Raw genomic sequence first — 42628 nt, 5'->3', positions numbered from 1 at the left:
TAATATGCCTCAGGCCCGCCCCCTCCGCCGCACACTGGGAACGCCACGTTGATGTCTGCTAAACCTTGCTCGCTCAGGCTAATGACTTTGTTGGGGGTCCACTATTTGCTGGAGGGTGAACTTGCATTGGGACGGTTCGCCTTCTGCTTGTGGCTTTGCCTCATCGAAATTGAAGATCATGATGGCGCAGTTGGGGAGTTTTGTTGGGAGCTCGAAGCCCTCTGGGGCTGCAGCCTTAATGAATTGGCGGCTGGCGCTGCCGTGGCTTACTGCTAGGAGGGTTTCTATGCCCTCGGCGCCCATGAGATTGGTGAGGGTGTCTACCATGCGCTCTTGCAGCGCGCGGCTTCCTTCTCCTCCGAAGGGGACCAGGTCCTCGCCCGGATCCCAAACGTCAGTGGGCAGGGCGTCGTGGGGGCCTTCTTCGAAGGTGCCGTAGCAGCGCTCGATAATGCCTTCACAGGGCTCGACTGCTGCGTCCGGGCCGAGGAGCTCGCATGCGACAAGACTTGCCGTGTCCATGGCTCGGCCTAAGGGTGATGAGACTACTTTGTCGGGGACGACGCCGTGAGCTTTGAGCCATGCGGCTGCCATTCCCGCTTGTTTGCGGCCCAGGTCGGTCAGCGGTGAATCGCAGCGGCCCTGGACCAGCTTTTTGACGTTGAACTCCGTCTGACCGTGGCGGAGTAGATACAGCTTCTTCATGCTCTCCCCTTCTGCATAACCTGCTTTGCCGGCACAGCCTTACTCGTGGGCATGGCCTACGTAGTCTTCGTCGATAGTGATTTTGGCGACCGACTTGGGATAATCCGATTCGACCCGTTTCGCCAACGCGCGCTTTAGGTCCTCGGCGCTCATCGCCAAATCCGAGGGGCGCACGCAGTCAAAAATCACGTTGGTGTGCGTGGGGCCCGGAACACAGCGTAGGTCGTGGATCGAGAGGCGACCATCGATCTCCTGGGCCATTGCGTTGATGCGCAGGCGCATGCTCGCCACCTTTGGATCGTCGGTCACGATGGGGTCGTAATGGAGCGTGACAATCATGCCGTCTTCGTTCCTAAACGCCTGCTCAATATTGTCGAGCGTGTCATGGCTTTCCAGAGGGCTGGCCTCGGCTGCCATCTCGGCGTGAGCGCTTGCGAACTTCCTGCCCGGGCCGTAATCGTGAACCATCAGATCGTGAACGCCCAAAACGCCGGGATAGCTCATGATCTTGTCTCGAATGTGCTTGACCAGCTTAGGATCGGGCGTCTGACCCAAAAGCGGGCTCACCGTATCCTGGATGAGTTCAAAACCGCTCCAGCCAATATAGGCGCCAACGGCAAGGCCGACCCATGCGTCAAGATTGATGTGCGTCACCTGCGAAACAATTGCGCACGCCAGCACGGCGCCTGTGGCAAGAACATCGTTCTTGGAATCCTGCGCGGTCGCATGCAGTGTCTCGGACTCAATGCGATCGCCGAGCTTTTGGTTGAGGGCCGCCATCCAGAGCTTTACGACCATCGAAAGCACTAGAACTGCCACCAGGGCAAGCGAGAACTCGACAGGTTCGGGGTGGATGACGCGCTCAACCGAGGACTTCACCAGCTCAACGCCAATCAGCAGCACGAGCGCAGCCACGACCAGACCCGAGAGATACTCGTAGCGACCGTGGCCGTAAGGATGCTCGGGGTCGGCCGGCTTGCTCGCCAGCTTAAAGCCCAGCACGCTCACGATATTCGAGCTGGCATCGGACAGGTTGTTCATGGCATCCGCCACAATCGAAACCGATCCCGACAGCACGCCAATTGCGCCCTTCGCAGCACAAAGCGCAACATTGGCGACAATACACACCATGCCCGCTAACGTGCCCACATGCGCACGATCGCCCTGCGCGCGCCTAACAATCCACTCGACCATCTACATCCGCCCCCACGGTACTACTTATATATCTATTGCTCAAACGGATTGTAGTGTAGCCACTTTGTCTCCCAGATACAAAGAGGCCGCAGCCCGCACGGGCCACGGCCTTGGAGCATGACAAAAGAATCGTCCTTGTGTCACACAGGTTTATGCGCTTACTTCAGCAGCGCTCGCCACTGTTTCGGGCGAATCGGCTCCGTTCCCCGTCGCCTGCCCCTTCGCCGGCACCACGCCAAAGCAGTAGCTCAGCGCCGCAGACACCGCAAATGCCGTGCCGCCGGCAGCGCAGCACCACAGCAGGTTCGAGATGCCGCCCGTGGCAAAGCCAATGACCATGAGGACATTCGTCATGCCGATGGTATAGGCCGTAACGTGGCCCACGGCCGCAACAAGGCCTCCGACGGCGCCGCCAATGGCCATGCACGTCAGGCACCTGCCATATTTAAAGCCGCAACCGTACAGCGCCGGCTCGCTTACGCCGCCAAGAACACCCGAGATTGAATAGCCCAGCATGAGCGTCTTCTCGTCCTTATCCGCAACGCGGAGCGACGCGCCAAAGGGCATGCCCCAAACGGCAAACGTTGCCATCGTCGCGGCGATCAGGATGCACGAATCCGTTCCCACACTCATAAACTGCGCATAGGCGAGCGATAGGACAACGTTGCTGACGCCCGCGATCTTAAGGAACTCCCAGCCCGCGGCAAGCCCCATGAGTGTGAGCAACGATACGATGCCACCGGAATTGCCAAGCATAAACATAAGCTGGCCCAACAGCATGCCCAAATAGCTGCCCGCCGGCGCCGTAATACACAGCGAAACCGGAACCATAACAAGCATGGTCGCAAACGGAACAAACGAAAACGCCACGGCCTTAGGGATAACGCGCTGAAAGAAACACTCCACTTGCCAAAGCACGGGTACCGAGATGAGAATCGGAATAACAGTCGTCGTGTAATCGTTGACCGGCGCGGGAAGCAGGCCATACACGGAAGTCATCGATGCCCCCGTCGTCGATGCGGCATCGACGAGCTTAAGCAGATTGGGCGCAATCAATACGCCGCCCAGCATCATGCCCAGCTGCTCCGAGCAACCGAGCTGGCGGGCGGCCGCCCAACCAAGATAAATAGGCAAGAAGTAGTAGCCGGCGTTATAGAGCCAACTGTAGAACAGGCGATAGATTTCGGAATCGGCAGACCACAGGCCCAGCATGCCTTCGCCCATAATGACGGCGACGGTACGAAACAGCGCCGCGCAGACAATAAACGGCAGCGCCGACATCATGCTTTTGGACAGATAGTCCACCACGGCCATGGCGTTTGATGAAACCGTCGCTGTAAACGAGGTGTTAGAAACTTGTGGCATGGAACGCCTTTCCCAATGTGACATGCGGACTGTCCCCTAGTCACATCGTGCGGTACTGACCGATTGCGCGGTACTTTTCGTAGCGGAGGTTTGTAAGGGTCGCGTCGTCGAGCCGCCCAAGTGTATCGAAGGCATCAAATGCCGAGGACATGACGGCGCCGGCGATCTCCTCATGCGACAGACCCCTATCGTCAACAATGCCGTCGATGATACCGAGCGCCAACAGATCGGGGGCCGTGAGCTTAAGCGCCTCGGCGGCCTCATTCGCGCGCTCGGTATCCTTCCACAGGATCGACGCACAGGCCTCGGGGCTCACGACCGAATAGGCCGAGCTCGAGAGCATCAGGATGCGGTCGGCCACGGACAGTGCCAGCGCGCCACCAGAGCCGCCCTCGCCTGTCACCACCGAGACAATCGGCGTCTTAAGGCCGCTCATCTCCATGAGATTCTGGGCGATGGCCTCGCCCTGACCGCGTTCCTCGGCACCGATGCCGCAAAACGCGCCCGAAGTATCGACCAGGCACAGAACCGGTCGACCAAACTTTTCGGCCTGGCGCATAAGGCGACGCGCTTTGCGGTAGCCCTCGGGATGCGCCATGCCAAAGTTGCGGCGCATACGCTCTTTGGTCGTGGTGCCGCGCTCGATGGCGATGACCGTTACGGGACGTCCGTCTTTCCAGCCAATGCCAGCCACCACAGCAGCGTCGTCGCCAAAGTAACGGTCGCCATGCAGCTCCACAAATCCGTCCAAGCCCAGCGAGATTATCTCACCCGCCGTGGCACGATCTGCCGAGCGGGTCTGCTTGACAATCTCGAGCGCGGTTTTTGGTGCCGCCGAGCGCTTAAACAAGTGTCCCAGCTTTTTGCCGCGGCGACCCGCATGCACAATCTCATGCGGTGCCCCCAGGCTGGGCGCATGCCCTTCGTGCAGCGCCAACAGCTCGCCTACCGTGAGCGCAATCTCGCCGCGCGGAACAACGGCATCGCAAAAGCCGTGCTCCAGCAAAAACTCGGAGCGCTGGAATCCCTTGGGCAGGCGCTTGTGCATGTTCTGCTCGATCACGCGCGGGCCGGCAAATGCCGTCAGCGCATCCGGCTCTGCCAGGATAATGTCGCCCTCCATGGCAAAACTCGCGGTTACGCCTCCGGTCGTGGGGTCGGTGAGCACCGTAATATACAGGCCGCCCGCCTCGCTGTGGCGCCTAACCGCCGCAGAAATCTTGGCCATCTGCATAAGCGAGGTCACGCCCTCTTGCATGCGCGCACCGCCCGAAACGGTAAAGCCGACAACTGGCAATCCCAGCTCGGTCGCACGCTCAAATGCGCGACAGATCTTCTCGCCCACCACGGAGCCCATCGAGCCCATCATAAAGTTGGCGTCCATAAAGAAGAGCGCCGTATCGCAACCGCAGATTTTGCCCTTGCCGCACACAACGGCATCGCGCTCACCCGAACGCTCGCTCACGCTCTTGAGCTTGTCGGCATAGCCGGGAAACGAGAGGAAGTCCTCCGACGCCAGATTGGCATCCCATTCCTCAAACGTGCCCTCGTCGACCGTCATGCGCATGCGCGCGCGACCGCTCACGCGAAAGTGTTTGCCGCAACGAGGGCAGACCTCGAGGTTGTCGTGTAGGCGTGCCTCATCGATCACACGGCGGCACTCCGGGCACTTGATAAACACGTGGCGCGCGGGAAACTCGGCGCACGACTCGGTTATCGGCCCCTCAAGGACATTGACCGTCTTCGCTTTTCTATTCATCAGCATAGAGATGCCCCATCAGATCGGTGTGATACATGCCCGACAAGAACTCGTCGTTTGCCAGCACGTCGAGCTGAAGCTCGCTGTTTTCGCTCACGCCCTCAATCACGAGCTCGCCCAGGGCCGAGCGCATCTTGCGAATGGCGCCGTCGCGCGTGGGCGCACACACGATGAGCTTGCCGAGCATGGAGTCGTAGTACGGCGGAACTGTCGCACCGGTGAACATGGCGGAATCCCAGCGCACGCGCGGACCACCCGGTACGCGCAACGCGGTGACCGTTCCGCATGACGGCAGAAAGTCCGGCGTTTCGGCATTGATGCGGCACTCCATGGCGTGGTTGCGGACCGGCATGTCCTCCTGCTCAAAGGGCAGAGGCTGGCCGGCTGCCACGCGCAGCTGCCACTTGACCAAGTCGGTATCGGTCACAAACTCCGTAACCGGATGCTCCACCTGCAAGCGCGTGTTCATTTCCATAAAGTAGAAATTGCCGTCGTCCGAATACAGGAACTCGATGGTACCGGCTCCTTCGTAGCCGACGGCACGAGCCAGGTCACGCGCTGCCTTGTGCATGCGAGCACGAATGTCGTCATGTCCGTCGAGGCACGGCGCGGGGCTCTCCTCGATCAGCTTTTGGTTGCGACGCTGCACCGAGCACTCGCGCTCGCCGAGCGAAAACACATGGCCCTGCTTATCGGCCATGATCTGCACCTCAACGTGGTGCGCCGGCGCGACGAACTTCTCCATGTAGCACTCGCCGTCGCCAAAGACGGCCTCGCCCTCGGCACGCGCCTCAATGAACGCCTTTGCCGCATCTTCCACGCGCTCGACCTTGCGAATGCCGCGACCGCCACCGCCTGCACGCGCCTTAATAAGCACGGGGCAGCCAATGCGCTCGGCCTCGGCCGTTGCCTCCTCGGGGCTTTTGAGCAAATCGCAGCCCGGCACGATGGGCACGCCCGCCGCGGCAGCCGTTCGACGTGCGGCGTCCTTGTCGCCCATGCTGTCGATGACCTCGGCCGAAGGACCGACAAACGCCAGACCGTACTTGTCGCAGTCGCGCACGAAGCTCGCCTTCTCGGAAAAGAAACCGTAGCCGGGATGGATCGCCTTAGCTCCCGACTTTACGGCACAGGTGAGCACGGCATCGTCGTTGAGGTAGCTCTCGGCAAGACGCGGGCCGCCGATGCAATACGCCTCGTCGGCAAGCTGCACGTGCAGCGCGTCCGCATCGGCCGTGGAGTAGACGGCGACGGTCTTGATGCCCATATCGCGGCACGCGCGGATAACACGGACCGCGACTTCGCCGCGGTTGGCGATGAGCACTTTGTCGAACATGGAGCCTTCCTTAACTTTCGTGCACGAGTGCAAAGGACATATCGGCGCGGCAACACACCTCGCCGTTGACGCTCGCGGTGCCCGTCGCAAACCGGAACGGCCCGCGTGCACGCGTGATGGAGCACACCAGATCCACCGTGTCGCCCGGGCGCACCGGACGCTTAAAGCGCACCTTGTCCAGACTCGTGTAGAACGGCGTCGCGCCGCGCGCCTCCTCATCGCCCATCAGCAACACGCAGCAGTTCTGGGCGAGCATCTCGCACTGAATAACGCCAGGGACGACCGGGTTTCCCGGAAAATGCCCCTGCAAAAAGTACTCGTCGCCCGTAATCGTGATCTTGCCGTGGGCCTCGTCGCCCACCAGCTCGGCTTCGTCGAGCAAAAGCATCGGCTCGCGATGCGGTAACAGTTCTTTAAGCTCTTCTTTGTTCATGGATATCACCTATCCGATCCTCATGAGGCAGCTGCCGAACTCCACGAGGTCGCCGTCGGCCACGCAGATCTCGAGTACCTCGCCATCCGCCTCTGCCGTCACCTCGTTGAGAACCTTCATGGCCTCGATGATGCAGAGGGTCTCGCCGGCCTTGACCTTAGAGCCCACGTGCACAAACGGCTCGTCGCCCGGCGCCGGGGCAGCATAGAAAACGCCGACCATGGGAGCGGTCACCTCGGTGCCCTTGGGCTCCGGCGCGGCGGCAGGCGCCTGCGCGGCGGGCTCCGGTGCGGTGGCAGGCATGGCGACAGGAGCCACCGCCGGAGCAGTCACGGCACCCGGCATAGGCATGGGCACGGCAACCGGCTGCGCGGCGCTCGCGCGCTCGAGCTCGACCGCGGTGCCATCGGGCTCCTCAACACGCACGCGCGTGAGGCCACGGTCCTCCATCACATCGGCTATCTCGGCAAGTCTTTTGGAATCCATGCTCTAGCTCCTCGTATATCTACGCAGCGCGATGGCGGCGTTGTGTCCGCCAAAGCCCAGGTTGGTCGAAAGCGCCCAGGTAAGGTCGGCGCGAACCGCGCGATTGGGCGTGTAGTCAAGATCGCAGGCGGGATCGGGCGTGTGGTAGTTAATGGTCGGCGGCACCACGCCCTGCTCGAGCGCCATGGCGCAGGCCATGACCTCGATGGCGCCCGTGGCACCGATCATGTGGCCGGTCATCGACTTGGTCGACGAGACGTGCGCGGCGCGCGCCGCGTCCTCGCCGAGCGCTCGCTTGATGCCCGCCGTCTCGGACGAATCGTTGAGCTTGGTCGAGGTACCGTGGGCATTGATGTAGAGACCCTCGGAAGGCTTGACGTCACCCTCGGCAACCGCCAGCGATATCGCGCGGGCAATGCCGGCAGCCTCGGGATCGGGGCTCGTGATGTGATAGGCATCATCGGTGTTGCCGTAGCCCACGACCTCGGCATAAATGTGCGCACCGCGCGCCTGCGCATGTTCCATGCTCTCGAGCACGAGCACGCAGGCGCCCTCGCCCATCACAAAGCCGTCGCGGTCTGCATCGAACGGACGGCAGGCCGTCGCGGGATCGGGGTTGGTGGTCAATGCGCGGCAGGACGTAAAGCCCGCAACGGCATCGGGGATAATTGCGGCCTCGGCGCCGCCGGCGAGGATCGCGTCGGCATAGCCGTGCTTGATGGCGCGGAACGCCTCGCCCACGGCATGGGCCGAGGTCGCGCAGGCGGTCACCACGGGCAGGGTCGGGCCCTTTGCCTTGTGGCGGATCGCGATGTTGCCTGAAGCCATGTTGGGAATCATCATCGCAATCATATAGGGCGATGCACGGCGAGGCCCTCGATCGGCAATCGTGTGGACGTTGTCGACGAGTGTCTGCATGCCGCCCACGCCTGAACCCACGTAGACGCCCAGGCGCTCGCGATCGATGGCGCCCTCGACATCAAAGCCCGCATCGTGCATGGCCTCGTCCGACGCTGCCAGGGCAAACTGAACGCAGGGGTCCAGGTGCTTGGCGTCACGCTTGCCAAAGTACTCGTTGCCGTCAAAGCCCTTGACCTCGGCCGCCACCTTAACGGCAAACGCATCGGTATCGAAGTGCGTGATCGGGCCGATGCCGCACGTGCCGGCGCACATTGCCGCCCAGGTGGCAAGCGCGGTGTTGCCGAGCGGCGATACGGCACCGATGCCGGTGATTGCAACTCTCTGTTCCATCATGGTCTCCTCATCCAAGCCGTTGTGTGGCTCTGGTTTCTACATCGCCATTCCGCCGTCGACGCGTATGACTTCGCCCGTAATGTAGGCAGCCGCATCGCTCGCTAAAAAGCGCACCACACCGGCCACCTCCTCGGGCTGCGCCATACGCTTAAGGGGAATCTGCTCCTCGGTTGCCGCGCGAACCTTTTCCGAGAGCTTTGCCGTCATATCCGTCTCGACAAACCCGGGGGCGACCGCGTTCACTCGAACGCCGCGGGGCGCAAGCTCGCGCGCCACCGCCTTGGTCAGGCCGATTATGCCCGCCTTGGAGGCAGCGTAGTTGGCCTGCCCGGCATTGCCCATCAGGCCCACAACCGAGCTCATGTTGATGACGCAACCGCCGCGCTGGCGCATAAAGGTCTTGGTGAGCGCGCGCGTCATATTGAACGTGCCCTTGAGATTGACATCGAGCACGCGGTCGAAGGCATCGTCGCCCATACGCATGAGCAGGCCGTCGCGCGTGATGCCGGCGTTGTTGACGAGCGCCCAAATGGAGCCAAAGTCGTTGAGGACCGTCTCCACGCACGTGTTGACGGCGGCGGGGTCGGCCACGTCACATTGATATGCGCGCGCCGTGGCGCCAGACGCCTCGCAGGCTTCGCACGTCTCGCGCGCCGCATCGACGCTGCCGGCATAGACGACGGCAATATCAAAGCCGTCCTCCGCCAGGCCCACGGCACAAGCGCGACCGATGCCGCGCGAGCCGCCCGTGACCAGCGCCACGCGGCGCGATCCGTCGCGCTCGAGCGCGCCGTTGTTCAAATTGCCCATGTCATTCCTTTCGGGTATCAGCCCTGTGGACTATGCGAGCTCGTCGGCAATAGCTGCGACCTGCTCGGCCGTTTCGCACGAATACACACGAACGTCGCTCAACGTACGCTTGACCAGGCCCGACAGCGTTTTGCCAGGACCGACCTCAATAAACGTGTCGATGCCCTGGTCCTGCAGAGCATGCAGCGTGTCGACCCAGCGCACGGCATGACTCACCTGGTTGGCCAGCACCTCCGATGCCGCCTGCGGGTCGGCCGGATAGGGCGCCGCCGTCATATTTGCCATAACAGGAATGAGCAACGGGGACGGCGCGTGACCGGCTTGGATATATGCAGCAAGGCCACAGGTCGCCTCGGCCATATAGGGGCTATGGAATGCACCCGACACCGCGACCTTCATGGCGCGACCGCCAGCCTCTTTTACCAGGACGTCGAGGGTCTGCAACGCATCGGGCGCTCCGGCCACAACCGTCTGCTGGGGGCTGTTGTAGTTGACCGGCCAACAGTCCTCGCCTGCCTGTTTTGCCAGGCCCTCAACTTGCGCCGCATCGAGCTTGATGACGGCGCGCATGCCGCCGGGGTGACGCTCGGCCGCCATGGCCATCAATGCCGCGCGCTCACACACGAGCTCAAAACCCGCTCGCGTATCGAACGCCCCCGCAAAGGTGAGTGCAGCGACCTCGCCCAGCGAGAATCCCGCACAGGCGGCAGGCACCACGCCGCGCTCGCGCAGGGCGACAGCGACAGCCAAGTCGTGCACGAACACGCAAGGCTGCGTATTCACGGTCTGCGACAGCTCCTCCTTGGAGGCGCTCCGGCACTGCTCACTGGTTCCCGGACGCACCTCGTCGGCGATCGCGAACACCTCCGCAGCCGCCGGCGATGCTTCGATAAGATCGACGCCCATCGCGGGATGCTGGGCACCCTGACCGGCAAACAGAAACGCTACGCTACCCATGCGGACGCACCCTTCAGGACACGCTCGGCGCCATCGACCAGATCGTCGACGATTTCGCGTGCGCTCTGGCGTTCGTTGACCATGCCAGCAATCTGTCCGCACAAATACGAACCCTCTTCGTAATTACCGTCCTTTGCGGCTTTACGAAGCGCGCCCGTGCCCATGGCCCCAAGCTCCTCGGGACTTGCGCCCGCCGCCTCACTTTTGGCGTAGGCATTGGTGAAGGGGCTCTTGAGGGCGCGAACCGGATGTCCCGTCGAGCGACCGGTCGCACGCGTCGACGTGTCGCCTGCCTTGAGCACCAGCTCTTTGTACTGTTCGGATACGGTGCACTCGTTTGCGACCAGAAAGCGTGTTCCCACCTGGACGCCGGCAGCGCCGAGCATAAAGGCGGCCGCCACACCGCGGCCATCGGCGATGCCGCCAGCCGCAACCACGGGAATATCGACCGCATCGACAACCTGCGGCACCAGCGCCATCGTCGAGGTCTCTCCAATATGGCCGCCTGATTCGGTGCCCTCGGCAACCACGGCAGTGGCTCCGCGACGCGCCACGAGACGCGCCAGCGCCACCGAAGCCACGACGGGAATAACCTTGATGCCCGCCTCGTTCCACGCCTTCATGTACTTGGTGGGATTGCCGGCGCCGGTCACCACAACGGGCACCCGCTCATCAATCACCACTTGTGCGACCTCGTCGACAAAAGGGCTCAAGAGCATAACGTTGACGCCAAAGGGCTTATCCGTCTTGGCGCGCAGCTCGTGAATCTGATCGCGCAGCCAGTTTGCGTCGGCATTCATGGCCGCGATAATGCCTAAGCCGCCTGCCTCGGACACGGCAGATGCCAACGAGGCGTCGGCAATCCAGGCCATGCCACCCTGGAACACGGGCTTTTCGATTCCGAGCAAATCGCAGAGAGGAGACTTGAGCATCACTACTTCTCCAATGCCGCCTCGACCGTATCGACGAACTCGCCGACCGTCTTGGGGTTCTCCTCGGTATCGAGCTCAATGCCAAACTCGTCCTCGACGGCAACGAGGATCTCGACGGTACCCAGGCTGTCGAGGCCAATCTCCTCGAGCGTGGACTCGGGCTTCATCTCGACATCGTCAAGGCCGGCGGTCTCACGGATAACGTCGCAAACGCGCTCGAAGGTCTTCTGATCTGCCATGGTAGTTCTCCTTTGTTTGTGCCCCAGGGGCGTTTTCATTTCCTATGTGCAACTACTTCCAGCGAAGTAAATAGCCACCTACATCCAAGCCGGCGCCAAATCCGACCAGGGCGATGGTGTCGCCCGCGTGCAGCGCGCCGGTATTTGCCAGTCGATCGAGAGCAAGCGGAATGCAAGCGCTCGAGATGTTGCCGGTTTCACGCAACGTTCGGACCACACGGTCGTCCGGCACACCCAGGCGCTTGACCGCCTGGCTCAAGATTCGTTCGTTAGCCTGATGGAATACAAAGTGGTCGATGTCCTCGACCGCGATGCCCGCGTCGCAGGCGAGTTTGTTGACCGTGTCGCAGATGGCATTGACGCCAAACTTGAAGACGCGACGGCCGTTCATGGAAAGCACGCTCGCGCTATCTGCGGAGTCCTTAAACGGCGAGGTGCCGACCAGACCGGGAACGCGCAACGTCTCGACGTCGGGCGCTGTCGAAAGCTCAACGGCAAGAGGGTTGTCTCCCCCAGCCCCTATGACCGCAGCACCCGCGCCATCGCCAAAGAGCACGCACGTGGCACGGTCGGTCCAATCGAGCGCGCGCGTCATCTGCTCGGCGGCAACGACAAGCACATGCTTGGCGCGACCGCGGACGATATAGCCCTCGGCGACATCGAGCGCAAATACGAAGCCGGCACAAGCCGCCGAAACGTCGAAGGCTGGACATGTGGCACCCAGGCGCTCAGCAACGGCGCACGCTTCGGCAGGAACGAGATGATCGCCCGTCGTCGTCGAGCAGACGATCAGATCCAGCTGGCTCGCATCGAGTCCGGACGCCTGGAGCGCTTGCTCGCTCGCTGCCACGGCAAGGTCGTCGAGTGACTCGGCGGTGCACACATGGCGGCTCTTGATCCCCGTACGGGTAAAAATCCACTCATCCGAGGTGTCCAGGAACTCGGACAGCTCGTCATTGGAAACACTGCGCGTAGGAAGCGCCGAGCCTGTTCCAAGAATCGTGAAACCCATCACTAACCTCCTTTGCGTTGTTGACGTGTTTACATCGACCAAGAGAGGATAGCGCATTCTTCGCTTTGTTGACGTGTTAACATCAAATTGTCCAAAAGCGACAAAGGCTTCACATTGTGTCTGTCTCTCGACACCATTGCGTTATTCACTTATTCATTAAGGAGGTAGCAGCCGTTATGGATGCCAAATTAACGATAGTCGACGTAACCGGATCGACCAACGATGACCTGCTCGAATCAGGAAAACAGGGAGCGCCGCACGGCACAGGACTTGCCGCCCGCGCGCAAACGGCAGGACGCGGCAGACGCGGCCACAAGTGGGATTCAACCGCCGGCAACCTGTTGCTCTCGATTCTCCTGCGTCCACGTGTTGATCCCGCCAAGTACTCTGGTCTTGCCGCCGTCAGCGGCTTAGCGGTGCTCGAGGCGCTCGAAAAACAGGGTCTTGCTAACGAGATCGGCCTCAAATGGCCCAACGACCTCGTCGCGCGAGGGCGCAAACTCGGCGGCATTCTGGTCGAAGCCGCGCGCGATAACGAAGGCAAACCTTTCGCCGTCTGCGGCATTGGCGTCAATGTGAACTATGTGCCTTCGGAGGTTCCCGATGGCGGCCTGGCGGCAATTGGCCTCTCAGACCTCAACGAGAATGTTCCCGCCGTCGATGTGCTACTCAAGGAGGTCTATTACACCGTCGTAAACGCTGTGGACGCGTGGGCAGATCTGCTCGACGCCATGAAAGAAAACACCGGACCGCTCGCGCCCGTCCACGGCGAATATGTCACTCACCTCAATTGGATTGGAGAGCACGTTATCGCCCGTTCCCCTGCCGGTGACGAGCTGGCACGCGGCATCTTTAAAACCGTCGATGCCTTTGGTCGCGCATGTATCGAAACGGAAGGCGGCTTGCGATCCTTCCATTTTGAGGAGGCATCGCTGCGTCCCTTGAGCGAATAGGGCGCTGCAGCCACCTACTCGGCAGCAATGCCCGGCAGTCCAAACCATTATTCAAAACAAAAGAGCCCCGCTACCGTTATGACAGCGGGGCTCTGTAAGCTATGAGCGATATCGCTTAGAGCTTGATGTCGATGTCGACGCCAGCGGGGAGGTCGAGACGCATGAGCGAATCAACAGTGCCCGAGGTGGGGTCGAGGATGTCGATGAGGCGCTTGTGGGTGCGCATCTCGAACTGCTCACGGGAGTCCTTGTTCACGTGCGGCGAGCGGATAACCGTGTACAGGTTGCGCTCGGTGGGCAGGGGGACAGGACCGGAAACGCGAGCGCCGGTCTTCTGAGCGGTCTCGACGATGAGCTTCGCGGACTGATCGACGACCTCGTGATCATAGCCCTTGAGGCGAATGCGGATCTTCTGGGTAGCCAACTTAAACCTCCAAAGAGTGCGAGAGATGTTCTCGCGGATTACGTAACAGGGAGCTCGAACTTAGGCGTTCTTGCTCATGACCTCGTCCACGATGGACTTGGGCGCGGGCTCATAAGAGTCGAACTGCATCGTGTAGGATGCACGGCCCTGGGTCTGGGAGCGAAGGTCGGTAGCGTAACCGAACATCTCGCCCAGCGGCACCTTGGCACGGATGAGCTTGCTGTTCTTGCGATCCTCCATGCCCTCGATCTTGCCGCGGCGACCGGAGAGGTTGCCCATAACGTCGCCCATGTACTGCTCGGGGGTCTCGACCTCGACAGCCATGATCGGCTCGAGCAGCTGCGGGTCGGACTTCTTGAGAGCGTCCTTGATAGCCATGGAACCGGCGATCTTGAAGGCGGCCTCGGAGGAGTCGACCTCGTGGTAAGAACCGTCGAACAGGGTGACCTTAACGTCGAGGACCGGGAAGCCGGCGATAACACCGGTGTTCAGGGCCTCCTGGATGCCCTTGTCAATGGACGGGATGTACTCCTTGGGCACGACGCCGCCGACGATAGCGTTGACGAACTCGTAGCCGAAGCCCTCCTCCATCTTCTCGAGCTTGATGACGGCGTGGCCGTACTGACCGCGACCACCGGACTGACGGACGAACTTGCCCTCAGCCTTCTCGACGTCGTGACCAGCGGTCTCACGGTAGGCAACCTGGGGCTTACCAACGTTAGCGTCAACCTTGAACTCGCGGAGCAGACGGTCGACGATGATCTCGAGGTGCAGCTCGCCCATGCCGGCGATGATGGTCTGGCCGGTCTCGTGGTTGGTGGACACCTGGAAGGTCGGGTCCTCCTCGGCGAGCTTGGTCAGAGCCAGGGACATCTTGTCCTGCTCGGCCTTGGTCTTGGGCTCGATGGCAACGTCGATAACGGGCTTAGCGAACTCGATCTTCTCGAGGACGATCTCCTTGCCCTCTTCGCACAGGGTGTCACCGGTGGTGGAGTTCTTGAAGCCGACGCAAGCAACGATGTCGCCGGCGGCAGCGTCGTCACGGTCGATACGCTCGGCGGCGTTCATCTCGAGGATGCGGCCGAGGCGCTCGCGCTGACCGTTGGAAGCGTTGATCACGTAGGAGCCAGACTCGGCGCGACCGGAGTAAACGCGGACATAGGTGAGCTTACCGACGAACGGGTCAGTCATGATCTTGAAGACCAGGCCGGAGAAGGGCTCGTCGAAGGAAGGATGACGCTCGATCTCCTCGCCGGTGTCCGGATCGGTACCGGTGACAGCCTCGACGTCGAGCGGGCTGGGCAGGTAGTCGACGACAGCGTCGAGCAGCTCCTGGACGCCCTTGTTCTTGTAGGCGGAGCCCACGAAGACGAGGTTGAGCTCGTTGGCCAGAACACCCTTGCGCAGAGCAGCCTTGAGCTCCTCGACGGTGAAGTCCTCCTCCATGAGGATCTTCTCCATGAGCTCGTCGTCAAAGCTGGCAGCAGCGTCGAGGAGCTCCTCGCGCTTGGTGGCAGCGATGTCAGCGAACTCAGCCGGGATCTCGTCCATCGGCTCGGGGTAGGTCATGCCCTTGTCGTCGGCCTTGAAGTCCCAAGCAGTCATGGTGACCAGGTCGATGACGCCCCAGAAGTTGTCCTCGGCGCCCATCGGGACCTGAGCGGCCACGGCGTTGGCATCGAGACGATCCTTCATGGTCTCGATAGCGTTGAAGAAGTCAGCGCCCACGCGGTCATACTTGTTGATGAAGGCGATGCGGGGGACGTTGAAGGTAGAAGCCTGACGCCAAACGGTCTCAGACTGGGGCTGAACGCCGGCAACGGCGTCGAAGACGGCGACAGCGCCATCGAGGACGCGCAGGCAGCGCTCGACCTCGGCGGTGAAGTCAACGTGGCCCGGGGTGTCGATGATCTGGATGCGGTAGTCCTTACCGTCCTTGTTCCAGAAGCACGTGGTAGCAGCGGAGGTAATGGTTACGCCGCGCTCCTGCTCCTGAACCATCCAGTCCATGGTGGCAGCGCCCTCATGGACCTCACCGATCTTGTGGGTCTTACCGGTGTAGTAAAGAATACGCTCGGTCGTGGTGGTCTTACCGGCATCGATGTGAGCCATGATGCCGATGTTACGGGTATCGGAAAGCTTGTACTTAGGCTTAGCCATGTTAGTTCCTTACCTTAACTTACCAACGATAGTGAGAGAACGCGCGGTTGGCCTCGGCCATCTTGAAGACGTCCTCACGCTTCTTGACGGAAGCGCCCAGGCCGTTGGAAGCGTCGAGGATCTCGTTGGCGAGACGCTCGGCCATGGTCTTCTCCTTGCGAGCGCGGGAGAAGTTGACGATCCAGCGGATACCCAGAGCGGTGGAACGACGGGAGTTGACCTCCATCGGGACCTGATAGGTAGCGCCACCGACACGCTTGGGCTTAACCTCGAGCGTGGGCTTGACGTTGTCCATAGCCTTCTTGAAGGTAGCGAGAGCGTCGCCACCCTCGGACTTCTCGGCAACGATCTCGAAAGCGGTGTAAACGATGCGCTCAGCGGTGGCCTTCTTGCCGTCAAGAAGGACCTTGTTGATGAGCTGAGTCACCAGGCGGTTGTTGTAAACGGCGTCAGGCTGAACCTCACGACGATTAGCTGCTGCACGACGCGGCATGTGAAATCTCCTTAAGTGTCTACCGTGCGGCGCTTAGGCGGCACACGGCGAAAGTATCAAAACGTTATCTGGCTTATTTAGCCTTGGGGCGCTTAGCACCGTACTTGGAACGGGCCTGCATACGGTTCTGGACCGGAGCAGCGTCGTAGGCGCCACGGATGACGTGATAACGGACACCAGGGAGGTCACGGACACGACCGCCGCGGACGAGCACGATGGAGTGCTCCTGCAGGTTGTGGCCCTCACCCGGGATGTAAGCAGTAACTTCGATGCCGTTGACAAGGCGAACACGGGCAACCTTACGAAGAGCCGAGTTCGGCTTCTTGGGGCTCGTGGTGAAGACGCGGGTGCACACGCCGCGCTTCTGGGAGTTGTGCTGCAGAGCAGCGTTCTTGGACTTCTTGGGCACGGAACGACGGCCCTGGCGAACCAGCTGGTTAATAGTAGGCAAAGCGTACTCCTTCTCGAATGATTCCAGCTTTCTGTAAAGTGCAACGGCTTGAATCGAGGGGTCAGCATCCCCCTACGAAACACGCAGTTCGTTAGGATACGTGGCGTTAGCTGTGCCGTCAACAGACCACGCCGCCGGGCGTATCCCAAAATAGGCACATTTCCGCAAACCCTACACAAAAGGAATCTTCTTCTGTGCGCGGGGGCGGATCCCCGGCCCGGGCGGCCCAGGTTTTAAGTTTGCTGCTCTACAGTCCTGGCTCGCACGGAGGCCACATTAAGTGGCCTCCGGCTCGTGCGGAACTCGCGACAAACTTAACCCCCGCGCCGCCCGGGCCGGGAATCCGACGTGCTCGGCGGGGCAACGCCACCTGCCAAAAAGGGACAGGTTTATTTTGGTCGGTTTTATCTGGGGAAACGTCGCGCTCCAGCGGTGATCTGCTCTCATCTGTCGCATGGAAATCGGCGGCGTTTCCATTTAACGCAAAAGAGGCCGCTTCCCCTAGTAGGAAGCGACCCCAAATCTTACGAATAGACGATGGTAAAGGGCTCTTTCGTTTCGGTCTCCCCTGTTGATGTATACCTCACAATTTCAAGGGTTACCGAGACAACTTGATCGACATCAATCAACTTCGTTGGCACCCAGATGTTCTCTCCGCTATTGCGCCCATAAGAAAAATATAAGTTGAACACCCCTGCGTCGTCATCTTCGATAATCTGCTCCGATCCATCCTTGTAGCTGACGGTCAGCTTATTATCAACTGCTTCATAGCCCAAATCATCGATGTGCGTCTGGATGGAAAACGGGCTAATCTCAAGAGGCGAGTCACCGGAGCGGAGTTCCTTTGTATCGACGTACGCTCCAATATTGAACTCGGGTGTCGACGCCTCAAACCGCCTCGCACTCTCACCTTCACCCTCGGTCCAATGGATATTCCAGGTGACAGCATGTTGCAAATCTCGCTCGCGATCCATAGCGGCAAAGTACATCGTGCCATTAATGACAGTATCGCTTGATGTGTCCTTATCAATTGTGCTGCGTGTGTCAGGCCATTCCTCGCCGAACTTCATATCGGGCGTGCCGATGCCCTGCTCTTCTTCACCATAGAGAACAAGTTCGCCAATCTCTGCTGCTGGCTTGTAGTAGTTAACTCCATTTGGATTGGACAACGTAAACGTCACGGCTCCGCAGCCGTTTTGGTCGATTGCCATCTCATGGATATCAAGCGTATAGCCGTTGCCCTCGACGGACAGATTAACCTCCTGGACTGCGCCTTCCAGGCTTTGGGGCGCGATGCCATCGCCAAACTCTCTGGTGTAGGTATATTTAGTTCCCGATGAGCCGCCGTTGGTCCAGGTAATGGAATCCCCGTTGCCGTGGTTTCCCCAGGCAGAGGCAAAATAGCTGGAATTGACGACGGCGTAGGCGACCCCTCCGGTCGCCAGCACTCCGGCAAGGCATCCGATCACGGCAACATACAGAGGCTTCGCGTGACCCTTTCGGCGAAGCGGCTCACCAGCAGCGGCATAAAGAACACGGTCAGCAAGATCGCTATCGGCTTGGACGGACTCGAAGGCCTGCTTGATTTGATTGGATTTCACGGTCGCCCTCCTCTAGGATGAACTTGAGCTTCGATCTGCCGCGAGCCAACCGCGTTCGAACAGTCGCGGCTGGCACATGCAATAACTCGGCAATCTCTGAGGTCGAAAAGCCCAGATAGTAATAGAGCATGATGGGAACACGGAATCGTTCCGGAAGTCGCATAACGTCTGACAGGACCGCCTTGGTCTCCTCCTGCGCCGTCGAAAGCGAATCGGCCAGGTTCTCAATATCCTCCACACGCCTCCATGGCTTTCGAAAGAGAGATTTGCATTCATTGATCGTGACCCGGATAAGCCATCGACGAAGATGTTCCCAGCTTTCAAATTGCGCATCGCTTTTGAGTAACTTCAGAAAGACGTCTTGAGCGACATCGTCGGCATCGGCACGATCGCGCAGATACGTCAATGCGATTCGAAACACGACATCCCTGTGATCTTCGACCGCCTGTCTAAAAGCTTGTTCTTCCATAATCACCTCCCGGTGACGTTAATGATTCTTGATGAGGCCCTCACCATAGATACGCTCTTGCCGGACGAAATGTTTCAAATTCAAGCAGGAAAAACCTACCAAAATAAACCTGTCCCTTTTTGGCAGGTTTTCTTCAACAAAAAAGGCCCGCCCCCCTGTTGGGAAGCGGGTCTTTGGAAGGGCGGTTAACGTACTTGGAAGTTACTCCTCGTCGTTGTCCTTGGCCTCTTCGGCGTCGTCGGTGTCTACGAGCTGGTTGAGCAGCTCGTCGAGGGAAGCCATGTCCTCGTTGATGGCACCGTTGGCGGGAGCCTTCTTGTCGTCGATCGGGGCGCCCAGGAGCTCCTCGTCGGCGTCAGCGTGATGCGTCGGCGCGGCGGAGGTGCCCAGCAGGATGTCGTCCGGACCGTCGGGGCTAAAGACCATCTGCAGCAGCTGCGAGAGGTCTTCCTCGTCGGCAACGTCGTCGTTGTTCTCGAGGATGTAGAGCAGGTCGTGGGCCTCCAGGCCGTCACGGAGCTCCTCGATTGCCTTGGCACCGATGCCATCGATGCGCAGCAGATCCTCCTCGGACTTGCCGACCAGGTCGCCGACCGTCTCGATGCCAACCTCGCTGAACTTGTTGGTCCAGCGCTGCGACACGCCCAGGTCGTCGAACAGGTACAGACGAGCCTTCTCGGCGGAGATGGTGTGGCCGTTGCGGGTGAACGAACCGTCAGCACCACCGAACTCGTCGTAGCCGGCCCAGTCGAGCTGCTGCGGGAGCTGCTCGTCCAGGTCCTTGAGCTCCACAGGAGCCCACTCGGGCAGCGACTTGGCGTTGGGCGAAGCCGGGCCGTCGATGTCGACATAGCCGTCGGCCGTGCGATACGTCAGCTTGGCGTTGGCGTACGGCTTGAGGCCAGTACCAGCCGGGATCTTCTTACCGACGATGACGTTGGACTTAAGGTCGAGCAGGTGGTCGACCTTGCCCTCGATGGCAGCCTCGGTAAGGACGCCGGCGGTACGGATGAACGAAGCGCTCGACAGCCAGGAGTCGATGTTGGACGCGACCTTGAGCGTACCCAGGATGACGGGCTCGGCCACGGGAGCCTGACCGCCCAGACGGGCAACGCGCTCGACCTCGTCGGCAAACTCGTAGCGGTCGACGTACTGACCAAGCAGGTACTTGGAGTCACCGGGGTTGGTGATCTGAACGCGACGCAGCATCTGACGTGCGAGCACCTCGATGTGCTTGTCGTTCAGGTCGACGCCCTGGCTGGTGTAGACGTCCTTGACGCTCTCGACGAAGGTGTGCATCGTCGACTCGATGTCGGTCAGCTTGCGCAGGTTGCGGAAGTTGACGAAGCCCTTGGTGATCTGGTCGCCGGCGCGAACCTCGCAGCCGTCCTCGATCTCGGGCATAAAGCGCACCGATGCGGGGACGCGACGCTCGTCGAGGACACGGGTGTGATCCTCGGAGTCGGTGAGCGTCAGCACGTACTCGGACTTCTCGGGCTTAATCGAGAGGTGGCCGGAGTACGGAGCCAGCTCGGCCTCGCGACCCAGGATCTTCTCGTTGACGTTGCCGACGATATCGAACATACGGCTGACCGTAGGCAGACCCTGCGTAATATCGTCGACGCCAGCGACGCCGCCGGAGTGAATGGTACGCATCGTAAGCTGCGTACCGGGCTCGCCGATGGACTGGGCGGCAATAATGCCGACGGCAGTACCGATGGCGACCGGACGACGGGTGGAAAGATCCCAGCCGTAGCACTTCTGGCACACGCCGTACTTGGAGCGGCAGGTGAGCAGCGCGCGAAGCTTGACCTTCTTGAGGCCCGCATCGACCATCTTCTGGATGTCGGCGACCTTCTCGATGTAGCCGTCCTGCTCAAAGAGCACGGTGCCATCGGGAGCCACGACGTCCTCGATGAAGCAACGGCCGACGAGGTCGGTGTTGAGGTCAGTGGTGCCGGGGATGATGAGGTTGTAGGTGACGCCCTCGTGCGTACCGCAGTCCTCCTCGCGGACGATGACGTCCTGGGCCACGTCGACCAGACGACGGGTCAGGTAACCAGAGTCCGAGGTGTGGGATGCGGTATCGACCAGGCCCTTACGGGCGCCGTAGGTCGAAATGAAGTACTCGAGCGGCAGCAGGCCCTCGCGGAAGTTCGCCTTAATGGGAAGGTCGATCGTCTCGCCGGACATGTCTGCCATCAGACCACGCATGCCACCGAGCTGACGCAGCTGGGTCTTAGAACCACGGGCGCCGGAGTCGGCCATCATGTACAGCGGGTTCTCCTCGTCGAACATGTCGAGCATGAGCGCTGCGACCTTGTCGGTACAAGCGGTCCACTCGTTAACGACTTCGATGTGGCGCTCCGTCTCGTTGATGAAGCCCTCCTCGAAGTACTCGTTGATCTGGTCGACGTTGGCCTGGGCGCGATCGAGCAGCTCCTGCTTCTCGGCAGGGATGAGAGCGTCCCACACCGAGATGGTGAGGCCGGCGCGGGTAGCGTAGTGGAAGCCGGAGTACTTGATGGCGTCGAGGATCGGGCCGACCTTGGCCTCGGGGTAACGATCGCAGCAGTCGGCAACCAGCTTGGCCACGTCGCCCTTGACCATCTTGTAGTTCATGAACTCATAGTCTTCGGGCAGGCACTGGCGGTTGAAGATGATGCGGCCGATGGAGGTCTCGAAGCGCGCGGTCTTGTTGCCGGTGACGTCGTAGTCGACAAACTCGTTCTTGCCGTTCTTAACGCGGAAGATACGGGTGCCGTCCTCGTTGATGACATTGGCGTCGGCAGCGGACACGCGGACCTGAATCTTGGCCTGCATGTCGACCTCGGAGCGGCAGTCATAGGCGTGCAGCGCGTCGTCGAAGCTGGCGAACACGTGGTTCTCGCCCGGCAGACCGTCGCGGACCTGGGTCAGGTAGTACACACCGATGATCATGTCCTGCGAGGGGATGTTAACCGGCTTGCCGGATGCCGGCGAGCGCAGGTTGTTCGCAGAGAGCATGAGCACGCGGGCCTCGGCCTGAGCCTGGCTGGACAGCGGCACGTGGACAGACATCTGGTCGCCGTCGAAGTCGGCGTTGAAGGGCGAGCAGACCAGCGGATGCAGGTGGATAGCCTTGCCCTCGACCAGCACCGGCTCAAAGGCCTGGATGGACAGACGGTGCAGGGTCGGTGCACGGTTGAGCAGCACGACGCGGCCGTCGATGACCTCTTCGAGGATGTCCCACACAAAGGTGGCACCGCGGTCGATAGCGCGCTTGGCACCCTTGATGTTCTCGACCTTGCCAAGCTCGACCAGGCGCTTCATGACGAAGGGCTTGAAGAGCTCCAGCGCCATGGTCTTGGGCAGACCGCACTGGTGCAGCAGCAGCTTGGGGTCGGTAACGATAACCGAACGGCCGGAGTAGTCGACACGCTTACCCAGCAGGTTCTGACGGAAACGACCCTGCTTGCCCTTGAGGGCCTCGGCGAGCGACTTGAGCGGGCGACCGCCACGGCCAGAGACCGGACGACCACGACGGCCGTTGTCGAACAGGGCGTCCACGGACTCCTGGAGCATGCGCTTCTCGTTGTTCACGATGATCGCGGGGGCGTCCAGGTCGAGCAGGCGCTTGAGTCGGTTGTTACGGTTGATCACGCGACGATACAGGTCGTTGAGGTCGGACGCGGCGAAGCGGCCGCCGTCGAGCTGGACCATCGGGCGCAGATCGGGCGGAATGACCGGGATGACGTCCAGGATCATGTTCGCGGGGCTGTTGCCGCCCTTCAGGAAGGCGTCAACGACCTCAAGGCGCTTGACGGCCTTCTCGCGCTTCTGCTTCTGGGAATCCTCGTCGGCAATGATGGCCTTGAGCTTCTCGGCCTCGGAGGGGAGGTCGATGGCAGCGAGCAGGTCGCGGACGGCCTCGGCACCCATGCCACCCTTGAAGTACATCGAGTAGTAGCGGGTCATCTCGCGGAACAGCGGCTCATCGGAAATGAGGTCGCGCTCGCTGAGCTTCATGAAGGCGTTGAAGGCGTCCGTGCGGAGCTGCTTCTCGTCCTTGCACTCTTCCTCGATGTCGACGATGCCGGAGGCGATCTCCTCGGGGGTCAGCGGCTCCTCGTCGGAGAACTCGTCAAAGTTCTCGGGGTCGCCCTGCTCCTTGAGGGACTCGATCTGGCGGGCGCACTCGGCATCGATCTCTTCCAGATCGGCGGCGAGCTCCTCGCGCAGGTCGTCGGCGTCGGCCTCGCGAGCCTCGTAGTCGACCTCGGTGATGATGTAGCTGGCAAAGTACAGAACCTTCTCGAGGTCCTTGGACTTGATGTCGAGCATACGGCTCATCGGGAAGCTCGTGGGGCTCTTGAAGTACCAGATGTGGGACACGGGAGCGGCGAGCTCGATGTGGCCCATGCGGTCGCGACGCACCTTGGCCGAGGTGACCTCGACGCCGCAGCGCTCGCAAACGATGCCCTTAAAGCGGATGCCCTTGTACTTGCCGCAGGAGCACTCCCAGTCCTTGGCGGGACCGAAAATCTTCTCGCAGAACAGGCCGTCCTTCTCGGGCTTGAGGGTACGGTAATTGATGGTCTCCGGCTTCTTGACCTCACCGTGCGACCAGGAACGGATCTGGTCGGCGGAGGCAAGGGAGATCTTTACCGAGTCAAAATCAGTAGCTTCGAAATCTGCCACAGTCAACTACTCCTTATCAGTGGTCGTGGCGGCGACAGCCTCGGGTGCCTCGGCGGTCTCGGCATCCTGGGCCTCGACGTCGGCGTCAACGCCGGCGAGCGCAGCCAGGTCGTCGAGAGCAGAGGTCTCCTCGGCGGTCACAGGGGCGGAGGCGTCCTCGTCGGCATCGTGCATGGGCTCGATGTCCAGTGCGAGCGAACGAATCTCCTTGACGAGAACCTTGAAGGACTCGGGGATACCCGGAACCGGAACGTTCTCGCCCTTGACGATGGACTCGTAGGTCTTGACGCGGCCCACGGTATCGTCGGACTTGACGGTCAGGATCTCCTGCAGGACGTTGGAAGCACCGTATGCGTACAGTGCCCAAACTTCCATCTCGCCGAAGCGCTGGCCGCCGAACTGGGCCTTGCCGCCCAGAGGCTGCTGGGTAACCAGGCTGTAAGGGCCGGTCGAACGGGCGTGGATCTTGTCGTCGACCATGTGGCCGAGCTTAAGGATGTAGGACGTACCCACGGTAATGGGCTCGCGGAACTCCTCGCCGGTGCGGCCGTCGAACAGACGGGTCTTGCCGCGCTCGTCAAGCTGGGTGACAAACTCGGGACGCATGTGATCGCCAAAGGCAGCGGTGGCCTTGTTGAGCATGTTCTTGTTGGCACGACGGATGACCTCGGCGATCTCGTCCTCCTTGGCGCCGTCGAAGACGGGCGTCGCGGTGAAGAACGGACCGGGGACGTACTTGTCGGAGTCGGCCTGCTCGGTATCCCAACCGCAGGCAGCAGCCCAGCCAAGGTGGCACTCGAGCAGCTGGCCGACGTTCATACGCGAAGGAACGCCCAGCGGGTTGAGGATAACGTCGATCGGGGTGCCGTCAGCCATGTAGGGCATGTCCTCGACCGGCAGAACGTTGCAGATAACACCCTTGTTGCCGTGGCGACCGGCAATCTTATCGCCCTGCTGGATCTTACGACGCTGGGCGACGTAGACGCGCACCTGCTCGTTGACGCCGGGGGCCAGGTCGTCGCCGTTCTCGCGGCTAAAGCGGACGACATCGATGACGCGGCCGTAAGCGCCGTGAGGCATCTTAAGGGAGGTGTCGCGGACGTCGTGGGCCTTGGCACCGAAGATGGCGCGCAGCAGGCGCTCCTCGGCGGTCAGAGCGCTCTCGCCCTTAGGCGTGACCTTGCCGACCAGGATGTCGCCAGGGCCGACCTCGGCGCCGATGCGGATAATGCCGTCCTCGTCGAGGTTGGCAAGCATATCCTCAGAGAGGTTCGGGATCTCGCGGGTGATCTCCTCGGGGCCGAGCTTGGTGTCGCGGGCATCGATCTCGTGACGGGTGATGTTGATGGTCGTCAGCAGGTCCTCGGCCACCAGGCGCTCGGACACGACGATACCGTCCTCGTAGTTAAAGCCTTCCCACGGCATGTATGCCACGGTGAGGTTCTGACCCAGTGCGAGCTCGCCATGATCGGTCGAAGGACCGTCAGCCAGGGGCTCGCCCTGCTCAACGGTGTCACCGACGCGCACGAGCGGACGGTGGTTGATGCAGGTGGACTGGTTGGAGCGCTGGTACTTGGCCAGGTGATACTCGTCCATGCCGCCGGCATGCTTGACGATGATCTTGGCGGCGTCGGCAAAGATGACCTCGCCGGCGTTCTTGGCCAAGGTGACCTCGCCGGAGTCCAGAGCGGCGCGACGCTCCATGCCGGTACCGACATAGGGAGCGGCAGGGTGAACCAGCGGCACGGCCTGACGCTGCATGTTAGCGCCCATCAGCGTACGCTTGGCGTCGTCGTGCTCCAGGAACGGGATCAGCGTGGCTGCGACGGAGAGCATCTGACGCGGCGAGACGTCCATGTAGTCGACATCCTCGACGGGCACGTCGGCGGGAGCGCCGAAGGAGCCGTCGAAGTCGCGGGTACGGGCGATCACGGTGTGCGGACGGACGATCTTGCCCTCGGCATCGGTCGTGATGAACTCGTTGGTCTTGGGATCGAGCGGCGTGTTGGCCGGCGCGATGACGTGCTTCTCTTCCTCGTCAGCGGTCATCCAGTCGATCTGGTCGGTAGCAACGCCGTTCTCGACGCGACGGAACGGAGCCTCGATGAAGCCATACTCGTTGACGCGGGCGTAGAGGGCGAGCGAGCCGATCAGGCCGATGTTGGGGCCTTCGGGGGTCTCGATCGGGCACATGCGGCTGTAGTGCGAATTGTGAACGTCGCGGACGGCCGTCGGCACGTTGGTGCGGCGGCTGGAGCCGGACTTGTGGCCGGCAAGACCGCCAGGGCCGAGTGCGGACAGACGACGCTTGTGGGTCAGACCGGTCAGAGGGTTCGCCTGGTCCATGAACTGCGAGAGCTGCGAGGAACCGAAGAACTCCTTGATGGAGGCCACGATCGGGCGGATGTTGATGAGCGACTGCGGGGTGATCTCATCGATGTCCTGGGAGCTCATGCGCTCACGGACGACGCGCTCCATACGGCTCATGCCGATACGGAACTGGTTGGCGACGAGCTCGCCGACGGTACGGATGCGGCGGTTGCCGAAATGGTCGATGTCGTCGACCTTGAAGCCCTGCTCGCCGGCAGCGAGGGACAGCAGGTAGCGCAGCGTAGCGACGATATCCTCGTCGGTGAGCACCGTGACCTCTTCCTCGGTGGTGAGGTTGAGCTTCTTGTTGACCTTGTAACGACCGACGCGAGCCAGATCGTAGCGCTGCGGGTTGAAGAGCAGGCCCTCGAGCAGGCTGCGGGAAGCGTCCACGGTGGGAGGCTCGCCCGGGCGCAGGCGACGGTAGATCTCGATGAGGGCGTCCTCGCGGGTGAGGGCGGTGTCGCGCTCCAGGGTGCGCTTGATCACATCGGAGTCGCCGAGCAGCTCGATGATGTCGTCGTTGGTGACGGCGATGCCAAGGGCGCGCAGGAACATCGTGGCGCTCTGCTTGCGCTTACGGTCGATGGAGACCATGAGCTGGTCGCGCTTGTCGACCTCAAACTCAAGCCAGGCACCGCGGGACGGGATGATCTGGGCCTTGTAGATCTGCTTGCCCGAATCCATCTCGGAGCTGTAGTACACGCCCGGGGAGCGGACGAGCTGCGAGACGACGATACGCTCGGTACCGTTGATGATGAAGGTACCCTGATCAGTCATCATGGGGAAGTCGCCCATGAAGACGAGCTGCTCCTTGATCTCGCCGGTCTCCTTGTTGGTAAGACGGACGTCGGTCAGAAGCGGAGCCTGATAGGTCATATCCTTCTCGCGGCACTCCTCGACGGTGTGCGCGGGGTCGCCGAACTGATGCTCGCCGAAGGTAACCTCGAGAACATGGTTCTGGCTCTGGATGGGGCTGGATTCCTTGAACGCCTCACGAAGGCCCTCGTCCTTAAAGCGCTCAAAGGATTCCCTTTGAACAGAGATAAGGTTGGGGAGCTCCATGGCCTCCGGGATTTTCCCGAAGCTGACGCGCTTGCGCTCAGTGGCAGTATATGCGTAGGTCACCAGGTTTTTCCTCCTTCACGGAAATGCTCGGTGGGTTGGCGAGGCATAGCTTCGCCAGTTATCGCAACCTAATAGTTTATCAGGTACCGACCGTTGGGCAAGAAAAGCCTTGACGCGATTGAGTTTTTGGAGTAGCAAAGTTTTTCGACAGAAAATGCACAGGTAGATGCATGTATATCGAACACCTGTTCATATAATTTCTGTGAACAGAGAGCCGGCAATCTCAGCTCTTATAAAAAACGGGCGCGAACCGAAGTCCGCGCCCGTAAATGTCGATGCCCGAAGGCTTACTTGCGCATCAATCCGCCGCGCTCGTCGATGGCGTCCCAGAAGGCATCGGCGAAGCGAGGATCGCTTGCAGCCATGAGGGCGTTGGTGGCCATCCAGCCAGAGGGGGTACCGGTGTCGTAGCCCGACAGCGGGTCGATGACAACGGCATACATGGCCTCGCGGTCGAGCGAACGGGCCATGGCGTCGGTCAGCTGGATCTCGCCACCCTTACCGGCCTGCTGGTCGGCAAGCAGGTCCATGACCAGCGGGCTCAGCAGGTAGCGACCGACGATGTACAGGTTGGACGGAGCAGCCTCGGGAGCGGGCTTCTCGACCAGACCGCCGATACGCCAGACAGCGCCCGGCTCAGCATCGGCAACGTCCTCGGCACCCTCGAGCGAACCGACGCGCTCACCGGCGATAACGCCGTAGCGGCTGACCTCCTCGGGCGAGCAAGCAGCGACGGCGATAACCGAAGCGCCACCGTGCTCCTTGGAAACGGCGAGCATCTTGTCGCAGATGTCACGGTTAGGCACAACGTAGTCGCCCAGAAGAACCAGGAAGTTTTCCCCTGCCACGGCGTCGGCAGCAGAGCGGATAGCATGGCCGAGGCCCTTGGGCTCGTACTGATAACGGAAGTCGACAGGCATACCGCCAGCGTGGGCAACGGCATCGGCATAGGCGTTCTTGCCGCGCTCGCGCAGCAGGTTCTCGAGCGAGCGATCGGGCTGGAAGTAGTTCAGCAGTTCGGGCTTGCCGGGCGAGGTAACGATGATGGCGTCGTCGACCTCCTCGGGGTCGAGCGCCTCCTCGACGACGTACTGAATGACGGGCTTGTCGAGCACCGGCAGCATCTCTTTGGGCGTGCACTTGGTGCCAGGCAGAAAACGCGTGCCAAGACCGGCGGCGGGGATGATTGCCTTCATGTTATTCAAAGATCCTTTCGCAGGCGCAAAAGCGCCCCATGCGTGCGGCACACAGCCGCAGACCAAATTGCGATACCTAAGCATCTTACCGCCGGAACTATATGTCGCTACAAGGCAGAGACAATTCTTCAGCAGGTCAACGCAAATTATTGCTCGAATGGTGCAATTTTATTGCCCAACGGCAGGGCACCCGATACGACGCAAATCACAGAACATGGCAGTTTGAGCAACCGATGCCGAGGGACCGAAAAACAAAAAAGACGGGGCTCGCAATGCGAACCCCGTCTGCAAAGAAATCTGGCGAGAAAGCCTGATTACTTGAGGGTGACAGCAGCGCCAGCAGCCTCGAGCTTCTCCTTGGCAGCCTCGGCGTCCTCCTTCTTGGCACCCTCGAGAACAGCCTTGGGAGCGCCCTCGACGACCTCCTTGGCCTCCTTCAGGCCAAGGTTGGTGAGCTCACGGACGGCCTTGATGACCTGGATCTTGTTGTCGCCGAAGCCCTCGAGCACGACGTCAAACTCGGTCTTCTCCTCGGCCTCAGCAGCGCCAGCAGCGGGAGCGGCGACAACGGCGGCAGGAGCAGCGGCGGAAACGCCGAAGGTGTCCTCGATAGCCTTGACGAGCTCGGAAGCCTCGAGAAGGGTCATTTCCTTAAGAGCATCGATGATCTCATCGGTGGTAAGCTTAGCCATTTCTAAGTCCTTTCGGTTTCCGTGTCTGTGCACGGAGATCAGTTAAAACACAGCGCGAATGCGCCAGGGGTGCGGCGTTGCCGCCGCGGGTGAAAACAGCGACTAGGCTGCCTTCTGCTCGGAGACCTGCTGGATCGAACGAGCGAGACCAGAGGAAACGCCGTTGACGCAGACAGCGATGTCGCGAGCGAAACCGGAGATGAGACCGGCGATCTGGCCGAGAAGCTGATCCTTGGTGGGCAGCTCGGCGATAGCCTTAACATCATCAGCGGAAACGGCCTTGCCGTCGGAGATACCGCCCTTGATCTCAAGGACGCCCTTGGACTTAGCGGAGAAGTCCTTAAGGGCCTTAGCGGCCTCGACCGGCTCGGACTCGTAGAACACATAAGCGACGGGGCCGGCGAGGATCTCGTCGAGCTCGGGCTGCTCCTGGTTCTTGAGGGCGATCTTGACCAGGTTGTTCTTGTAGACCTTCATCTCGGCGCCGCACTCGCGAAGCTGATGACGCAGCTCCTGAGCCTGCTTAACCGTCAGACCGTTGTAGTTGACGACGAACAGACCGGCGTTCTCGGCGATACGGGACTCGATCTCTGCAACCTTGTCAATTTTGTACTGCTGGGGCATGAATTACACCTCCTCGAATTCTTTCCGGGCACGGTCCGCCACAAGGACGTGACGGGGGCATGTCCAAAAAGAAAGCCCCCGCGCTGCATGAGCGACGGGGGCGAGAAGACATATCTACTCGACCACCTCGGCTGGCGGGATATCCCATTAAGCTCGCGGGCGATGCCCGTTTGCACCGGCTGTCTCTGGCAGCGGATTCGTGCGTGAACCGAAAGTATTATGGCGGGGACCCCGGCGTCGGTCAACGGAAAACCGGGCTGCACACAATTCCACCATCCGGCACGCTCCGCCGGAGGCCAGGCGCAAGGTTTCCGCTCGGTCAGGTCCTGGGCTCGCTCGGAAAGCACATTAAGTGCTTTCCGGCTCGTGCGGAATCTACGGAAACCTTGCGCCTGGCCTCCGGCGGCGCGTGCCTGCGTCAACTATGGGGCAGCCCGGTTTTACGTTGGCCGGCGCGCCCCACTCATGATGCTTGGGTCGGTGGGCTGATGTGTTGCATCCCTGAGGGCTACAGGGTTGAAACGAAGTTGGACAGGCGGGTTAGGCCTTCGTCCAGATCTTGGTCGGAAACGCAGTAGCTTAGGCGGATGTGGCCTTCGGTGCCGAAACAGTCGCCTGGGACTAGGGCTACGTTGGCTTCTTTGATGGCTTTGATGCAGAAGTCTTCGCTGGTTAGGCCGTACTGTTTGATGCTCGGGAAGGCGTAGAAGGCGCCTGCCGGTTCTACTACGTCGAGACCCATGGCGCCTAAGGCTGCGAGTACGCGCTCGCGGCGGGCTCGGTAGACTTTGAGCATGGGGGTGGGGTCGACGGTGAGAGCTCTGGCTGCGGCGTCCATTTCGAAGGAGACGGCACTCGATACTAAGTATTGGTGGGCCTTGGCGATCTCGGCGATGACGGGTGCCGCGGCTGCGAGCCAACCCAAGCGCCAGCCCGTCATAGCCCAGGGCTTGGAGAAGCTCTCGATGATCACCGTCTGCTCGCGTAGCTCCGGGTGGCGCTGGGCAAAGCGCTCGTAGCCATCCACATAGACCAGACGGTTGTACACGTCGTCGCAAACCACGTAGATGCCCGCCTGCTCCGCTACGTGTGCCACGGCATCGAGCGATGCTGTGTCGAGGATGCAGCCCGTGGGATTGTTAGGCGAGCAGATGACGATGGCCTTAGTCGCCGGCGTCATGCAGGCACGAAGCGCCTCCTCATCGATCTGGAATTGCGTTGGCTCCGTATCCAAAAAGACCGCTTTGGCGTGATTGGCCACGACGATGCTCTCATACAGGCCAAAGGCCGGCGTGGGGATAATAACCTCGTCGCCGGGGTTGAGCATGGCCATGAATGTTGCCGATAAGGCCTCGGTCGCGCCGTCGGTCAGGATGACCTCGTCGGCCGAAAACGTAAGGCCCGCGTCCCCCATGTAGGCAGACAGCGCCTCGCGCAGGGCGGGGCGGCCGTTGTTGGGCGGATAGTGCGTGTCGCCGCGGCCCAGCGCGGCGGTCACCTCGGCGCTAATCGCATCGGGCGTAGGAAAATCGGGCTCGCCAAGCGCAAGCGCGATGCACCCCGGGTGCTGGGCAGCGAGTGCGTTGATCCGGCGGATGCCGGAGGGCTTGAGCGTGGCAAGCGAGGTATTCATGGGCAGACGCATGGCGTTCCTTTCGTAAGGGTTGCACTAGGATAGCGCGGCGGGGCGCCACCGGACGGTGTAACCTAAACGGAAACCAACCGGAAAGGAGGCGGCATGGAGACGACCGCGCGCGGCGATGTACCAAAAACGCTGCAAACCATTGCGTATATCAGCATTCCCAATAGTGCCGATCTTGAGTTTTTGCTTTGGGACCTGCAGGATGCCATCGCCGCCTATGCCCGGCTTTCCGGCACCGTACTCCCCCACCCGGTTGACTTGAAGGCAAATGACGCCGGCAGCGTTGCCGATGGCATCGTGCTGGCCATTGAAGATGTGGCTGACGATGAGACGTTGACAGCTATCGAGCAGGCGCTTGAGCGCTTTGGCGGTACGGGAACGCGCGTCTATGCTGCGGTTCGAGCCGCACAAGAGGGCACTAAGCAGGCGCGTGGGGCCGCCGTTCGCCTGCACAAGGCATGTGAGCGCCATGACCAATTGTGGTGTGGCGGCGTTGCCATCTGCGCCGGCAGCGGCATCGCAGCGCTTCGTCGCTCCCCGCGCATGGGACTCTTGCGGCGACCGTTTTCGGAGGCCCTGGACAAGCTCGTGGGCGCCGTTCGTATGGGATGTTCCGTCGAACACGCGCAGAAGCTCGGTGGCGCCGCAACGGGTGGCGTCGACACCGACGGCATGGTGCGCGCCACGCCTGCACTGCCCACACCGATCTGGCACGCCGTTATGAGGCATCTTGCCGAGCACTCAAACTGCTAAATCGAAAAAGCCTGCCAATCAGCGGCGCCGCTCCACCGCTCAACAAGCCGCTCCAGACGCCATGCCGCATTGGCAGGACTTGTCGAAGGCAGGACGATGGCGGGCAGCCCCGTCCGATCTTGCAAGTAGCGTTTGTAGAGTCGTCCTGCCGCACCGCCGTTACAGACAACAACCTCGATCGGCGCGGCATCGGTAATGCGCTCGATATGTGCCGGCACAACGTTACGAATGCTCGCGTCGCTCGAGCCCTTAATGTCGCAGCTCTCGATCACATCCCACAGGGCCACGCCGCCGTTCAGCAGCATGGATCGCTTGGCGGCAATCGAGGCGTCGAGCGTCGCAGGCTCACCGCTTGCCAAAGAATCGCCCTCGTTGGGCGGCACGGACACGCCGAGGCACGCGGCCATCACGCGCCAAAAGCGGTTCTGCGGATTGCCGTAATAAAAGGCATTGGCGCGCGAAAGCACCGAGGGAAACGACCCAAGCACCAAAACGCGCGAGCGCTCGTCAAACACGGGATCAAACCCATGCTCAATATGTTGATAGCCCTCGTCAGACGCAGGCATGGGCTAGACCCTCAACAGATAACGCACCTCATAGGGCGCAAGTTCAAGGGAGCCCGGCAGCTCGACCGTGGGTGCATCGTCGGCAAGCAGGTCGACGAAGGAGCCGTTGAGTTCGCCGGCTCCAAAGGTATAGGGCTCGTTCACGGCATTCACCGCCACGAGAACCGTCGCGTCGTCGCAGGCGCGTTCGAACAGCAGCTGCTTGTTCTGGATCACCACGTTGCGATAGGCACCGTAGTTGAGAGCACGGGCCGCCGCGTCGTCGGCCGAGCGCAGGTGCGCGAGCTGCTTGATGAACGCCGTCAGCTCATTGGGCGTAGGCTCATCGAGCGCAGGGCGCAGCGCCCAGTCACCATCGGGGCCGCCCTTTTCGCCGGCAATTCCCCACTCGCTGCCGTAGTAGACGCACGGAATGCCCGGCATGCCAAAGAGCATGCCATACGCGGGGCGCAGGCAGGACTTGTCGGTAAGGATGCTCGCCAGGCGCGGCACATCGTGGTTGTCGACAAACGACAGCAGGTGCTTGCCGCGATAGATGCACCACGGGTCGCCGCCAAACTGGCGATGCAGCGAGTGCGCGATCTCGAACATGTTGACCGAGTTAAAGCTAGAGTACAGGCCCTTGTAGCACTCGTAGTTGGTGCAGGAGTCGAGCATCTCGTCGTTGACAATCTGGTTGTAGTCGCCGTGGAGTGTCTCGCCGATCAGCACAAAGTCGGGCTTGAGCTCACGGGTAAAGGAGTGTAGACGGCGCATAAAGTCGCGGTCGAGCATATAGGCAACGTCCAGGCGCAGACCGTCGACGCCAAAGACGTCGGCCCAACGGCGCACGGACTCGAGCAGGTAATCGACCACAGCGGGATTTTGCAGGTTGAGCTTCACAAGCTCAAAATGGCCTTCCCAGCCCTCGTACCAAAAGCCGTCGCCATAGCAGGAATCGCCGTCAAAGCTAATATGGAACCAGTCCTTGTAGGGCGAGTCCCATTTGCGCTCCTGCACATCGCGGAAGGCCCAAAAGCCACGGCCCACATGGTTGAAGACCGCATCGAGCACCACGCGGATGCCATGGGCGTGCAGCGTCTCGCATACGGCGGCAAAGTCGGCATCCCCACCCAAGCGACGGTCGATATGGCGCAGGCTGCGCGTGTCGTAGCCGTGGCTATCAGACTCGAGCGGCGGGTTGATGAGCACAGCGCCAACGCCGAGTTCTTGCAGGTAGTCGGCCCATTGGGCGATCTTCATGATGGGCGCATCGGGGTTGGGCGCGACGTTGGCAGCCTGGGCGAGCTCATCCTCGGCAACGGGCGCGGCGTTTTCGCGCGGAGCTCCGCAAAAGCCCAGCGGATAGATCTGATAGAACGTCGTCTCGTATGCCCACATAGCAACCTCCCGGTAAGCTCAACACAACGACATCCATTGTATGCCCAGCTTGTATCCCCTTCCCCAAAATAAGTTGCGGTGGAATAGTTCCTGCTTGAGCCTTCAAAGGCCTTAAACAGGAACTATTCCACCGCAACTGATGAGGGGACGTGGCTAGGCGACGGGCTTGGCGCGGCGGATGGCTGGGAACATCACCGTGATGGCGAGGATAACGCCCACGACGGCAATCGCCCCGCCCACAAAGCCGATCCAGGCGATACCGGGACCCGAAACCACGGCTCCGCCGATCGCGGTACCCGTGCCGATACCGAGGTTGAACAGGCCCGAGAAGATCGACATGGCGACGGCCGACGAATCTGCCGGCGTGTGCTTGATGAGCTCGGCCTGAAACGCCACGTTAAAGGCCGTGGCGCAGCAACCCCACAGTGCGCAGACGGCAAGCACTGTCACGAGCGACGATGCGGCCGGCCCCATGAGCAGCAGGGCCACCGGCACGCCGGAGAGCGTGATAGCCAAGAACGGGAAGCGATGCCCATCGAACAGGCGGCCAAACAGCCAGCTTCCGAGCAAACCAGAGCAGCCAAACGCCGTCAGCGTCATGGTAATGGCGCCCGCATCGACGTGCGCGACCTGCGCCAGGAAGGGCTCGATATAGCTGTAGCTTGCGTAATAGCCGGTCGCCATGAAGACCGTGACTGCGTAGAGCGCGATGAGGAGCGGGTTCTTGAGCAGCTCGGGCAGCTGTTTGACGGTAAAGCGCTCACCCGCCGGCATGGCCGGGAACACCGCTGCCTGGTAGACGACCGCGATGGCTGAGAGGCCCCCGACCACGGCAAACGTCATGCGCCAGCCCACGGCCAAGCCAATGGCGCGACCGAGCGGCAGGCCAAAGATCTGCGCGATGGACGAGCCCGTAGCGATCATGCTGATGGCGAGCGCGCCGTGGCGAGTGTCGACCAGGCGCGAGGCCATAATCGAGGCGACTGACCAGAACACGGCATGTGCGCAAGCGACCACCAGGCGCGCGCAGACCAGGATGGGATAGGTCGGCGCCACAGCGGACAGGAACTGACCGAGCGAGAACACGGCCAGCACGCCCAGCAGCATCCGCTTGAACTCAAAGCGCGAGGCGAACACCATGAGCGGCAGCGACAGCAGCATGACGCCCCAGGCATAGACCGAGATCATGATGCCCGCCTGGGCCTCGGTGAGCGAGAACGACGCGGCGATATCAGTCAAAAGGCCGATGGGCATAAACTCCGACGTGTTGAACACGAACGCACAGCAGGTGAGCCCGACGAGTGGGAGCCACTGCTTGAGCGTGATGCCGTCTTGCCTTGTCTGACTCATATATAACATCTCCAATCATTTTGAGCGGAGGCGATTATATAGCAACGGCCCCGCATCCGTCAGTACAGATGCGGGGCCGAAAACAATTCGATACACAGAGGTTGCGCCGTCAATTCATAACTAAGCCAACCCCAGCAATATGCCCGCCGAATGCACGACAAACGCCACGATCCAGGCGACCGTCACTTGAAACGCGAATACGGCCACGGCATAGCGCGCGCCCAACTCGCTCTTGACGGCGCCGATTGCCGCCACACAAGGCGGGTACAGCAACGTAAAGACCAAGAACACGTAGACGGTAAACGGCGAAAACATGGTCGACAGCGCCGCGGGCGACGTTGCGCCCAAAAGCACCGTGAGCGTCGAGATGACGCTCTCCTTGGCAATGAGCCCCGTGACGAGCGCCGTCGAGGCGCGCCAGTCGCCAAAGCCGAGCGGGGCCAACACCGGCGCGATGATGCTACCCAGACCGGCAAGCAGGCTTTGCGACTGGTCGGCGACCACATTAAAGCGGATATCGAACGTCTGAAGGAACCAGATGACCACGGTCGCGGCAAAGATGATGGTAAAGGCCTTGGTGATGAAGTCCTTGGCCTTATCCCATGCCAGCATCACCGTCGTCTTGACGCTCGGCAGGCGGTAATTGGGGAGCTCCATGATAAACGGCACCGGGTCGCCCTTAAATGCCGTGCGGTTGAGCACCAAAGCCGCGATGCAGCCGACCACGATACCGATCAGATAGAGTGAGACCATGGCGGGAACCGTCGCCTGCGGGAAAAACGCCCCGCACAGCAAGCCGTAAACCGGCAACTTGGCTGAGCAGCTCATAAACGGCGTGAGCATGACCGTCATCTTGCGGTCGTGCTCGGATGGGAGCGTACGGGTCGACATGATAGCCGGCACGGTGCAGCCAAAACCGACGAGCATGGGCACGAAGCTGCGGCCCGACAGGCCAAAGCGACGTAACACCTTATCCATGACAAAGGCCACGCGCGCCATGTAGCCCGAGTCTTCCAGAATGGAGAGGAACAAAAAGAGCACGACGATGATCGGCAGGAAGGTCAGCACACTGCCCACGCCCGTAAGCACGCCGTCGACAGCCAGCGAGCGCACCACGTCGTTGGTGCCGAACGCCTTGAGGCCTGCATCGGCCGAAGCGATGATAGCAGCGATGCCGTCCTCCATAAGTCCCTGCAACGCCGCGCCGATCACGCCAAACGTCAGCCAAAAGACGAGGCCCATGATCACCAGAAACGCCGGAATGGCTGTGTAACGACCTGTTAGGATGCGGTCAATCTTGACGGAGCGCACGTGCTCGCGGCTTTCGTGTGGCTTGACGACGCAGCGCCCGCACACGTCGCCGATAAAGCTAAAACGCATATCGGCCAGCGCAGATAGGCGGTCGGTGCCGGCCTCGCCCTCCATCTGGGTAATGATGTGCTCGATAGCGTCGAGCTCATTGCGATCCAGGTGAAGCGCCTCGGTTACCAGCTCATCGCCCTCGACCAGCTTGGTCGCCGCAAAGCGCACCGGGATGTGCGCCGTCACGGCATGGTCCTCGATCAGGTTAGCAATACCGTGGATGCAGCGATGCAGCGCACCGCCGTCCGGACCGTCGGGCGCGCAAAAGTCCAGGCGACCAGGGCGCTCGCGGAACCGCGCCACGTGCAAGGCATGATCCACCAACTCGCCGATACCCTCGTTGCGGGCAGCGCTAATGGGAACAACGGGCACGCCCAACAGGCTCTCGAGCAGGTTGACGTCCACGGCGCCGCCGTTGGCGGTCACCTCGTCCATCATGTTGAGCGCGATGACCATGGGGCGGTCGAGCTCCATGAGCTGCAGTGTCAGGTACAGGTTACGCTCGATGTTGGTAGCGTCAATGATGTCGATGATGGCGTCCGGGCGCTCGTCGAGGATGAACTGACGGCTCACGACCTCCTCGCCTGTGTACGGCGACAGGGAGTAAATGCCGGGCAGGTCGGTAACGCTCGCCTCGGGATGGTTACGGATGGTGCCATCTTTGCGGTCGACCGTCACGCCGGGAAAGTTACCAACGTGCTGGTTGGAGCCCGTCAGCTGGTTGAACAGCGTGGTCTTACCGCAGTTTTGGTTGCCGGCGAGGGCAAAATGAAGCGGTGCGCCCTCGGGCACGGCCGTCTTTGCCGCACGGGGTGAATACGTTCCCTCGCCGAGTGCCGGGTGCTCCGTCGTGCCGATTGCGGCGTTAGCGCGCGGACCCGTATCGGTGTCGTGAACATCCACGAGCTCAATGCGTGCGGCATCGTCCTTGCGCAGCGTCAACTCGTAGCCACGCAGGCGGATCTCGAGCGGGTCGCCCATGGGGGCGTACTTCATCATGGTGACTTCGGTGCCCGGTGTTAGGCCCATGTCCAAAATATGCTGTCGGAGTGCCTGGTCGTCCGATGCCACCGATGCGACAACGGCGTCCTTTCCAATCTCGAGTGTATCGAGCCTCACGTCCGTGTTCCTCCCCCGGCGCCCACAGGGCGTTGCATTTTGTTTACCATGGCTAACCGTTTGCCATGGCTAACCAATTGTAACCATGCATGATAGCGCGAACACACAACGATGTTCAATCAGCAAATTGGCGCAATGGGGACAGGCAGGAGAGTTCAGGGCCATAGTTTCCCGATGAGGCCTCTCGGGGAAACTACATCCCAGAATTCCGGCTCGAAACGGGATATGGTTTCCCAAACAGGCCTCTTACGGAAAATGCATCCCGGAATCCCCGCTCGAAACGGGACGCGCTTTCCCAGTCGAGGCCCTATGGGAAACTGCGTCCCACCTTGAAAGGCAAAACTGGGGCGCAGTTTCCGGACGGGGCATCAAAAACGAAGTTGCGGTGGAATAGTTCCTGGATGGGCTGGTTGATGCCCCAGATAGGAACTATTTCACCGCAAGTTATTGAAGGGCTTGGATGCCGGGACTCTTACAGATGGCGCTCGAGGAAGCGGAAGGCCAGGCGGATCCAGGGACGGACGGAAACCTGCTTGTCCTCGTTGTCGACCGCGGTGTTGGCGTTGCCGAGCGAAAGGCCGTGACCGCCCTGGTCAAAGACGTGCATCTCGCAAGCGACGCCCTCCTCCGCCATGCGTTGGGCAAACGGATAGACCTGCGCGATCGGCGCCGTCTTGTCGTCGGACACGCCCCACACAAAGGTCGGTGGCATCTGACGCGAAACATGCGTGGTGGGGCAGATGTCGGCCAGATGCTCGTCAGTTGCCTCGCCGCCCGTCACCATCGACAGGTAGTCGTTGAGCAGATCGCGCCCCGTCTTGCCGCCCGTCTTGGGCACACGCAAGTCAATGCGCGGATCGCGCGTCTGCATGTCGCGCACATAGGCAAAGTCGAGCAATGGATAACCCAGCACCACGGCATCGGGACGAATTTCGTCCGGACGTGCCCCGGCAAGTGCCGCGAAGGGGCCGGTCTTCCACTGCGTTGCCAGCGAGGCGCAGATCATGCCGCCCGCCGAGAATCCCACGACGCACACGCGCTTAGGATCGACATGCCACTCGTCGGCGTTGGCGCGCACCGTGGCGACCATCTTGGCAAGATCTGCCTGGGGGTGCGGAAAGCTCACGTCACCCGTAGAACTCGTGACATAGTTGAGCACAAAGGCCTGGTAACCGTGATCCAAAAACGCAAACGCCACAGGATCCTGCTCATGCGGAGCGATATGCGTAAACGCACCTCCGCCACAGATAATCACGGCAGGGCGGCGGCCATTCGGTTTATCGGGCAGCGGCTCGGCACCCAAATACGTAAACGTCGCCGGATATTCCTCGGTCGGCTCCTCGCCCCACAGCGCATGGTTCTCGACAATCATATGTGCTCCCTTCGCGCAAATTATGCGCCCTTGTTTTTCGCCTTCAAGCGTACCCCACTTGAACCCGTGGTGCAGAAACACTCCGGCAATAAGTTTCCCTTCAACTGATATATCACATAATCCCAGTTCAGAGGTATCGTTGAGCAGCGTAGAATAGGGGCGTTGACCAAGCCGCGAAACACATGTGAAACGTTTCCGGCAAACCAAACGCGCGATATGCGCCTATTTAAGTTGGAGGCAACTATGGGTCTGCTCGATTCGCTTAAGTCCACCTTCACCTCGACCGGCGAGGCGTCCGTTCCGCCCGCAGCAAGCTTCGCCACCCGCGAAGGCGTCATCTACGCCCCCGTCAACGGCGTGCTCGTCAACCTGGACGAGGTTCCCGACGAGACGATCGCCTCGGGCATGCTTGGCCAGGGCTATGGCATCGAGCCCATTACCGGCACCATCTATGCGCCCGCCAACGGCCGCATCGGCGCCACCACTGTCACCAACCACTCCATTGGCATGATCACCGAGGACGGTCTTCGCGTGTTCATTCATGTTGGCCTGGGTACCGTGGAAATGAACGGCAAGGGTTTTGCCCGCTTTGTCGAGATGGGCGATGTGGTCAAGGCAGGCCAGCCGCTCATCAGCTTCGACCGCGAGGCCATTAAGGCCGCTGGTCACGAGGACATCGTGACCGTCATCGTCTCCGAGCTCGACCGTCTTAAGAGCATCGACCATGTCGGCGAGTCCGGAACGCTTATCGGCGGCAACCCGCTCGTCAAGCTGGGCGACCCGCTGCTGGTGGCCAAGACCAAGTAGCCAAGTCCCGCGCCACACAGCCAAAAGGCACCACGCCAAGCGCCCGCGACCATTTGGCCGCGGGCGCTTTTCGTTTGAAAAACCATCCCGCCAATGCCTTATCTGTATAGCCCAAATGAGCCGAGCTGCTAGAATATCGAACTGTATGGATAACTATCATTCAACCGTTATGGGAGGATACGTGAACCGCACCAAAATCGCGCAGCTCTATGCCGATGCCGAGTCGCTCGGCGGCCAGACCGTCACCGTCGCCGGCTGGGTCAAGTCCGTCCGCGACATGAAGAACTTTGGCTTTGTTACGCTCAACGACGGCAGCTGCTTCCGCGACCTGCAGGTCGTCATGAACCGCGAGGCACTCGACAACTACGACGAGATCGCCCATCAAAACGTCTCGGCCGCACTCATTTGCACCGGCACCGTCAAGCTGACCCCCGATGCGCCCCAGCCTTTCGAGCTTTCTGCCACCTCCATCGAGGTCGAGGGCACGAGCGCCCCGGATTACCCGCTGCAGAAGAAGCGCGCAACCGTCGAGTTCCTGCGCACCCAGCAGCACCTGCGCCCGCGCACCAACCTGTTCCGCGCCGTGTTCCGCATCCGCTCTGTCGCGGCTGCCGCCATCCACCGCTTCTTCCAGGAGCAGGGCTTTGTCTACGTCAACACCCCCATCATCACCACGAGTGACTGCGAGGGCGCCGGCGAGATGTTCCGCGTGACCACGCTCGACCCCAAAAATCCGCCCCTCACCGAGTCCGGCGAGGTCGACTGGAGCCAGGACTTCTTTGGCAAGCATGCAAGCCTCACCGTGTCCGGCCAGCTCAATGCCGAGAACTTTGCCATGGCCTTTGGCGACGTGTACACCTTTGGCCCCACCTTCCGCGCCGAAAACTCCAACACCACGCGCCACGCCGCCGAGTTTTGGATGATCGAGCCCGAGATGGCCTTCGCCGACCTCAACGACTACATGGACAACGCCGAGGCCATGCTCAAGTACGTCCTTAAGGACGTTATGGCCGCCTGCCCCGACGAGCTCAATATGCTCAACAAGTTTGTGGACAAGGGTCTGCTCGAGCGCCTGGACCATGTCGCCAACTCCGACTTTGCCCGCGTTACCTACACCGAGGCCGTCGAAATCCTGGAGCAGGCCGTCGCCGCCGGTCACAAGTTTGACTATCCCGTGAGCTGGGGCATCGACCTGCAAACCGAGCACGAACGCTTCCTGACCGAGGAGCACTTTAAGCGCCCGACCTTCGTGACCGACTACCCGGCTGAGATCAAGGCATTCTACATGCGCATGAACGAGGACGGCAAGACCGTCGCCGCCGCCGACTGCCTGGTGCCGGGCATCGGCGAGATCATCGGTGGCTCCCAGCGCGAGGAGCGCCTGGATCTGCTCGAGGCCCGCATCAAGGACCTGGGTATGAATCCCGAGCAGTACAAGTACTACCTTGACCTGCGCCGCTACGGTTCCTGCAAGCACGCCGGCTACGGTCTGGGCTTCGAGCGCTTGGTCATGTATCTGACCGGCGTGGGCAACATCCGCGACGTCCTGCCGCACCCGCGCACCGTGGGCAACGCCGACTTCTAATCGTCGGACGCTAGCTCGCGTCGCCACACGCCAACGCTCATCGCACAAGCGTCTCTCGACATCGGTCGAGAGACGCTTTTTTCAACAGCACCCGTCAAGCTTTTGGCAAGTTTTTGGTCAGTTGAGCAGGGCTGTTGAAAACTCGACCCGCCGTTTGCCGACGACTACCGACCGCCCAGAGCGCCCTGCGCCCCTGGGAAAGCCCCACGTCCTAGGCTCCATACCGTCGCCACCCAAAACGGAAAGGATGTGGGCACCATGACCGAAGCCGCTGTTGAAACCTACGACACCACGACGAGGGGCGCCGCCTCGATGGCAGCCTATCGCGCCGTTCGCATCCTGCAACTATTAAGCGAAAACACCGGCGAGGACAAGGCCATGCTTTCCGATGAGTTGATCCGGCGCCTCGCCCATCCCGACGACCCCGCCCGCATGCCCATCTCGGCGGCGCGGCGCAGCATCTACACCGCCATCTCCGCGCTTCGCCATGCCGGATATGAGATTGAATACAAGCGCGGCGTGGGGTATCGGCTCTTGACCCGTCCGCTCACCGACGAAGAGATCATCCGGCTCCACGGTATGGTCATGCGCAACCGCTCCACGCCTATCGCTATCCGCAAGAGCATGGCGCAGCACTTAGTTGCCATGGCGAGTGCCGACGTTCGCGGCTACCTCGATACACCCGAACCCGTTCCAAGCGCAGGCAGCAAGGCTACCAAGGCAACACGCACGCCCATCAAGCGCATCGACACGTGCGAGCTCGTCGAGCAGGCCATCGACCACGGAACCACGGTGAGTTTTGATATTTCGAGCGTCACGACGCGTGGCGAAACCGAAGCAGCACGGATGACACTCCGTCCCTTTGCCATCAGGCAGCGCGATGGCATCTCGTATTTGCTGGGAACGGTCTACGACGCCCGAGGCACCGACGATACGCTGCGCACCGTCGAGATTGGCCGCATGAGAAAC

36 protein-coding genes are annotated in these 42628 nt (G+C 61.1%); 6 read left to right on the top strand and 30 right to left on the bottom strand.

Features of this window, described 5'->3' with window-relative positions:
- Positions 1–78: 78 nt before the first annotated feature.
- The 13 genes from ABCN01_RS08265 to ABCN01_RS08205 all read right to left on the bottom strand — a co-directional run bounded on the left by ABCN01_RS08265 (position 79) and on the right by ABCN01_RS08205 (position 12482).
- On the bottom strand, positions 79–705 hold the full coding sequence (locus ABCN01_RS08265) for a histidine phosphatase family protein (RefSeq protein ID WP_342995748.1): 627 nt from the start codon (positions 703–705) through the stop codon (positions 79–81).
- A gap of 39 nt (positions 706–744) precedes the next feature.
- Positions 745–1899, bottom strand: a complete 1155-nt coding sequence (locus ABCN01_RS08260; RefSeq protein WP_342995749.1) for a cation diffusion facilitator family transporter — start codon at positions 1897–1899, stop codon at positions 745–747.
- A gap of 150 nt (positions 1900–2049) precedes the next feature.
- Positions 2050–3264, bottom strand: coding sequence for a PTS sugar transporter subunit IIC (locus ABCN01_RS08255; protein ID WP_342995750.1), 1215 nt, complete (start codon positions 3262–3264; stop codon positions 2050–2052).
- 40 nt (positions 3265–3304) lie between these two features.
- Positions 3305–5029: an acetyl-CoA carboxylase, carboxyltransferase subunit beta gene (accD, locus tag ABCN01_RS08250; protein ID WP_343014249.1), complete on the bottom strand. Its 1725-nt coding sequence runs from the start codon at positions 5027–5029 to the stop codon at positions 3305–3307.
- A complete protein-coding gene (locus tag ABCN01_RS08245) occupies positions 5016–6359 on the bottom strand; it encodes an acetyl-CoA carboxylase biotin carboxylase subunit (RefSeq protein ID WP_117765058.1) in 1344 nt (447 codons plus the stop codon). The genes accD and ABCN01_RS08245 overlap by 14 nt, the downstream gene beginning before the upstream one ends.
- Before the next feature lie 10 nt (positions 6360–6369).
- Entirely contained in the window at positions 6370–6792 is a 423-nt protein-coding gene (fabZ, locus tag ABCN01_RS08240) for a 3-hydroxyacyl-ACP dehydratase FabZ (RefSeq protein WP_342995752.1), read from the bottom strand.
- 9 nt (positions 6793–6801) lie between these two features.
- Entirely contained in the window at positions 6802–7278 is a 477-nt protein-coding gene (gene accB / locus ABCN01_RS08235; RefSeq protein WP_342995753.1) for an acetyl-CoA carboxylase biotin carboxyl carrier protein, read from the bottom strand.
- A gap of 3 nt (positions 7279–7281) precedes the next feature.
- Positions 7282–8529, bottom strand: coding sequence for a beta-ketoacyl-ACP synthase II (gene fabF, locus ABCN01_RS08230; RefSeq protein ID WP_342995754.1), 1248 nt, complete (start codon positions 8527–8529; stop codon positions 7282–7284).
- A 39-nt stretch (positions 8530–8568) separates the two neighbouring features.
- Positions 8569–9342 carry a 3-oxoacyl-[acyl-carrier-protein] reductase gene (fabG, locus tag ABCN01_RS08225; protein ID WP_342995755.1) on the bottom strand — a complete coding sequence of 258 codons (774 nt, stop codon included), beginning with the start codon at positions 9340–9342 and terminating at the stop codon, positions 8569–8571.
- A gap of 30 nt (positions 9343–9372) precedes the next feature.
- Positions 9373–10299 carry an ACP S-malonyltransferase gene (locus ABCN01_RS08220; RefSeq protein ID WP_342995756.1) on the bottom strand — a complete coding sequence of 309 codons (927 nt, stop codon included), beginning with the start codon at positions 10297–10299 and terminating at the stop codon, positions 9373–9375.
- Positions 10287–11231 (bottom strand): enoyl-[acyl-carrier-protein] reductase FabK, encoded by a 945-nt coding sequence (gene fabK, locus ABCN01_RS08215; RefSeq protein ID WP_342995757.1) that lies wholly within the window; start codon positions 11229–11231, stop codon positions 10287–10289. Before fabK ends, ABCN01_RS08220 begins: the two co-directional genes overlap by 13 nt.
- A 2-nt stretch (positions 11232–11233) precedes the next feature.
- Complete coding sequence (locus tag ABCN01_RS08210; protein ID WP_055285196.1) at positions 11234–11470, bottom strand: acyl carrier protein; 237 nt, start codon at positions 11468–11470, stop codon at positions 11234–11236.
- 52 nt (positions 11471–11522) lie between these two features.
- Positions 11523–12482 carry a beta-ketoacyl-ACP synthase 3 gene (locus ABCN01_RS08205; RefSeq protein WP_342995760.1) on the bottom strand — a complete coding sequence of 320 codons (960 nt, stop codon included), beginning with the start codon at positions 12480–12482 and terminating at the stop codon, positions 11523–11525.
- 176 nt (positions 12483–12658) lie between these two features.
- Between ABCN01_RS08205 and ABCN01_RS08200 the strand changes: the two genes are divergently transcribed.
- Positions 12659–13435, top strand: a complete 777-nt coding sequence (locus ABCN01_RS08200; protein ID WP_342995762.1) for a biotin--[acetyl-CoA-carboxylase] ligase — start codon at positions 12659–12661, stop codon at positions 13433–13435.
- 115 nt (positions 13436–13550) lie between these two features.
- On the opposite strand, the gene rpsJ is transcribed toward ABCN01_RS08200, so the two are convergent.
- From rpsJ to ABCN01_RS08170, 6 genes are all read right to left on the bottom strand, one after another.
- The gene (rpsJ, locus tag ABCN01_RS08195; protein WP_022094184.1) at positions 13551–13859 is read right to left on the bottom strand and encodes a 30S ribosomal protein S10; all 309 of its coding nucleotides are present in this window, start codon (positions 13857–13859) and stop codon (positions 13551–13553) included.
- A gap of 60 nt (positions 13860–13919) precedes the next feature.
- Positions 13920–16019, bottom strand: a complete 2100-nt coding sequence (gene fusA, locus ABCN01_RS08190; protein WP_342995763.1) for an elongation factor G — start codon at positions 16017–16019, stop codon at positions 13920–13922.
- A gap of 19 nt (positions 16020–16038) precedes the next feature.
- A complete protein-coding gene (rpsG, locus tag ABCN01_RS08185; protein WP_006235013.1) occupies positions 16039–16512 on the bottom strand; it encodes a 30S ribosomal protein S7 in 474 nt (157 codons plus the stop codon).
- Positions 16513–16585: 73 nt separating this feature from the next.
- Positions 16586–16963: a 30S ribosomal protein S12 gene (gene rpsL / locus ABCN01_RS08180; RefSeq protein WP_006235012.1), complete on the bottom strand. Its 378-nt coding sequence runs from the start codon at positions 16961–16963 to the stop codon at positions 16586–16588.
- A 524-nt stretch (positions 16964–17487) separates the two neighbouring features.
- The gene (locus ABCN01_RS08175; RefSeq protein WP_195569127.1) at positions 17488–18564 is read right to left on the bottom strand and encodes a DUF4179 domain-containing protein; all 1077 of its coding nucleotides are present in this window, start codon (positions 18562–18564) and stop codon (positions 17488–17490) included.
- Positions 18515–19033 (bottom strand): RNA polymerase sigma factor, encoded by a 519-nt coding sequence (locus ABCN01_RS08170; RefSeq protein WP_195364297.1) that lies wholly within the window; start codon positions 19031–19033, stop codon positions 18515–18517. The genes ABCN01_RS08175 and ABCN01_RS08170 overlap by 50 nt, the downstream gene beginning before the upstream one ends.
- A gap of 21 nt (positions 19034–19054) precedes the next feature.
- Here ABCN01_RS08170 and ABCN01_RS08165 point away from each other — a divergent pair, with 21 nt between their 5' ends.
- Complete coding sequence (locus tag ABCN01_RS08165; RefSeq protein WP_342995764.1) at positions 19055–19222, top strand: hypothetical protein; 168 nt, start codon at positions 19055–19057, stop codon at positions 19220–19222.
- Between the two features lie 12 nt (positions 19223–19234).
- Here ABCN01_RS08165 and ABCN01_RS08160 read toward each other — a convergent pair whose 3' ends face one another.
- The 6 genes from ABCN01_RS08160 to ABCN01_RS08135 form a co-directional block, all read right to left on the bottom strand.
- The gene (locus tag ABCN01_RS08160; protein ID WP_342995765.1) at positions 19235–23713 is read right to left on the bottom strand and encodes a DNA-directed RNA polymerase subunit beta'; all 4479 of its coding nucleotides are present in this window, start codon (positions 23711–23713) and stop codon (positions 19235–19237) included.
- Between the two features lie 6 nt (positions 23714–23719).
- The gene (gene rpoB, locus ABCN01_RS08155) at positions 23720–27211 is read right to left on the bottom strand and encodes a DNA-directed RNA polymerase subunit beta (RefSeq protein ID WP_342995766.1); all 3492 of its coding nucleotides are present in this window, start codon (positions 27209–27211) and stop codon (positions 23720–23722) included.
- A gap of 287 nt (positions 27212–27498) precedes the next feature.
- A complete protein-coding gene (locus ABCN01_RS08150; protein ID WP_055250255.1) occupies positions 27499–28407 on the bottom strand; it encodes a UTP--glucose-1-phosphate uridylyltransferase in 909 nt (302 codons plus the stop codon).
- Positions 28408–28721: 314 nt separating this feature from the next.
- Positions 28722–29099: a 50S ribosomal protein L7/L12 gene (rplL, locus tag ABCN01_RS08145; RefSeq protein WP_006235005.1), complete on the bottom strand. Its 378-nt coding sequence runs from the start codon at positions 29097–29099 to the stop codon at positions 28722–28724.
- Positions 29100–29201: 102 nt separating this feature from the next.
- Positions 29202–29723: a 50S ribosomal protein L10 gene (gene rplJ / locus ABCN01_RS08140; protein WP_006235004.1), complete on the bottom strand. Its 522-nt coding sequence runs from the start codon at positions 29721–29723 to the stop codon at positions 29202–29204.
- 508 nt (positions 29724–30231) lie between these two features.
- Positions 30232–31368 carry a pyridoxal phosphate-dependent aminotransferase gene (locus ABCN01_RS08135; protein ID WP_342995767.1) on the bottom strand — a complete coding sequence of 379 codons (1137 nt, stop codon included), beginning with the start codon at positions 31366–31368 and terminating at the stop codon, positions 30232–30234.
- 93 nt (positions 31369–31461) lie between these two features.
- Between ABCN01_RS08135 and ABCN01_RS08130 the strand changes: the two genes are divergently transcribed.
- Positions 31462–32118 carry a hypothetical protein gene (locus tag ABCN01_RS08130; RefSeq protein WP_342995768.1) on the top strand — a complete coding sequence of 219 codons (657 nt, stop codon included), beginning with the start codon at positions 31462–31464 and terminating at the stop codon, positions 32116–32118.
- Here ABCN01_RS08130 and ABCN01_RS08125 read toward each other — a convergent pair.
- The 5 genes from ABCN01_RS08125 to ABCN01_RS08105 form a co-directional block, all read right to left on the bottom strand.
- Positions 32115–32684 (bottom strand): DNA-deoxyinosine glycosylase, encoded by a 570-nt coding sequence (locus ABCN01_RS08125; protein WP_342995769.1) that lies wholly within the window; start codon positions 32682–32684, stop codon positions 32115–32117. The two genes, ABCN01_RS08130 and ABCN01_RS08125, sit on opposite strands and share 4 nt — an antisense overlap.
- Positions 32685–32687: 3 nt before the next feature.
- Positions 32688–34064 carry an alpha-amylase family glycosyl hydrolase gene (locus ABCN01_RS08120; protein ID WP_342995770.1) on the bottom strand — a complete coding sequence of 459 codons (1377 nt, stop codon included), beginning with the start codon at positions 34062–34064 and terminating at the stop codon, positions 32688–32690.
- Between the two features lie 153 nt (positions 34065–34217).
- Positions 34218–35414, bottom strand: coding sequence for an MFS transporter (locus ABCN01_RS08115; protein ID WP_342995772.1), 1197 nt, complete (start codon positions 35412–35414; stop codon positions 34218–34220).
- Positions 35415–35534: 120 nt separating this feature from the next.
- Complete coding sequence (feoB, locus tag ABCN01_RS08110; RefSeq protein ID WP_342995773.1) at positions 35535–37895, bottom strand: ferrous iron transport protein B; 2361 nt, start codon at positions 37893–37895, stop codon at positions 35535–35537.
- A gap of 472 nt (positions 37896–38367) precedes the next feature.
- On the bottom strand, positions 38368–39267 hold the full coding sequence (locus ABCN01_RS08105) for an alpha/beta hydrolase (RefSeq protein WP_342995774.1): 900 nt from the start codon (positions 39265–39267) through the stop codon (positions 38368–38370).
- A 243-nt stretch (positions 39268–39510) separates the two neighbouring features.
- On the opposite strand from ABCN01_RS08105, the gene ABCN01_RS08100 reads away from it, so the two are divergent.
- The 3 genes from ABCN01_RS08100 to ABCN01_RS08090 all read left to right on the top strand — a co-directional run.
- Complete coding sequence (locus tag ABCN01_RS08100) at positions 39511–40074, top strand: PTS sugar transporter subunit IIA (RefSeq protein WP_022093882.1); 564 nt, start codon at positions 39511–39513, stop codon at positions 40072–40074.
- Positions 40075–40255: 181 nt separating this feature from the next.
- Positions 40256–41659, top strand: a complete 1404-nt coding sequence (gene asnS / locus ABCN01_RS08095) for an asparagine--tRNA ligase (RefSeq protein ID WP_342995775.1) — start codon at positions 40256–40258, stop codon at positions 41657–41659.
- A 258-nt stretch (positions 41660–41917) separates the two neighbouring features.
- A partial coding sequence (locus ABCN01_RS08090; RefSeq protein WP_343014248.1) for a hypothetical protein occupies positions 41918–42628 on the top strand: 711 nt, incomplete at its 3' end.

Origin of the sequence: Collinsella aerofaciens, from assembly GCF_039062365.1 — a bacterium.
Classification (GTDB): domain Bacteria; phylum Actinomycetota; class Coriobacteriia; order Coriobacteriales; family Coriobacteriaceae; genus Collinsella.
This window is presented reverse-complemented; position numbering and strand designations above follow the sequence as displayed.

Bases quoted from the DNA above. Each gene is read 5' to 3' on its own strand.
- ABCN01_RS08265 (WP_342995748.1), bottom strand. From the start codon at position 705: ATGAAGAAGCTGTATCTACTCCGCCACGGTCAGACGGAGTTCAACGTC.
- fabZ (WP_342995752.1), bottom strand. From the start codon at position 6,792: ATGAACAAAGAAGAGCTTAAAGAACTGTTACCGCATCGCGAGCCGATG.
- ABCN01_RS08165 (WP_342995764.1), top strand. From the start codon at position 19,055: ATGATTCTTGATGAGGCCCTCACCATAGATACGCTCTTGCCGGACGAA.
- ABCN01_RS08125 (WP_342995769.1), bottom strand. From the start codon at position 32,684: ATGCCTGCGTCTGACGAGGGCTATCAACATATTGAGCATGGGTTTGAT.
- ABCN01_RS08115 (WP_342995772.1), bottom strand. From the start codon at position 35,414: ATGAGTCAGACAAGGCAAGACGGCATCACGCTCAAGCAGTGGCTCCCA.
- fabK (WP_342995757.1), bottom strand. From the start codon at position 11,231: ATGCTCAAGTCTCCTCTCTGCGATTTGCTCGGAATCGAAAAGCCCGTG.
- fabG (WP_342995755.1), bottom strand. From the start codon at position 9,342: ATGGGCAATTTGAACAACGGCGCGCTCGAGCGCGACGGATCGCGCCGC.
- ABCN01_RS08135 (WP_342995767.1), bottom strand. From the start codon at position 31,368: ATGCGTCTGCCCATGAATACCTCGCTTGCCACGCTCAAGCCCTCCGGC.
- ABCN01_RS08170 (WP_195364297.1), bottom strand. From the start codon at position 19,033: ATGGAAGAACAAGCTTTTAGACAGGCGGTCGAAGATCACAGGGATGTC.
- ABCN01_RS08120 (WP_342995770.1), bottom strand. From the start codon at position 34,064: ATGTGGGCATACGAGACGACGTTCTATCAGATCTATCCGCTGGGCTTT.
- accB (WP_342995753.1), bottom strand. From the start codon at position 7,278: ATGGATTCCAAAAGACTTGCCGAGATAGCCGATGTGATGGAGGACCGT.
- ABCN01_RS08255 (WP_342995750.1), bottom strand. From the start codon at position 3,264: ATGCCACAAGTTTCTAACACCTCGTTTACAGCGACGGTTTCATCAAAC.
- ABCN01_RS08130 (WP_342995768.1), top strand. From the start codon at position 31,462: ATGGAGACGACCGCGCGCGGCGATGTACCAAAAACGCTGCAAACCATT.
- rplJ (WP_006235004.1), bottom strand. From the start codon at position 29,723: ATGCCCCAGCAGTACAAAATTGACAAGGTTGCAGAGATCGAGTCCCGT.
- rplL (WP_006235005.1), bottom strand. From the start codon at position 29,099: ATGGCTAAGCTTACCACCGATGAGATCATCGATGCTCTTAAGGAAATG.
- ABCN01_RS08100 (WP_022093882.1), top strand. From the start codon at position 39,511: ATGGGTCTGCTCGATTCGCTTAAGTCCACCTTCACCTCGACCGGCGAG.
- ABCN01_RS08220 (WP_342995756.1), bottom strand. From the start codon at position 10,299: ATGGGTAGCGTAGCGTTTCTGTTTGCCGGTCAGGGTGCCCAGCATCCC.
- ABCN01_RS08245 (WP_117765058.1), bottom strand. From the start codon at position 6,359: ATGTTCGACAAAGTGCTCATCGCCAACCGCGGCGAAGTCGCGGTCCGT.
- ABCN01_RS08200 (WP_342995762.1), top strand. From the start codon at position 12,659: ATGGATGCCAAATTAACGATAGTCGACGTAACCGGATCGACCAACGAT.
- fabF (WP_342995754.1), bottom strand. From the start codon at position 8,529: ATGGAACAGAGAGTTGCAATCACCGGCATCGGTGCCGTATCGCCGCTC.
- accD (WP_343014249.1), bottom strand. From the start codon at position 5,029: ATGCTGATGAATAGAAAAGCGAAGACGGTCAATGTCCTTGAGGGGCCG.
- ABCN01_RS08260 (WP_342995749.1), bottom strand. From the start codon at position 1,899: ATGGTCGAGTGGATTGTTAGGCGCGCGCAGGGCGATCGTGCGCATGTG.
- rpsG (WP_006235013.1), bottom strand. From the start codon at position 16,512: ATGCCGCGTCGTGCAGCAGCTAATCGTCGTGAGGTTCAGCCTGACGCC.
- ABCN01_RS08105 (WP_342995774.1), bottom strand. From the start codon at position 39,267: ATGATTGTCGAGAACCATGCGCTGTGGGGCGAGGAGCCGACCGAGGAA.
- fusA (WP_342995763.1), bottom strand. From the start codon at position 16,019: ATGGCTAAGCCTAAGTACAAGCTTTCCGATACCCGTAACATCGGCATC.
- ABCN01_RS08210 (WP_055285196.1), bottom strand. From the start codon at position 11,470: ATGGCAGATCAGAAGACCTTCGAGCGCGTTTGCGACGTTATCCGTGAG.
- ABCN01_RS08205 (WP_342995760.1), bottom strand. From the start codon at position 12,482: ATGGGTTTCACGATTCTTGGAACAGGCTCGGCGCTTCCTACGCGCAGT.
- ABCN01_RS08150 (WP_055250255.1), bottom strand. From the start codon at position 28,407: ATGAAGGCAATCATCCCCGCCGCCGGTCTTGGCACGCGTTTTCTGCCT.